Source organism: Tardiphaga sp. 215_C5_N2_1, assembly GCF_052076055.1.
Lineage (GTDB): Bacteria > Pseudomonadota > Alphaproteobacteria > Rhizobiales > Xanthobacteraceae > Tardiphaga > Tardiphaga robiniae.
This window is the reverse complement of record NZ_CP197240.1, coordinates 1,874,423-1,929,933: the sequence shown is the minus strand read 5'-3', so window position 1 is coordinate 1,929,933 and position 55,511 is coordinate 1,874,423. Positions and strand designations below refer to the sequence as shown.

Sequence of the window (55,511 nt, the reverse complement as noted above, 5' to 3'; positions counted from 1 at the left end):
TGTAGATCGGAGGCGCGAGGATTTTCACGCCGGTGGCTTTCAGCTCCGGCATCGACGGTTTCCACGTTTCCGCGCGCATGTGATCGAAACCCGGTGTTTCATAGCGGCCGTCGAGATAGACCGCCTGCGCGCCGAATTCCGGCGCGGTGCGGATCCAGAACTTGATGTCGTTGAGATCGAAGCTCTGGGCAAATACGTCGCCAGGCGGAATGCCGGCGGCACGATATTCGTCGAGCATCTGGGTCGCGTATTTCTCCTGGCTGTAATCGCGGTCGAATGGCATCGGCACTTCCGGCGCCTTCAGCTCGGGCGTGAATTTGGCGCCGAGGCTCTTGATCAGCGCGATGCTCTCCGCATGGGTCATCAACGTGCCCGAGCTCGCATAAAGGTCGGTGCGCCAGCGCGGCGTGCCGTTCTGATATTCCGCAACGGTGGTCGCGGTCGTGTTGGCGGCATCCATCTTCGCCGTGAGCGTCCTGAACTCCGCCAGCGTGATGTCGCTGGTACAGCATTTCGCCGATGCCTTCTTGCCGGTCGCGGGATCGGCGGGGCTGAAGGGTTGTGTGCACTTCGCTGCAAGCGACGGCACCGACAGGATGTTCGTTGTCGTGTGCAGGTCGCATTGCGAATGACGGCAGACCAGCTGGCGGTCCTTCGTAAAGGTCACGTCGCATTCGATTACGCCGGCACCCATGCGTGCGGCGGCCAGATAGGACTCGCGGCTGTGCTCGGGGAATTGCAGCGGCGCGCCGCGATGGGCGATGGAAAAATCGCTCTTGCGAAACGGCCCGGTACAGGTGCTCAGCTTTGCCTTCAGCGGGCCGTCTTTCATCTTGTCGACGAGATAGAACGGCCGCGGACCCAGCTGCGGCTCGGGCAGTGCGATGGTGTCGGCGCGGCCGGTCGTCAGCGATGAGAGGCCGAGCAGCCCGGCCAGTATGAGACGACGCAAAGCGCGCGACATGACGATCTCCAGAATAGCGAAGTGCCATTCTGTCATCTTCGTGTGACGGCTGTAACCGGCGCGTGGGCAACAAAAAACCCCGCCATAGGCGGGGTCTTCGTCGTCAGGATTGTGCAGCGATCACCAGCGGCGGATGCAGCGGCCGTAGGGATTGCGGAAAAAGCCGGGGGGGCAGTAACCCGGGCCGCGCGGCGGCGGGCCGCGGAACATCGGGCGGCAACCGCCATAGGGACCACGGGCATAGCCGGGGCCGCAGCCTTGAGCGACCTGGATCACGCCTGCCGTCTCGACTGCGCTGAGCGGTGCCAGGGGCATTGCATTGGCGGCACCAAGGCCTCCGACGCTGACGGCGAACAGAGCCGCAGCAAAGATCGTCTTCATTCGTGTTCTCCCTCGATGGTGCCGCGATGCGGCGCAGAGAATAATGATGGCATCGCATCACCCGCTGCAGGACTCTTACGGGCAAGAAAATTGCTGGGGATCAACGCTGCACAGCACGATTAAGCCGATTCGATCTGAATACAGCATGAATGTTTCGGGATATCCGCGTAGCAGGGCGCGGCGGTTGCTACTTCGCCGCGAGAAATCCCAGCATCAATTCGTTGAATTTGGCCGGTGCATCGAGAAACACGATATGGCCCGCGTCCGGAAGCACCTCGGCCTTCGCGTTCGGCATCTTCGCCGCCAGCGCCTTGGCCAGATCGGCGTTCTGGCCCATCTTTGGCCGCAACGCTTCCGGCGCATTCGGCTTGCCCGGTGCGTTGTGATCGTCGGCGCCCATGATGAACAGGGTCGGCAGGGCGATCAGCGGAATTTCGTGGACCACGGGTTCGCGATAGATCATCTGCGCTGAACTGACGAAGGCGCGCAGCCAGCGCGGATATTCCGGCGACCCCTTGATGTTGAAACGCGCGTCGATGAAGGGCGTTACCTGGTCGGGCTGCATCTTCAGCGAATAGTTCACCTCGAGCTGTTTGCGGTAACCCTCCGCCGTCAGCTTGTCTTCGTTCTCCAAGATCTTCTCGGTCGGCGTCGGTGGCACATAGAGCCGATAGTCTTCCAGTCCGATCGGCGCCGCGAGCAGCAGGTGATCGATGCGATCGGGATAAGCGCGCGCGATACGGACGCTCAACATGCCGCCGAGGGAATGCGCAACGATGTCGAATTTCGCGATCCCGAGGTGATCCATCAGCGCAACAGTGTTGCGGGCAAGGTTGTCGAAATGCAGATCGCCTGATGGCTTCGATGATTTGCCGAAGCCGATCTGGTCGGGGACCACGACGCGGTAACCTGCATCGTTCAACGTGCCGATCACCGGCGCCCAGTAGCTCGATGGAAAATTGCGGCCGTGCAATAGCACCACGGTTCGGCCGTTCGGCTTGGTCGATGGCACGTCCATATAGGCCATGCGCAGCTGCTCGCCGTCATTGACCAGTGGCAGCATGTTGACGGGGTAGGGGTAAGGGAAGCCTTCGAGGCCTATGCCGTAAGGCTCGCGCGCCGCAGGAGGCTCGGCCGCTTGCGATGAGGTGAACGGCAGGGTTGCAATCAGCGCAGCGAGCAGCAGGCGGTTCATCGGGGGGCTCCGGGAGAAGGAAGGTCCGGCGCGGTTTCAAGCTGCATTGCGGCGAAGGTAAGCCGGCGTCTTCACGTTTTCCGGATGGCGTCGCCGGTGGTGCCGAACAATGCCTCGAAACGCTTCTCGCCGCTGCGGGTGAAATGCACCACGCGGCTGCCGGGCGAGGGGTCTCTGGCCGCCCATTTCATGGCAGTAAATGAGGTCATGATCGCGGCGCCAAGTGTCCCGGCCAGATGATGGCGCCGCTCGCTCCAGTCGAGGCAGGCCTTGCAGACCGGCCGGCGCGGATGCGTCAGCGTCGCCGGATCTATCTTCAATTCTTTAGCGACGAACCGGCTGCCCTGGGTCGTGAGTTCGATGACCCGCTCGGTCTGCCGGATCAGCTTTTGTGCCCGCATACTGTCGAGCATCTGCACGCCGAGATCGCCGGCGAGATGGTCGTAGCAAATCCGCGCGCGGCGCAATGCCGGTTCTTTCGGCCCAGTGCGAACGCGGAGATGGCCCGCGCGGGCTGCCAGGCCGGCCAGACCTTCCAGCACACCGGCGACATCGGGGCCGGTGAGGCGATAATAGCGATGGCGCCCTTGTTTTTCCGGCTCGATCAAGCCGCCGGCTTCGAGTTTGGAGAGGTGTGAACTCGCGGTCGGTGCCGTAATCCCGGCTTCCTGGGCGAGTTCGCTCGCAGTCAGCGCGCGGCCCGTCATCAGCGCCGTCAGCATATTGGCGCGTGCAGGATCGCCAACAAGTGCAGCGACCATGGCGATGTCGGGGCCTGCTTTCATACTTCGACGCTAATCAAAGTATTGCGGTCGAGCAAGCGGCTATATCCGGGCATCTGCAGAGGGAGCCGCCATGACGATCACTGTCTTCATTCGCTATCAGATCGATCCGTTCAAACGCGAATTGTTTGAAGCCTACGCCAAGCGCTGGCTGACGATTATTCCCAAATGCGGTGGTGATCTGCAGGGCTATTGGATGCCCCACGAAGGAACGAACAACGTCGCATTCGCCCTGATCTCGTTCCCAAGTCTCGCGGCCTATGAAGCCTACCGCGCCAGACTGCGCACCGACGCTGACGGCGTCGCGAATTTCGCGTCGGCCGAGGAGCACCAGTTCATCCTGGCGGAAGAGCGCACATTCCTGCGCCAGGTGACCGCATAGTCCACGCGCGACAAAGCCGCGGGCATAGCTGTCCGCAGCTTTGTCTGCCCGTCGCGCCGTTACTTCGGCGCGCCGCCCTTCGAGCTGTCGATCTCGGTGCCGGTCGGAGCCGATTGCGGGGCCTGCGGTCGCGCAGGTGCCGCACCGGTGGTGACACCGGGCTGATTGTTGGTCGGCGTCACGTCTCGCACGCCGGGAGCCACTGGCGGCTTCGAATATGAATCCGCGATATTGTTGGTTGGCGCCGGCGCCTTTGGCGTGCTGTCCTGCGTCGCCGGGGCGGATTGGGATGCGGTCTTCGTCGCGTCGCCCGGAGTCGTCGATGTATTGTTCAGACCGTAGAATACGGCGCCGAGCAAGACAACAATGCCAAGTGCATAAATAGCCATGCGGCTACCGCTCGCTGGCCCTTCCGCGAGTTCGGGATCGGCCTGCAGCTCATTGTCGAGCCGCGCAGGATTGCGGATGTCATCGGCGGGATTTGGACGATACGGATCATTGGGATTGGGAATGTTCGCCATGTCGTGTCCTCCTGTGCGGCAAGACAATCGTCAGATGAGGTGCATGTTCCAGAGATTGTGCCATTCCAGAGCCTCATCCTATGTGGCAATGCAGCGTGATCGGGTCTGCTCATCAGATGTTAAGGCCTGGCTGCGACGCTGAGGCGATTATTGATTCGCAGAAGCGCGTGGCAGCCCGAATGTTCGATACGATTATCCTCCTGACGGGTCCTGCTGAGCACTCGGTCTTTACAACTTTGCTCCGTGGTCACAATCCGGCCCTCACGGTCCTTCCTGTTTTTACAGCTGAAGATCTGGCGGCGATCGAGCCCGATTGGCTAGGCCGGGCGCGGATGATTTCGTTCACCACTGGTGTGATAGTTCCCGGCGCGGTGCTCGATCAGCTTGGCTTTGGCGCCTACAATTTCCATCCCGGCCCGCCGCAATATCCCGGCTGGGCCCCGGCGCATTTTGCGCTCTACGATCATGCGACCGACTTCGGCTGCACGGTCCATCGCATGATTGCACGTGTCGATGCCGGACCGATCGTGGATGTCGAGGCGTTCCCAATTCCGGCGGACATCAGTGTCGCGGGTCTGGAAGAGATTGCCTATACGAAGCTGGTGCAGACTTTCTGGCGGATGGCACGCGTCCTGGCCACACAGCCGGAGCCGCTGATCGAGCGGGCGCTGCGCTGGGGCACCACGCGTCACACGCGTAAGGCCTATGAGCAGATCTGCGATATCCCGGTAAGCATCGAGAAAGACGAACTGCAGCATCGGGTCAAAGTCTTCGGCACCGACCATTTCGGCATCCTGCCGACCATCGGTCTGCACGGCTTCCAGTTTCGGGTCGTCGTTCCCGAGACTGAAAGCGCTATTGCGGACGAAGCTGCCGAAGCCTAGCGGTTAGCCGCGAAGCTCTGGTGCTGCGCGGGCGGGGTCGCTGACGTGTGCGTCTTGGACACCTTGCCGTTGAATTCATAGAGCAGGAAACTCAGCACCACGAGTAGTCCCACGCCGATGATGGCCTTGGTCGGCTTGTGATCATGCTCTTCGCCGCAATCCGGATGATAAGAACCGTCATTCGTCGACGCCATATCGTTGCCGGCGAGTTCAGGCTGCGACGTCCAGGTATTCAGCTTCTGATCCATTTCCGTCCTCCATGCCTGATGTTGTCAGGGTGACCGGACAGCAATGGCCCGTAAAGGCCGATGTTCCGTTTCGGGTGCGCTATTAGCGGGATGCTGCCTTGCTGAGAGGCAGCGTTTCGAAATATTTCTGAAAAAGCTTTGGAACCCATCGCTCCCCGACACGTTTCAACATCTCACCGGTATAGGTGAGACGGTAGGGGCAGTTTCGGAATGAGTGGCGATAACGGCCGGTTTGCAACCGGCGTACCGGGTCTCGATGCGATCCTGGGCGGGGGCGTTTTCGACGGCGGCATCTACATCATTCAGGGCGCCCCGGGCGCCGGAAAGACGATTCTGGGCAACCAGATCTGTTTCGCGCAGGCCGCGCAGGGGCGGAACGCGCTTTACATCACGCTGCTTGCCGAGAGCCACGCCCGCATGATCGGACACATGCGGCGGATGACCTTCTTCGATGAAGCTGCAATTCCCGACCACATGTCCTATGTCGGCGCCTTCAAGACGCTGGAAGACGACGGGCTGCGCGGACTGCTGGACGTGGTCCGACGCGAGGTCCGCACCCGCAAGGCCAGCATCCTCGTGCTCGATGGTCTCATCACCGTGCACGAAAAGGCGCGCTCCGAGCTTGAGCTGAAGAAGTTCATCCACGAATTGCAGACCCAGGCCGCCTTCAGCAACTGCACCATGTTCCTTCTGACCAGCGCCTTCGACGGCGATGCGCATCCGCCTGAGCATACGATGGTGGACGGTCTCATCGAGCTGCAGTCGGCACTGCATGGCCGCCGCGCCGAGCGGTCGCTTCAGGTCCACAAGCTGCGTGGCACCTGGTTCATGGGCGGTAAGCACTCCTATCGCATCACCGAGAACGGCCACGCCATCTATCCTCGTATCGAGGCGCTGCTGGAGACGCCAAGCGTCTGGGACAGCGCCGACGGTCCGATGGTGTCCGTCGGCATTGGCGGCGTCGACAAGATGCTCGGCGGCGGCGTCGATACGCATTCGGTGACAGTGGTGCTCGGGCCTTCCGGGTCGGGCAAAACCACGGCCGGTCTTCAGTTCCTGACCGGCGGTCCCGCCAATGAACCGGCGATGCTGTTCGGGTTTCACGAGAATCCGATGGCGCTGCGCATCAAGGCCGATAGCCTCAAGCTGCCGCTCAAATCGCGGGCCGACAAGGTCACGCTGATGTGGCGTCCGCAGACAGAAGCGGTGCTCGACGAGGTCGCAACCGAACTGCTCTCGACCATCAGGCAGAACGGCGTGCGCCGTCTGGTGATCGATGGCATCGAAGGCTTCTCGAAGCTCACCGACGAAAAGGAGCGCATCGGCTCTTTTTTGTCGGCGCTGTGCAACGAGTTGCGCGCACTCGGTGTTACCACGCTGGCGACGGCAGAAACCGATCACGCTGGCATGACACCCGGGCAGCCGCTCAAGGGCGTCAACCAGACGGGTCTCTCCGCGGTTGCCGAGAACATCATCGCGCTGCATCTCGCAGCCCTGCGCTCGGAAAACCATCGTCTGATGACCATTCTGAAATCGCGTGACCGCCGGACCGATATGCGCATGCGCCGCTTTGAAATTCTCGACGGCGGAATCGTTCTTGATGCCGATTTCCAGAGCGCGGAGCGCATCCTCAGGGACATTTCTAGTCAGGGACCTGCACCAACTCCATCGACGGATCTTAAGTTGACTGGAGAATAGCGGTGCGAACTGTCCTGATTGTCGAGGACGAATGGGCGATCGCCGACTGGCTCGAAGTCCTGTTGAGCGAATATGCCTTCAATGTCCTCGTAGCCGGCAACGGCCGTGAGGCGCTCGACATTCTGCATCGGGACACGCCCGATCTCGTGCTTACCGATTTCATGATGCCGTTCCTCGACGGAGCCGGCCTAATCGCAGCGATGGGGCAGGACGAGCGGCTGAGTGGAATTCCGGTGGTCGTCATGACCTCGTTGCTGGAGCATGTCGTGCGCGACCGGGCAGGGCGTTTTCGCGCCTATCTGCGCAAGCCGTTTCGCGAGGCCGATCTGATGAAGATCATCAGTGAGATATTCCCGGGCGAGGCCTGAGCCTCTTTTGGCAGATCGTGCTGCATCGCACTGCAGCGTGAAGCCGTTACGTCCTTGCGCCAAAGGCCTTTGCGGCGACACAACGTGACAAGTCTACCGGCCGCATTCATCACGAAATTGCGTTCTTTGGACGCGGGGCTCCATTGCCCAGAATTGTGGTGCGCCCCGTTCAAAATCCAACATAGACTGTTTCTAAGGGAGTCGAACGACCCCAGATAATAGGCGCGAGCAGGCCGGACGACGCAGTCCGGGGCGATAGCCCCGGGCGACAGCTCAGAGGCCGCAGTGACGAGGGTGGGAATGGGAATTAATCAAGGCGCGATCAGTCTCGATCAGAAATACACCCAGGGCTCCGGCCACATCTTCCTGACCGGCATTCAGGCGCTGGTGCGACTGCCGATGGCGCAGGTCCGCAGGGACCGCGCGGCGGGTCTGAACACCGCAGCCTTTGTTACCGGCTATCGCGGCTCGCCGCTCGGCGGCTACGACCAGCAGCTCGTGGCGGCGCGGAAACATCTCGATCAATACGGCGTCAAATTCCAGCCCGGCGTCAACGAAGATCTCGCAGCCACCGCGATTTGGGGCACCCAGCAGCTCAATCTCTCGCCCGGCGCCGAATATGATGGCGTGGTCGGCATCTGGTACGGCAAGGGCCCTGGCGTCGATCGCTGCGGCGACGTCTTCCGCCACGGCAATGCCGCCGGCTCCGCGAAATTCGGTGGCGTCCTCTGTCTCGCCGGCGACGACCACGGCGCCAAGTCCTCGACCGTTCCGCATCAGTCCGACCATGCGTTCATATCGGCGCTGATGCCCTATCTCTACCCGTCGTCGATCCACGAGATGATCGAGATGGGTCTGCTCGGTATCGCGATGTCGCGCTATTCCGGCTGCTGGGTTGGCATGAAGGTGATCACCGAGACCGTGGAGACCACGGCGGAGATCAACCTCAATGACGAGATGACGCCGTTCAATATTCCCACCGATTTCGAACTGCCGCCCGATGGTCTGAACCTGCGATGGCCCGACGATCGTTATGTACAAGATCGCCGCCTGCAGGACTACAAGGGCTTCGCGGCGATTGCCTTTGCCCGGGCCAACAATATCAACCGCGTTACCATGGACTCGCCGAACGCGCGCTTCGGCATCATGGCCTCCGGCAAGAGCTATGAGGACGTGCGCCAGGCATTGCGTGAGCTGGGTATTACCGAAGAGGTCGCCGCCAAGATTGGTCTTCGGTTGTACAAGATCGGCATGCCGTGGCCGCTGGAGCCGGAAGGCGTGCGCAAGTTCGCGGTGGGTCTCGAAGAGATCTTCATCGTCGAGGAGCGCCGCGAGATCGTCGAGAATCAGGTCAAGCAGGAGCTGTTCAACTGGCGCGACGATGTCCGGCCACGCATCGTCGGCAAGATGGATTCCCACGATCATCGCTTCCTGCCATTCGCCGAAGAGCTGAGCGTCGCCAAGGTCGCGACCTCGCTGGTGGACCGCCTGCTGGCGATGGAGATCGATCCGGAGATCGCAGCACTGCTGCGCGCCAAGGCCGACTGGTTTCACGGCCGCGAGGCCTCGCAGGTCCAGAACGTCGTGCCGATCACGCGCACACCGTATTTCTGCTCGGGCTGCCCGCACAATACTTCGACCAAGGTGCCGGAAGGCTCGCGCGCGCTGGCTGGCATCGGCTGCCACTTCATGTCGCTGTGGATGGACCGCTCCACCGAGACCTTCACCCATATGGGCGGCGAGGGCGTGCCATGGACCGGCATTGCGCCGTTCACCAAGGAGAAGCATATCTTCGCCAATCTCGGTGACGGCACATACTTCCATTCCGGCTCTCTGGCGATCCGTCAGTCGATCGCCTCCAAGGCCAACATCACCTACAAGATCCTCTACAACGATGCCGTGGCGATGACCGGTGGTCAGCACCATGACGGTGACCTGTCGCCGCAGAAGATCACGTTCCAGCTCCACAGCGAGGGCATCCGCGAGATCTATCTCGTGTCGGAGAATCCCGATGCCTATCCCGCCAGCACCATCGCGCCGGGCGTGAAGCTGGCGCATCGCGACGAACTCGACAAGGTCATGAAGGCCTGCCGCGAAGTGCCGGGCTGCTCGGCCATCGTGTTCGTGCAGACCTGCGCGGCCGAGAAGCGTCGCCGCCGCAAGAAGGGCATTCTGGAAGACCCGCAGCGCCGCGTGCTCATCAACCCGGCAGTCTGCGAAGGCTGCGGCGATTGCTCGGTGCAGTCGAACTGCATTTCGGTGGAGCCGCTGGAGACCCCATTGGGTCGCAAGCGCACCATCAATCAGTCGTCCTGCAACAAGGACTATTCGTGCCTCAAGGGCTTTTGCCCGTCCTTCGTCACCGTCGATGGCGGCAAGCTGAAGCGCAAGGCGCCCGTCGAACTCGGCGCCATCGGTGCATTGCCGGAGCCCGCCACGCGACCGACGCTCGACAAGCCCTATAATGTCGCCGTCGGCGGCGTCGGTGGCACCGGCGTGCTGACCATTGGTGCACTACTCGGCATGGCCGCGCATATCGAGGGCAAGGCCTCGATGATCCTCGACATGTCGGGTTTGGCGCAGAAGGGCGGCGCGGTGCTCAGCCATGTGCGTCTCGCCAACGACACCGGCGACGTCACCTGTTCGCGCATCGTCACCGGCACAGCGGATGTCCTGATCGCGGCCGATGAAGTGGTGGCCATCGCCAAGGACACGATCTCGCTTTGCGAGAGCTCGCGCACCACTGGCATCGTCAACACCCATCTCATTCCGATCGCGGATTTCGTGCGCAACCGCGACTTCAATTTCCAGTCCCGCAAGGTCAACAACGTGCTGGAAATGTCGCTGCGCGAGGAATCGACGTTCCTCGATTTCACCAAGGCGGCCGAAGCGCTGCTCGGCGATTCCATCGCCACCAACATGATGATGATGGGCTTTGCCTATCAGCAGGGGCTGCTGCCGCTGCAGGCAGCGTCGATCGAGCAGGCCATCGAGCTCAATGGCGTCTCGATCAAGATGAACATGCTGGCGTTCCAGCTTGGCCGTCTTGCCGCCGCCGATCCGGCACGGCTCGCCGACATGCTCAAGGGCGCCGATGAGACCATCGCGCCAAAGACGCTGGATGAGATGAGCCTCGACGAGATCGTCGCCCATCGCAGCGGATTGCTGACGGACTATCAGAACAGCAAGCTCGCCGAGCGCTACCAGGCGATGGTCGATCTGGTCCGTGAGGCCGCCATGCGTGGTGGCTATGACGATGAACTGCCGCGCGCGGTGGCGATCAACTATGCCAAGCTGCTCGCCTACAAGGACGAATACGAAGTCGCGCGGCTCTATACCGATGGCAAGTTCGAGAAGCAGTTGCGCGATCAGTTTGAGGGTGACGTCAAGATCAGTTTCAATCTCGCGCCGCCGATGCTGCCGGGTACCGATGCGTCGGGCCGCCCGAAGAAGCGCGCCTTCGGCGCCTGGATGCTGCCGCTGTTTCGCATTCTGGCGAAGCTGCGCACCTTACGAGGCACGCCGCTGGATGTGTTCGGCTACAGCGCCGACCGGAGACTGGAGCGCGACCTGATCGCCGGCTATGAGAAGGACGTGGCCACAGTGTTGAACCTGCTGTCGCCGCTCACGGTGGATACGGCCGTGCAACTCCTCTCGCTGCCCGACAGCATTCGCGGTTACGGCCCGGTGAAGGAAGCCTCGGTCGTGGCGGCCAAGGCGCGCTATGCCGAACTCGCCAAGGACCTCGCCAATCCGCCGCCGGCGCCGCGGCAGATCGCGGCGGAGTAGGGCTCTTGCTTTTCCCTCCCCCTAGCGCGGCGTAGCCGCTTGGGGGAGGGATATCGCGCCCGCCTGCGCGTCTCAGCTTCTTCAAATGTCAAACAGCCACTGCGCTTCAGACATGCGTCGTCGCCCCTGTTATCTGCGGCGCGGGGGCGCCGTCGTCGCTTGCATTCCCTACCCCCTGTGAGAGGGCGTGCGGAACGCCGGGTGCCCGTTGCACCCTTGGGCCTGATGCGAATGCGGTCTTCCGCAATCTAGAGTGCATCAGGACTTTCGGAGGCGCCGAGCGAGTGCCCGACGTTCCGCATGCGGTGTTTTTTCGGTTGCTTGCGCTTCGCCATGGCGACGATCCCATCACCAAAATTACAGTCCCAAGGCGGAGGGACAGGGTGCCTCAAGCGAGTAAGCCGAACGCGTTTTGACTTGGTCGTCCGTCGCGTGATCTGCAGGGTCTTTCCATCCGAAGGTCGGCCGTCTCCTTGCCAGTAGCAGTGCTGGCGCAGATCCGGCCTGCCCGAAGACAGCCGTCCCCCACATCTCCCGTGACGCCGCATCTCCGGCGTCCACCGCATCCCACCCCGCGAACGTAACGATCGCGATCGCCCCTCTCGGTGGGGCAGGACGGAGGGGAATATAGTCCATGAAGGGATATTGTCAACGAGGGATAGGAAAAAATGTTTGGGCATTGTCTCGCCGCCCAAGCTCTCGTCATTCCGGGGCGGGACCGACGCCGCAGGCGACGGGACCGAACCCGGAATCTCAACGCGGGAGTCTCCGTAGAGCCAAACACTCCGGGATTCCGGGTTCGCACTACAGTGGCTCCGCCGCTTTCGTGCGCCCCGGAATGACGAGTCAGGACGAAAGCCTCACACCCCGATATTGTCGATCAGCCGCGTCTTGCCGATCCTCGCGGCCACCAGCAGTCGCACCGGGCCGTCCTTCATCGAGGTGACCGGCGCCAGTGACTCCGCATGGCGCGCCTCGAAGTAGTCGAGTGCGAAGCCTGCCGCCGTGATCGTCGCGGCGCCGCCCGCGATGGCGGTCTCAAAACTATCGCCCGCCTTCAGGCGCTTGGCGGTTTCTTTCATCGCGCGATACAGCACCGGCGCCGTGGCGCGGTCTTCCGGCGAGAGATAGACGTTACGCGACGACATCGCGAGACCGTCGCGTTCGCGCACCGTGGCGGCGCCGGTCACCTTGACGCCGAGATCGAGGTCCCGCGCCATGCGCGTCACGACCTTGAGCTGCTGGTAGTCCTTCTCCCCGAAGAACGCCATGTCCGGTCGCACCTGCGTGAACAGCTTGCCGACGACAGTGGCGACGCCGCCGAAGAAATGCGGGCGGAAGCGATCTTCGAGGTCGGCGGTGGCCGGGCCTCCGGTCGTGATCTTCGTTGCGAAGCCTTCCGGATACATCACCTTGGCGTCGGGATTCCAGATCAGGTCGACGCCGGCTTCGGTGAGTTTGGCGACGTCGCTCTTCCAGGTCCGCGGATAGGAGCCAAAGTCCTCGGTCGGGGCGAACTGCGTTGGATTGACGAAAATCGATACCACGACCTTGCTGGTACGGCGCTGGGCGAGGCGCACCAGCGAGACGTGACCGTCATGCAGCGCGCCCATGGTCGGCACCAAGCCGATGGTCGCCTTTCGCGCGCGCAGGCCGTCGAGCGCCTTGCGGAGGGCGGGCAGGGTGCGGGCGACGATCGGGGTGCGGGGCATTGCGGCTCGTTCTTGTTGTTGGCTGCTACGGGTGAGGGCGTGCGCGCCCTGCTTATCAAAGCTCACGGGATCACCCAAGCCTCACGATACCAGGCTGCCGGGTGTCCTGATGCCGCAACCGGCCGCCGGGATTCATGATTAAGGGCGGCTGATCGCCCGCAGAGCAGGATGCCCCTGTATTTAGCTTGACCCTTGCCACGCCTCGCGATTTGAAGATGATCGAAGGATCGCGCGATGTTGATGCAAACTACCCAGGGGCAGTCCGGCACGGCGCATGTGATCGTGCTCGGCAATGAGAAGGGCGGGTCGGGCAAATCGACCACCGCGCTTCATATTGCTGTGGCGCTATTGAAAGCCGGTCAGCGCGTCGCCACCATCGATCTCGACAGTCGCCAGCAGAGCTTCACGCGCTATATCGCCAACCGCGCAGCCTGGGCGCAGAGCGCCGGACTTGCGCTGGAAGTGCCGACCCATAGCTGCGTCAAGCTCGGCGAGACGATGCAGATCGCCGACAACGAAGCCTTCGAACTCGATCAGTTCATGACCGCGGTGAGCGCGGTGGAACGTACCCACCATTTCATCGTCATCGACACGCCTGGCAGCGATACCTATCTGATGCGGTTGGCGCATTCGATGGCCGATACGCTGGTGACGCCGATCAATGACAGCTTTCTCGACTTCGACGTGCTCGGCGCCGTCGATGCTACAAGCTACAAGGTGACCGGCGAGAGCCACTATTCGAAGATGGCGCGCGAAGCGCGGCGCAAGCGCCGTCAGCACGATGGCTCCACCACCGACTGGATCGTGGTGCGCAACCGGCTCTCGGTGCTCGGCTCGCGCAACAAGATGCTGGTCGCCGGCGTTCTCGATCAACTCTCGCTGCAGCTCGGTTTCCGCGCCATCGACGGTCTCGCCGAGCGCGTGATGTATCGTGAGTTCTTCCCGCGTGGCCTGACGGCGCTCGACGATCTCAACGAAGCTACGCTCGGGCGACGCCCGAGCATGGGCCATGTCACGGCGCGCGAGGAAGTCATCGAACTGCTGCGCAAGTTGAAGCTGCCGCTCGATGAGCGTGGCCGTCGCCGCGCCGCCAACCGCGCCGAGTGGTTTGCCCAGGTCGACAAGCCGCTGGACGTTCACGACATCCTTGGCAACTGAGTCGCGCTCACTGTGCAAAGCCAGTGCTGCCCATTCGGCAGGCTATGAACGATCCCGCACTCAACTTCACGCTGATACCACAGGTATCATTTTCTTTTACCGGGGAACGAGTTACCCGTTCGACAGTTGATTTGTCGTTGAAAACAGGACGTTTTTGAAATTCCGATCCCTTGCGAAACTTGTTCAAAATCGCTCAATTCGACCGTGGCTTTCTTTAGCAACTGCACAAGAAGCGGGTGCGGCGCACAATAACATGGCTCGGAATTCACAATATTTAGCCTTTCTGTCACCGGGCTGTGACATATATGCTGTTGAAGCAGCCGCTTGAGGCCATTCCGGCCCATTAAGTGCTGTAGCCGGCTGAGACCTATCTCTAGCTGGCCGATCAGGGACGAACATGAAACGCGGACTTCTCATTCTGCTTTCGGTTTGCGTGCTGACCACCGCCGCGTATTTCACCGCGTCGAAGTGGGCCATCCGGCATGAGACGCTGACGTTCTTCGACGCGTCGCGTAATCGTCCTGTGCAGGTCGACATCGCCGTTCGCCGCGACAAGGAAATGCAGGCCAATGCCGGCATGATCACTCTGCCGGTCGCGGTCCTCAATCACGGTAACACCGTCAAGTTCACCGAATACTCGTTCCTCGCGAACGTGTTTGCGGCGCGCGGCTATATGGCCGTCAGCATCCAGCACGATCTCGATACCGACGCTCCGCTCGTGACCAAGGTCGGCGAGCTCTATGTCGGCCGTCTGCCGGTCTATGAGCGTGGCGTGCAGAACATTAAATACGCGGTAAAAGAGCTGAAGAAGATTCAGCCGAACTCCGACTACGATCATCTGACGCTGGTCGGCCATTCCAACGGCGGCGACATCTCGATGTTCTACGCCAAGGAATTCCCGGATGACGTCAAGAAGGTCGTGACGCTGGATAACCTGCGCGTGCCGTTCATGACCGACGGCAAATTCAAGATCCTGTCGTTCCGTTCGCATGATACGGTGTTCAAGCCGGATCCCGGTGTCGTGCCGGATGACGAGATCTGCGAGAAGGCCGGTATTACGGTCGTCAACACCGGTGCGCAGCACACCGACATGAGCGATCGCGGTCCGGAAACCCTGAAGACCAAGATTCAGGGACTGCTCGACAAGTTCCTAGACGACGACAGCAAGCTGTCGCCGGTCACCGGCAAGCCGAAGATCATCGAGCAGCCTGCGCAGCAGAGCAGTGCGACTGACCCGAACAAGATCGCGCAGTATACGCCGAGCGTGAACTGAGTTCTGCGCTGCGCGGTTGACCGCGCGGCCTATGCTCGCCACATGAAGCTTGCAGCAAGCGCGAGTTCAAATGGCCAGCGATCCCACGATCCCCAAATCGAAAACCGATGCGCTGGCGCAGCCATCGGCGTCGGCTGACATTGCCGCCTTCGTCGCTAAGGCGAAAGCAATGGCGCCGCATGCAGCGGGCGGGCGCGGGCGGCTGGTGTTTGCACTCGATGCCACCATGAGCCGGCAGCCGACCTGGGACATGGCCTGCACGCTGCAGGCCGACATGTTTCGCGAAGCCGCATCGATCGGCAGTCTCGATATCCGTCTCGTCTATTTCCGTGGTCTCAGCGAGTGCCGCGCGACCGGCTGGATTTCGGACACCGCACAACTGGCGCGGCTGATGGGCAAGATCGCTTGCCAGGGCGGTCAGACCCAGATCGGCAAGGTGCTGTCGGAGACACGGCGCGAGGCGGTGGCCTCCGGCGTGCGTGCATTGGTGTTCGTGGGCGACGCCATGGAGGAGTCCGTCGACGAGCTCTGTGCGCGGGCCGGTGAACTCGGCCTGCTGAAAGTACCGGTCTTCATGTTCCAGGAAGGGCAAGACCCGGCGGCCGAACAGGCGTTTCGCGAGATTGCCCGGCTGACTGGTGGCGCCTGGTGCCGGTTCGATCCGGGAGCCGCTGCACAGCTCCGCGAATTGCTGCGCGCGGTAGCCGCCTATGCCGCGGGCGGACGGGAGGCGCTGACGCGGCTGGCGTCGTCGGCGCCGGGTGCGGCAAAGCTGCTCGGCCAGATGCGATAAACGGTCTGCAAAACCGTTTCGCGGATCGCGGCAACCGACTATCTATCCCTCATGCCTACTTTGATCGCCGGCGCGCTCGCCGTCTTTGTGCTCTACATGCTGCTGCAGATGTTCCGCTCGGCCAACCCGGCGCTGCTGGCGCGCGGCATCAAGCTGGCCGGCGGTGTGCTGGCGCTGGCCGTAGCGGCCTTCACTGGGATCAAGGGCGAACTGGCGGTGGCGATCCCGCTCGGAATCTTCGGCGCGGGTCTCTTGGGCTGGGCGCCGTTCGGCACCGCGGGCTTCAGCAATATCGGCGGCATGTTTGGGGGCGGGACCAAATCGTCCGGCCAGACCTCGCAGGTCCGCTCGGCGTTTCTCGACATGACCCTCGATCATGACAGTGGCCAGCTCAGCGGACGGATTGTCGCCGGCCCCTATGCCGGGCAGTCGCTCGATGCATTCGACCTGCCGCAACTGGCGGCGATGATGACCGGCTTCGACGCGGAGAGCGTGGCGCTACTTGAAAGTTATCTTGACCGCCGGTTTCCCGCCTGGCGTCAGAACGCGCAGGGCGATACGGCAGGGCGGCACGACCGCGCGGCGTCTGGCAGTAAAATGACGGAAGAGGAGGCTTATCAGATCCTTGGCGTGAAGCCGGGCGCGACCCGCGACGAGATCAGCCGCGCGCACCGATCCCTCATGAAGAAACTGCATCCCGACCAGGGGGGCTCGACGTACCTGGCGGCCCGAGTCAACGAGGCCAAGGACACTCTGCTTCGCACGCATCGCAGCTAACTCCAGCACGCTTTTACGCTACAACTGCGAGCAGCTTCCGTTTCTCTGAGAACGCCCCATCGCCCGCCGTTGTCCGGCATGGTCGATCAATCCCCGTCTGTATTTTGTACTGGCTAAGTCTTGACGAGAAGTTGTCACCACGGGGATTTATGGTGACCAAAAGCAAAATGGCCGGGACAATGTCCCGGCCATTTGCGTATCCGACGGTATCAATCGATCAGTTCTTGATGGTGATGCAGGAGATCTCGGAACGCTTCAGCGTCTTGCAGACGGCTTCGGCTTTTTCGCGGTCGAGGCCGGCGAAGCGGGCGCGGTAGAGTTTCCTGTCGCCCTTGCCGACGACGGCTTCAGTGAACGGGTCGGCCTTGCCGAGCAGGCCGCGGGCCTGTTCACGCGCGGCGTCGAGGCGGATCCGTGCCTCGCTCTCGCTCTCCAGTGCACCGACCTGGATGATCCAGCCGGTGTGGATCGCGGCGGGTTTGATGGCGCCGCCCTGTTGTACCGTCTGCGGAGCGGGAGCCTGAGGGGCTGGTACGTTACGCGGGGCAGGGTCGGCATAGGCCATCTGGGTGCCGCCCTGAGCGCTTCCCTGGGCCGGCAAGACGCCTAGAAGCCCATTGCCGGTCCCGAAGCCTGCCGGCTGACGCGGCATCTCCGAGCGGGCATAGAGCGAATTGGTGGTCTCGGGCGAGCGGGCGGTGGGCTCAGAGCGTGCCGTGATGGCATTGGTGGCGGCCGGAGGGGCGGGTTGCTCGCCGCCGGCGGAGGCCAGCTTGTACTGGCCGGACTTGACCTGAACGGTGCGGACACGAACCGGCTTCATCGGCTCTGACGAGCCCGGAATGGTCGAGATGGGCTCGGACTGGATGACGCCGCTGTTGAGCGGGCCGGGCTCGGGCTTGCGGGGCTGCGGCATCGGCGCTGCCGGGGGCAGCGCTGCGGTGGCGGCGGCGAAGACGGACGGGCGCGCCGCTGGCGCGGCGGGACGAGCCGGGGGCTCGGAGAGCGGTTCAGCGGCCACCGGCGTTGCAGCAGCCACCTGAATGGCGCCGTTGACCTGTTTGGTGTCGATCGGACGCGCCTGAGCCTCGGCTTCGGCGACCTCGGTTGCGGATTCGGACGGATTGCGCTCGGTGATCGCGGCCACGGTACGGCGGGTGGCGCCCTTGTCCAGGTTCTCGGCAAGCAGGTTGCGCATGGCGGCGTCACGGGCGCCGCCGCTGCGGCCGCCAAGCACGACGCCGACCAGATGGCGGTTGCCGCGCTTCATCGACGAGACGAGGTTGAAGCCGGAGGCGCGGGTGTAGCCGGTCTTGATGCCGTCGACGCCTTCGACACTGCCGATCAGGCGGTTGTGGTTGCGGATGTTGCGGCCGCGATAATTGAACGAGGCGGTGGCAAAGTAGCGGTAGTAACGCGGGAAGCGATCCTGGATGGCGCGGCCAAGCACCGACTGGTCGCGCGCGGTGGTCACCTGCGCATCGTCAGGGAGGCCGGAGGCATTGCGATACACCGTGCGGCTCATGCCGAGCGCGCGGGCCTTCTTGGTCATCAGCTTGGCGAAATCGTCTTCGTCGCCGGCAATGGCTTCGGCGATGACAACGGCGGCGTCGTTGGCGGAGCGGGTCACCAGGGCCTTGATCGCGTCCTCGACCCGCAGCGTCTGACCGGGGCGCAGGCCCAGTTTGGTCGGAGCCTGCACGGAGGCGTGCTGCGAGACGTCCATTTCGCTGTCCAGCGTGAGCTTGCCGGATTCCAGCTTCTCGAACAGCATGTACAGCGTCATGATCTTGGTCAGCGACGCCGGATGGCGCGAACCGTCGGGATTGTTGGACGAGAGAACCGCGCCGGAATTGCCATCCACGATGATCGAGGAGAACGCGGGATTGTAACTGGAGACGCGCGCGACGTGGCTTCGCGATTTATGTCGGCGGCGGGCATCCGCACTGTCAGTCGTAAAGATGACCGCGATGCTGAGAGTTGCCAGCCCAAGAGCGCACACCCGCAAGGTGCGCGACGAAGCAAACGTTGTGCGAAGCATGGACTTCCCCGTCAGATCAGTCTCATTCCCCGGATCGTGAGGCTAAATTATGCCCAACAACCGGGGATGTGTCTCAGTTTTAAGCGTCAGCCTGAGCGGTTCTCTCGGCGGGATGGCAGAAGCATACGCGGCCATTCTGGCTAAGAGTATGTACTCATGCAGTTTTTGGGCTTTTTGGCCCCAACGCACCAATGCAAGAAATCAGGGTAGGTCCGGCGAGTTTCCAAAAGGTTAAGCAACCCTTGCCAGTTACCCGTGCATTTACTGCCAATGGTAAAAATTGTGCATCGCACAGGATTCTTGACGACATTGTGCACCGCACGATAGATGGGCAGGTCAGATCAGACCGGGGTCCACCCGGCCGCGGCTGACCCGTCCAATCCGGGAAAGGATTTGCAGTGATCAAGGTCGAAGACATCCAGCAGTACGGCAAGGAGCAGTTCGAGAGTGCAGTCGCATCGGCGGCCACGCTTCAGAACGGTGCACAGGCTATCGCTGTCGCGGTTGGCGACTACACCAAGAAGTCGTTCGAGGATGGCAATGCCTTCGTGACCAAACTGTCCGGCGTGCAGTCGCTCGACAAGGTGCTCGAAGTGCAGACCGAATACGCCAAGTCGGCCTATGAATCCTTCGTCGCTGAATCGCACAAGATCAGCGAACTCTATGTCGATCTCGCCAAGCAGGCCTACAAGCCGTTCGAAGGCTTCGTCGCCAAGATGACCCCGGCGCGCTAAGCGATACGGTCTTCAAATCAAAACGCCCGGCCTGATGGCCGGGCGTTTTTGTTTGAAGGTGTCGCCGCCGCTTTACTTTGACACGCGCAATGCGTTGAGCGAGTTGCCGATTGCCTTGAAGGCGTCGGCGATGCCGGCGTTGGTGCTTGTAGGAAAGAAATTGCCGGGATCGGCGCAGGATTTCAAAACTGCGGACTCCGGATCGCCGCCCGTGTTGACCTGGATCGTATAGATCACGGTGTCCTGCTTGTTGGTCACCGGGTTCAGCTTTTTGATATTGGCACACAGTAACTTCTGTCGATCGTCAACCAGTGTCGACCAATTGGCGCCGTCACCGTACCATCGGTCCTTGGTATTCATGCCGTCCGACAAGATGATAAGTGCATCTGTGTATTTGTAGTTCGAATCCTTGGCCGGTGCCGGGAATGGATCGCTACCGATCTGCAAGGTGCGCCAGGCCCAGGCCATGCCGATCGGCTGGTTGGTGCCGCCATTCGCCGACAGGGCATCGATCTTGTCTGTCAGCGTCTTAACGTTGGCAGGACCATAAGCCGATGTCATCCCAAGAATGGCTGAGGGGCATGCATTGTACTGGTAGGCCGGATAACGTGCTGTGCCCGACGGGGCTTCGTTGGTGGTGTCGTAAGGCTGATCACGGTCAGTGACGCAGCCATTCCAGGCGTTCTTGTTGGAGCTCGCGTTCCAGGTTTGGCCAGCCGCTTGGCACTCGGCTTTGGTGTCGTAGTACGGATAGCTGCAGGATCCATATTCGTCCCATTTGAGCCAGGTCGCGTTCTTGTTCGACGCGCCGACATTGACCATCTGCGCAAACGGAATGATCGAGATATAAGTGTCCTCGGTCATGCGCGAGTTGGCGCTCAGCGTCTTGATGAGACCCGTTGCTGCGTCCTGCATCGCCTTCAATTTGCCGGTCCCCATACCCATCGACCCGGTGACGTCGAGCGCCATGGCGACGCGCATGCGCGTCGAGCCCCAGGTCGTGGTCGAGCCGCTGCCGATCCCTAGTTGCGGGAGGCCGACCATCTTCATGAAATCGGTTGCGACGGCGCCGGAGCCGTTGACCGTGACCGTGGAGCCGTCCTTGGTGTTGGTCGTGTAGCTCGCCGTCACCGTGATCTGGCCGGCATTCGTGTTGGTGTACAGCGCGTTGAAATAGGCCTTCGCCTTGTCGGTGACATCGGTCGCCGACATGGTCGGATTGGCGGACAGGTCCTTCGAAACCATCAAGGCTGCAGAGTCGAGCGCCGCTTGCATCGCCGAGCGGGCAGCGTTGGCCCGGGAGTAGTCGACGGCGGCGCCCACGAAGCCGAGCAGGGGCACCAGAGCGACGGCGAAGGTCATCGCGATATTGCCGCCATCGTGGCGTGCAAATCGGGATGCGATGCGCTTCGCCTGGCTTGAAATCGATTGAATAAACATCGTGACCGCCAATGGTGAGTTTCTGGAGGTCATTTCGGGGGCGGCGGCTGAACAGGTGGTAAAGGCGTCCTCAGAAAATCGGTAAAAGGCCAACTATTGGCGTGCCGCTGCGTCAGCGCCCGGTATTATCGTGAACGACGGTTAAATGGCTCGTTTGCTTGTCCGGTCAAATCGAGCACGATCGGTTAACCCTGACCGGACCGGGGGCCATCAGGCGGGGGCGCGGCGAGCCATTCCAGGTGCTTGCAGTGTGCTTGCGAGAACGGCCACAGGAACCCATATTGGCTCCATCGGTCCTGTAACGGACAGCGTCGCACCCATGCGGCGACCCGGGGTGCCTCTGTGCCCGAGGCGTCCGGCAGCACGTCGTGGCTGGGGACGCTGTCAATTCGGGGCTGGCCAATATCGGCTAGGGACTTTTATACAGGCGCTATGTTCCAGAAACCTTCGAAATTCATGCCTGACGGCATCCTGATGCCTGTGGCCGGCACCCTCGACGATCGCCGCCGGCGGCCGCGTGGCATGGCAGAGGACGACAACCGGTCCAATGCGCCCGGTGGGCCGGCCACCTCGGTCATCACCAAGGTCAAACCCAAGACCAAGCGTCCCAACCTGTATCGCGTGCTGATCCTCAACGACGATTACACGCCGATGGAATTCGTCGTGCATGTGCTGGAAAAGTTCTTCCAGAAGGACGCCGAGGCGGCGACGCAGATCATGCTCCACGTTCATCATCACGGGATCGGGGAATGCGGCGTTTTCACCTATGAGATCGCCGAAACCAAAGTGACGCAGGTGATGGATTTTGCGCGCAAGCACCAGCACCCTTTGCAATGCGTGATGGAAAAGAAGTAGCCTCGCGTGAATTCCCGGAAACTGGGAACGGGTCTTGCATTGAACTGATGTGAGTCGAACGCGGTCGTTCGGCTGCGTCAACAGCGCATGTGACAATGCGCTGGAATGAACAGACGTGCTCTGCGGACGCGTCACAACAAGCAGCGGGAACCAGCCTTTCACCACGATCAGACATCACTATATGTGAGAAAGGTTCTTGTTGCCTGACCCGGCAACGACGATCATGATGGTGGGGGCCAACGAGGACGCGGAATGCCAACTTTTTCTCAAAGCCTTGAACAATCGCTGCATCGGGCGCTCTCGATTGCGAACGAGCGGCACCACCAATATGCGACGCTGGAGCATCTCCTGCTGTCGCTGGTGGATGACAGCGACGCAGCGGCAGTGATGCGGGCGTGCAGCGTCGATCTCGACAAGCTGCGCGGCAGTCTGGTCAATTATCTCGAAACCGAATTCGAAAACCTGGTGACGGATGGCGCAGATGACGCCAAGCCGACTGCCGGTTTCCAGCGCGTGATCCAGCGCGCCGTCATTCATGTGCAGTCGTCGGGTCGCGAAGAAGTGACCGGCGCCAATGTGCTGATCGCGATCTTCGCCGAGCGCGAAAGCCATGCCGCGTATTTCCTGCAGGAGCAGGATATGACGCGCTATGACGCAGTGAATTACATCAGCCACGGCATTGCCAAGCGGCCGGGCGTTTCCGAGGCGCGGCCGGTGCGCGGCGTCGATGAGGAGACCGAGACCAAGAACGGCGACGACGCCAAGAAGAAGGGCGAGGCGCTCGATACCTATTGCGTCAACCTCAACAAGAAGGCGCGTGACGGCAAGATCGATCCGGTGATCGGGCGTACGGCCGAGATCAATCGCGCGATCCAGGTCCTGTGCCGCCGGCAGAAGAACAATCCGCTGTTCGTCGGCGAAGCCGGCGTCGGCAAGACGGCGATTGCCGAAGGTCTGGCCAAGCGCATCGTGGACAGCGACGTGCCGGAAGTGTTGTCGGCGGCTACCGTGTTCTCGCTGGACATGGGCACGCTGCTGGCCGGCACGCGTTATCGCGGTGACTTCGAAGAACGCCTGAAGCAGGTGCTCAAGGAACTCGAAGCGCATCCGAATGCGATCCTGTTCATCGACGAAATCCACACGGTGATCGGCGCCGGCGCCACCTCGGGCGGCGCGATGGATGCCTCGAATCTGCTCAAGCCCGCGCTGGCTTCGGGTGCGATCCGTTGCATGGGTTCGACCACCTACAAGGAATATCGCCAGCACTTCGAGAAGGATCGCGCATTGGTGCGCCGGTTCCAGAAGATCGACGTCAACGAACCGACTGTTGAAGATGCGATCTCGATCCTGAAGGGCCTCAAGCCGTATTTCGAGGATTACCACAAGCTCAAATACACCAACGAGGCCATCGAGGCTGCGGTGCAGCTCTCGTCGCGCTATATCCACGACCGCAAGCTGCCGGACAAAGCGATCGACGTGATCGACGAGTCGGGTGCGGCGCAGATGCTGGTGGCCGAGAGCAAGCGCAAGAAGACAATCGGCATCAAGGAAATCGAGACCACGATCGCGACCATGGCGCGAATCCCGCCCAAGAGCGTGTCGAAGGACGATGCCGAGGTGCTGCGGCATCTTGAGTCGACTTTGAAGCGCGTGGTGTTCGGGCAGGACAAGGCGATCGAAGCCTTGGCGGCATCGATCAAGCTGGCGCGTGCCGGCCTGCGCGAGCCGGAGAAGCCGATTGGCAGCTACCTGTTCTCGGGCCCCACCGGCGTCGGCAAGACCGAAGTGGCGAAGCAGTTGGCGTCGTCGCTGGGTGTCGAGCTTATTCGGTTCGACATGTCCGAATATATGGAGCGGCATACCGTGTCGCGCCTGATCGGCGCGCCTCCCGGCTATGTCGGCTTCGATCAGGGCGGTTTGCTCACCGATGGCGTGGACCAGCATCCGCATTGCGTGGTGCTGCTCGACGAAATCGAGAAGGCGCATCCGGATCTGTACAACGTGCTGCTGCAGGTGATGGATCACGGCCGTCTGACCGACCACAACGGCAAGCAGGTCTCGTTCCGCAACGTGATCCTGATCATGACGACCAATGCCGGCGCCGCCGACATGGCGCGTGCGGCCTTCGGCTTCACCCGCGGCAAGCGGGAAGGCGAGGATCAGGAGGCGATCAACCGGCAGTTCGCGCCGGAATTCCGCAATCGCCTCGATGCGGTCGTGTCCTTCGCACATCTGAATTCGGATGTGATCGGCATGGTGGTGGAGAAGTTCGTGCTGCAGCTGGAAGCCCAGCTCGCAGACCGCGACGTCACCATCGAACTGTCCGATCCCGCCAAGGCCTGGCTGATCCAGCACGGCTATGACGAGCAGATGGGTGCGCGCCCGATGGGCCGCGTGATCCAGGAGCACATCAAGAAGCCACTTGCCGACGAACTGCTGTTCGGCAAGCTCAAGAATGGCGGCCATGTCCGCGTCATCCTGAAGAAGGACGAGGCGGTGCTTGGTGTCGAGCAGGAGAGCATCGGCTTCGAATTCGTCGATGGTCCGGTGACGCCGAAGCCGGAGAAGCTGCCGGCGAAGCGCGGCGCCGCCAAGAAGCCGAAGTCGGGCAAGGGGTCGGGTTCAGCCAAGGGGCCGCTGGAGAAGGCGTAAGCCGCCAGCCAATTGAACAAATGAAAACGGCCGGTGAGAGATCACCGGCCGTTTTGTTTTGGGAGATACGCTCTCTGTCCTCATGGTGAGGAGGCGCCTCTTCGGCGCCGTCTCGAACCATGAATGCATATGCACCCATCCTTCGAGACGCGCGCAAGCGCGCTCCTCAGGATGAGGGCTGAGTTTGCGGTTTTGTTATTTGGCCAAACGCCTTACTGCCCCAGCAGTTTCTGAATCTGCTTTTGCAGTTCGCGCTTTTTCTTCTCGCTCTTGCGCAGGCGCTCTTCGATGTCGGAGCTTTCCTTGCTCTCCACCGGCGGATCGGTGAAGGCGACGCCGACGATGTTGTCGCGCCACCAGACGATCCTGGCGAGGAACGAACGGCCCTTTCGCGCGATGTTGAGCGTCAGCTCATCCTTTGGCAGTCGCGCGCCGCTTCCAAATTCGATGCGGGCGCCATCCTCGGAAATGTCGCGCACGACACATTCCTTGGCCTTCTGGTCCTTGGACGCGACGGCACCGTAGATCACCTTGTCCCTGACGTTCTTGCGCCGCTCGTCCATGTCTTGAGGTCCCCTGAGGTTGCAGGCGGGGACTGTACGCAGTTCCATCCGCCGGGGAAGGCTTTCGCGCGGATTGAGCGGATTTAACGTAAACCAAAGTTAAGGGCGATCGCCGAAAGACGGGGTGATCGGCCTCAGGGCGGGCTCAGGCCGCCGTCTCGCGTAATCCGCGGGCGATGTCCTTCTGCTTGTCGAATTCGGCCCGGCGGCGCGCCAGTTCCTCGGCGCTGAGCAGGGCGACATTGTTGTAGTCGCGCTTCCAGATGGCATCGCTGGCCCAGCGCTGCGGCGACTGCAGGGTCGTTTGCGGACCCACGGCGGATTCCAGCAGGCGCAGGGCCAATTCTAGGGTTTGCGCCTGCGAGGCCTTGTCATGCGGCTTGCCGGCGGAATTGCCCAGGGGGAAGTCGCTGAACAGAAAACGGGGCACTGCAGCGTGTTCGACAATGTCCTTGGCGCAGCCCGTTACCACGGTGGCAATGCCATTGGCCTCCAGCTCGCGGGCGACGAGACTGATGGTCTGGTGGCAGACCGGGCAATTCGGCACCAGGACGGCGACATCGACACCATCGGCCTTGGCGCGCTTGACGATCTCCGGCGCATCGGTCTCAAGGGTCACGCGGTGGCTGCGATTGGTTGGTGCGCCATAGAAGCGCGGCGCGACCTCGCCGATGCGTCCGGATGCCGCGAGTGCGCGTAGCGCGGGCAGGGGAAACCAGGTGCCGCTGTCGTCCGCCCTCGTGTGCACGCGATCATAGGCGATGTGCGAGATGCGCAGGTCATGATCGACCGACGTATCGCCGTCATAGACCTGATAGAATTTGGCGCCGCCGTTATAGAGCGCGCCCGGACCCTGATCGCCCTTGGCGGGATCGAAGGGCGCTGCGGTGGTGACGATGGCGACGCGCGACTGCGCCAGCGGCTTCTTCAGCGGCTGGAACGGCGTGTCGATGTGATGCGCCCAGCGATAGGGAACGTCATAGCCGATCGCCTGATAATAGGCGCGGGTGCGCGCCATATACTGGATCGGAACATCGTCGTCGCTGGCAAAGCCGGATGTGTCGTCGCGCGCGTCGGCCATTGTTTGCACTCCCGCTTTTGCCGTCTTTCATTCATAGCTAGCTGCTGGGGTCCCGCTGTCAAGGCGCGGGGAATCCGCGCGGGATAAGGCATGGCGTTCGGAAGCATCATCGGCCGGATAATTTGCCTCGCGGCGCTGTTGCTTGCGCCGGTCGCGGGCGTGCGCGCCGAGGAGCTCCCGATCAGCGAACTGGCGAAGCCCGGCGCGGACCGGATGCTGCCAATGGCGACTCCGGAAAAGCCTAATCTGGCGCGGGACAGTGGTGCCCGCGAGTCGATGTGTCTGATGATCGAGTCTGCAGCGCGAGCCAACGACCTGCCGCTGGAATTCTTCGCCCGTGTGATCTGGCAGGAAAGCCGGTTTCAGCCCGATGCCGTCGGTCCCGTGACGCGCAATGGCCAGCGCGCACAGGGCATCGCGCAATTCATGCCGGGCACGGCCAATGAGCGGCGTCTGCTCGATCCGTTCGATCCGGTGCAGGCACTGCCGAAATCGGCGGAGTTTCTCAGCGAGCTGCGCAACCAGTTCGGTAATCTCGGCCTCGCGGCTGCGGCCTATAATGCAGGACCACGCCGCGTGCAGGACTGGCTCGACGGCAAGGGATACATGCCCGGCGAGACCCGCAACTACGTCTCCGCGATCACCGGGGCGACGGTCGAGGACTGGCAGGCTGCGGGCCGTAACGGCAAGACGCCGCCGCGTGCCGCGACGTCGAGCTGCCGTGAATTGATGGCACTCCTGCAGCGCGCGCCCAATCCCTTCGTTACGCAACTGGAAGCGCGCGTGAAGCTCGGCGAAGCACGGCCATGGGGTGTGCAACTGGCGGCAGGCTTCAATCGTGACCGTGCTCTGATGTCCTACGCGCGTGTGATGCTGCGCTTGCGCACGGTGGTCGGCGAACGCGATCCCAACCTGCTGAGTTCGCTGTTCCGAAGCCGCGGCACGCGAACCTTCTATCAGGTGAGGATCGGGACCGACACGCGTGACGAGGCCAACGATCTCTGCGGCAAGATCCGCCGGGCCGGGCAAGGCTGTCTGGTGCTGCGTAACGGCAGAGCGTGACTGCTGGCACCCCATGCATTGGCGCCTCTTGACGCCGGCGGCTTTCGGCAGCCTATGACAGGCCGGATCAACCAAGAAGAAACAAACACACGTGTCGCTTCCTGCACTGGATTCACCGAGATGGCAGGGCAGTGCGGCGGCCTTCCTTTACGGCATGCGGTCGATCACCACGACCATCCTGACGCTGGTCTTGTTCGCGACCTATATCGGCATCGGCGCGCTGGCCCATGACACGCATTTCAGCCTGTTCTGGGCGCTCGCCAGCACATTGTTCGTCTGGGCCGGTCCCGCACAGATTATTCTTCTCGTCGCGCTCGGCTCCGGCGCCACGGTCATTCAGGCGGCGCTCGCGGTGACTGTGAGCGCGATCCGTCTGTTTCCCATGGTGGTGTCGGTGCTTCCGATGCTGCGCATGCCGGAGACCAAAAAGCGGCAACTGATCTTGCCGTCGCATTTCATCGCAGTGACGCTGTGGGTGGAATGCTTCCGGTTGATGCCGCTGGTCCCGCGCGAGCGACGCATCGCCTTCGTCAACGGGCTCGGCCTTGGACTTGTGTTGTCGTCGCTGACCGCGACCTTCATCGGCTATCACCTCGCGGCCAATCTGCCGCCGCTGTTCGGCGCGGCGATCCTGTTGCTGACGCCGCTGGCATTTCTGCTGTCGACGGCGCGCAACTGCAAGCAGCTCGCCGATATCGTGGCGCTCGTGCTAGGTCTCGCGCTGTTTCCTGTCGTGTCGCTCTTCAACACCGGCGTCGATATTCTGATCTCCGGCGTCTCGGCCGGGACGATCGCCTATGGCGTGCATCGCTGGAGGCGGCGATGAGCGACTTCATCGGCGACTGGCACGCGCTCTTTGTGCTGCTCCTGGCGGGTTTCCTCCCCAATGAGGTCTGGCGCATGCTTGGCCTGTGGCTCGGCGGCGGCGTCGACGAAGAGTCCGAGATCCTGATCTGGGTGAGGGCGGTGGCCACCGCGATCCTCGCCGGTGTCATTGCGCAAATTCTTGTCGTGCCGCCCGGCGCGCTGGCGAGTATTCCGCCGCCGTTGCGCTATGGCGCGGTGGCTGTCGGCCTCGTCGTCTTCGTTGCTTTCAGGCGTTCGATCTTTCTCGGCGTCGCATGCGGCGAGCTGGTGATGGTCACCGGCAAATACATCCTCGGTTGATAGACGACAGCGTCAGGCTGTATCGGCCTTGTATGACTGCGTGAACGCGATAGTCTCCGCTCAACTTAAAAATAGGGGTTGGGAGACGATATGAGATTGCGCGCAAGTTCTGCCTTGATAACCGGCATCGTCATCGCTGCGCTGGGTTTTGCCGCGCCGCTCGCCCGTGCGGCGGAATATCCGACGCGCACGATCAAGCTCGTGGTGCCTTATGCAGCCGGCGGGCCGACCGATGTGCTCGCGCGTCTCGTGGCGGATTATCTCGGCCGCGATCTCAAGCAGACGACGATCGTCGAGAACAAGCCGGGCGCGCAGGGCGCCATCGCCGCCGAAATGGTGACGCGTGCAGAGCCCGATGGCTACACGCTGTTTGTCACGGCCGCGTCCATCATGGTGCTCAATCCGCTGCTCTACAAAAAGCTGTCCTACGATCCGCAGAAAGATCTGCGGATGCTGACGGTGGTGACCGATCTGCCCGTCGTGATGGAAGTGCATCCGTCCGTGCCGGCCAAGACGGTGAAGGAATTCGTGGCCTACGCGAAGGCCAATCCGGGCAAGCTGAATTTCGGCTCGGCCGGCACCGGTGGCACCATTCATCTCGCAGGTGAGATGTTCAAGCAGATCGCCGGCGTCGAGATGACCCATGTGCCCTACAAGGGGGCGGGACCGGCGCTGACCGATCTCCTCTCCGGCAATATCCAGGTGATGTTCGACACGCTCTCTACGGCGTTGCCGCCGGTGAAGGCCGGGTTGCTGCGGCCGCTCGGCGTCAGTTCGAAAGAACGCAGTCCCGATCTCCCCGACGTGCCGACCGTCATCGAGAGCGGCTACCCCGATTATCAGGTCGGCGTCTGGTTCGGTCTGGCGGGATCGTCGAAACTGCCGGACGATGTCGTCAAGACCGTGATGGCCAGCATGGATCGCGCCCTGAACGACAACACCTTCCGTGCCTCGCTGGAAAAGATCGGCTTCCCGGTGCTGCGACCGAAGACGGTCAAGGAGATCAACGAATTCGTTGACGAGGACCGGGCGCGGTGGTCGAAGGTGATCAAGGCGCAGAACATCTCGCTGGATTGATCAGAATGGTGGGCAATGGTTCGTGAAAGTGAAATCCGCGCCGGCGAACTCGCCGTCGATGCACCGAAGCCGAACCATGCGGGCCTCGTCTATATCGGGCGCATCCGCACGCCTTGGACGTCGCGGCTGGAAACGCCGCGGCAGGGCCGCCATGACGGCCCGGTGTGCCGGCTCGAGATCTTCGAGCCGTGGGTGCCGGGGCTGAAAGACCTCGACCTCTACAAGCATCTCGAAGTGATCTACTGGCTGCATCTGTCGCGCCGCGACCTGGTGCTGCAGAGCCCCAAGAACGACGGCAATGCGCGCGGCATCTTCTCGCTGCGCACGCCGGTGCGGCCAAACCCGCTCGGCACATCCATGGTGAAGCTGGTGGGGATCGAGGGATCGACCGTGCTGGTGCGCGGGCTGGATTGTCTGGACGAGACGCCGCTGCTGGACGTGAAACCCGACCGCTGCGAGTTCACACCGCTGGCGCCGCCGCAGCCGGGCGACTTTCAGACGGAGTAGTTTCCCTCGCCCCGCTTGCGGGGAGAGGGTGGATCGAACGCACGGAGTGCGTTCGAGACGGGTGAGGGGGAGCCAGTGAGTGAAACACTGGCTCCCCCTCACCCGAAGCCTTCGCTATCGCGCAGGCTTCGACCTCTCCCCGCAAGCGGGGCGAGGTAAGACAGGCGACGATCTACCCAACCGCTGCCAGTGCCGCGATCAGTTTCGTCGCGTTGTCTTCCAGCACTTTCGGGTCTTCCTTGCGCGATGCCGGCGGCAGCAGGCCGACATTGTCGTGGCGCGGCATCACATGCATGTGCAGGTGAAACACCACCTGGCCGCCGGCGGCTTCCGAATACTGTGCGACGGTCATGCCGTCGGCCTTGAAGGCCTGTTTGCAGGCGGCGGCGATCTTGTGGGCGGCGCGGATCACATGGGCGTAATCGTCCGGCGTGATGTCGAAGATGTTGCGCGCGGGTGCCTTCGGGATCACCAGCGTATGGCCGGGGGAGCGCGGCATGATGTCGAGGAACGCCAGCACGTGGTCGTTCTCATAGACCTTGTAGCAGGGGAATTCGCCGCGCAGGATCTTGGCGAAGATGTTGTTCGGGTCATACGCGGTCATGGAATCCTCCGGAGAATTTCGGCGCAAATTTGGGCGACTGTCGCCGCCAGAGGGGAGCCGGTCAAGACGGCTTAATCCTGCTCGTCGCCCTTCCGGAACGGGCCGGCTTCGGTCAAGTCGCGGACAGCCTCGGCGACATATTCGCGCTCGCGCTGAAGATATTCGCCGACGGCCTGACGCAGTCCGCGATCGGCGATGTAATGCGCCGAATAGGTGGTTTGCGGCAGATAGCCCCGTGCGATCTTGTGTTCGCCTTGCGCGCCGGCCTCGACGGTCTTCAACCCGCGGCGGATGGCGAAGTCGATGGCCTGATAGTAGCAGACCTCGAAATGCAGGAACGGGTGATGCTCGATGGCGCCCCAGTGGCGGCCGAACAGCGTGTCCGAACCAATGAAATTGATGGCGCCGGCGATCCACCTGCCATCGCGCCTGGCCATGATCAGCGCGACATCGTTGCTCATGCTCTCGGCGATCAGCGCATAGAACTCACGCGTGAGATAGGGGCGTCCCCATTTGCGCGAGCCGGTCTCCATGTAGAAGGCGAAGAACGCGTCCCACGCATCCTCGGTGATCTCGCTGCCGGTGAGGGGGTGGATGGTGATGCCATTGGCCAGCGCATCGCGGCGCTCGCGCTTGATCGCCTTGCGATGGCGCGAATTCAGGGTTGCCAGGAAATCGTCGAAGGTGCTGTAGCCGTCATTGCGGAAATGAAACTGCTGGTCGGTCCGCTGCAGAAAGCCGCGCGCGGCGAGAAATTGCCATTCGCTCTCGCGCGCGAAAGTGACATGGACAGACGATGCATCGGTGGCCTCGCAGAGACCGACGAGGCCGCCGGCCAGCGCCGCGCCGACGCGTTCCACATCGACGCCGTCGCGGATCAGCAGGCGCGGGCCGGTGGCGGGCGTGAACGGAACCGAGGCCTGCAGCTTCGGGTAATATTGCCCGCCGGCGCGCTCATAGGCATCGGCCCAGCCGCGGTCAAACACGTATTCGCCCTGCGAGTGCGATTTCAGATAACAGGGCACGACACCGACGATGCGGCCATCACTCTTGGCGATCAGATGGCGCGGTCCCCAGCCGGTGCGGGCGCAGGCCGAATTCGACTTCTCGACGGCCGTGAAAAAGGCATGGGACACGAACGGGTTGTAATTGGCTTTCGAGGCGCAACCATTGGCCGCCGGGGCCAGCGTATCGAGGCTCTCAATGCCAGCGAGATCGGCATGACCGGTGGCGCAGGCATCCCAATCCATGGCCGGAATCTGGCTGATGGACGCCACTGCTTCGAGCGTAATTTCCGATGACGTCATCAATCACTTGAACCGGTCATATGCGATCAACCGTCGCGGTGACCGCTCCTAAGATTGTGCATCGCGCCGGACAGTTCAAGTCCCACTCCGTCATGCCCGGGCTTGTCCCGGGCACCCACGTCTTGGTCACAAGCGCCGTAAGCAAGAGAGGCGTGGATGGCCGGGACAAGCCCGGCCATGACGGCGTTCTTTTCAATTTACGGCACAAAGCCTTCGAACGTCATCTGGTCGGCATAGCGGGCCGTGATGGCGCGCTGTTCCGGCGTGCGCACGGTCCAGGTCAGGAGCGCACAGCCGAACAGGTTGCGGGCGATCCAGGGCGCCGGGGTCGGCAGTTCCTTGACCCAGTAGGAGACGAAATGCGGTCGGGTGCGGAAGGCGTGGCGGAGATGGCGCATGCCGTCGCGCTGGGCCTGCGTCAGCGTCAGCCATTCGCCGTCGTCATAGGTGCGCTGGGCGGTGATACCGCGCGGGATCTCGGGGGCGATTTCGCGCATCGCAAGAACCTGATCGGGATCGAACGACATCCAGGCAACCGGTCCGCGATAGGTTTTGAGAATCTCGGCGACGCGGGTGACCAGTTTGCGGTCGCCGTCGAAATGGCTCTTGATCTCGATCACGAGCCCGACGCGGCCATCGATCAGAGCGAGCAGATCGCCGAGCGTCATCATGCGCTCCGGCGTGTCCTTGAAGGCAATTTTCTTGAGTTCGGTGGAGGTCTTCGCGCGCAAGGGGCCGGAGCCCTCGGTCAGGCGGCCGAGTTCATCGTCATGATGCACCATCGCCTCGCCGTCGGCGGTGAGCTGGACATCGGTCTCGATGCTGAAATTGCCTGATATGGCGGCGTGCATGGCGCCGGGCATGTTCTCGACAATGCCGCGGGCAGGGTCGTGCAGGCCACGATGCGCGACCGGCCGGGCGATGAGCCAGTCAGGTGCGCGCATCGGGATTGTCCTTGAATGCGTCCTGGATCAGATGACTTCGAACACTGCATCGACCTCGACCGCGCAATCGGCGGGCAGCGAGGCGACACCGACAGCGGCGCGGGAATGGCGGCCCTTGTCGCCGAAGGCTGCGACCATCAGATCCGAGGCGCCGTTGATGACGGTCGGTGCGTCGATGAAATCCGGCGTCGAATTGACGAAGCCGCCGAGGCGGACGACGCGTGCAACCTTGTCGAGATCGCCGAGGGCAGCCTTGACCTGAGCGAGCAGGTTGATCGCGCAAACGCGGGCGGCATTGACGCCCTGTTCGATGGTCACGCTGGCGCCGAGCTTGCCCTTGGCGATCAGCTGGCCGTTCGCGTCCTTGCAGATCTGACCGGAGACGAACAGCAGATTGCCCGTGCGGACGAAGCCGACATAATTCGCCACGGGGCTGATGGGCTCGTGAAGCTTGACCCCCAGATCCGCAAGTTTCTGCTCGACAGTGCCTGCCATTATGATTCCCCAAATGATTGATGAAGTGCCCGAACAAAACTCCCCAAAGGGTTCAGGCACCGTCTGTTTCACCCATACCGCGTCGCCGCGCAAGTGACGATCCGGCGACGCCGGGCCGCCCCGCAATAGTGCGGTTCTGGCAAGATTTGCTGCAGAATGTGGCATTTGCGCAGTGCGAATCCGGCGCGGCCGTAGTTGCGACGCAATAGGACGCTCTCTATTGTTGTAGTTCCAGAATCCAGGGAAAACCCATGCGCCGCATTTCCTCCGTTTCGCGATTCCAGGCTGCCTCGCTGGCACTGACCATGGCGGCCTTTGCGGCGCCGGTGTCGGCATTCGCGGCTCCGCCTGCTGCGGGCACGCCGTTCGTGGCGCATCAGGCGCTGTATGAGCTGAAGCTGTTGAAGTCGCGCGGCAATGCCAGCGTCAACAGCGCCAGCGGCCGCATCCTCTATAACTTTACCGGCAGCGCCTGCGAAGGCTACACGTCGGATTTCCGTCAGGTCTCGGAGCTCAACAGCGGCGAGGACAAGACCACGCTGAGCGATCTGCGCTCCACCAGCTGGGAAGCCGGCGACGGCAAGAGTTATCGGTTCAAGATCGACACCCGCATGAATGATGGCGATGCCAGCGCCGTTGACGGCATGGCGGAGCGGGAGGGCGATCACGTCACCGTCAAGCTGAAGCAGCCGGTGGCGAAGACCTTCACGCTGGAGGGCTCCACCGTATTTCCGACCGAGCAGATCCACCGCATCATCGCCGCCGCACGCGAAGGCAAGTCGGTGCTGGAACTGAATGTCTATGACGGGTCGGATACAGGCGAGAAAGTCTACAGCACGCTCACGGTGATCGGGCAGGCGATCCCGGGGGATCGCAAGGTCAACGAGCCCGATCCCTCGACCGGCGATGACGGCATGAAGAAGCTGACGCGCTGGCCGGTCACCGTCAGCTATTACGACAAATCGGCCAAATCGTCCGACGGCGGCGAGCAGACCCCGGTCTATGCGATGTCATTTGAACTCTATGAGAACGGCGTCTCGCGGTCGCTGATGCTGGACTACAATGACTTCGTCATCGGCGGCGCCATGAGCAAGTTCAATGTGAAGGACAGCAAGCCTTGTAAGTGAGGGATGCCCCTCGCCCCGCTTGCGGGGAGAGGGTGGCGTGGACGAAGTCCGCGACGGGTGAGGGGGACTCTCCGAGAGCTGAGCAGGTGGAGAGTCCCCCTCACCCGACTTCCACGCGCTTCGCGCGTTTCAGTCGACCTCTCCCCGCAAGCGGGGAGAGGTGAAGTTCGTCACTCCGCCCGCGACAACCGCATGCTGTCCAGCAAACGCAGGCCACCGCCGCTTTCACTCTTCAGCAGCTTCTTCACCGCGCTCGATGCCGCGATCTCGTAATGGTCGGCATAGGCTTCGTGGTTCTTCTCGATATCGTCGAGACGATACAGATAGTTCACCATCAGACTGGCGGACTCGCGCAGGCCCTTGGCTGAGGTGTCGCCGAGCCAGTCGATGCGCTCGAGCCGTGCGCCATTGCCGAGATGGAAGCGGGCAACGGAATCGATCGGGCCGCCGCGTGGGCTCTTGGCTCTCAGGAAGTAATGCGCGGCGAGCTGCTCCATCACCGGTTTGAGCTGCGCCGTCAGTGCCGTGTCGTTGACCCATAGCGGATCGGCGAGCATGTCGACCAGCGCTTGATCCTCATTGGACAGGTTGAGGTCATCGGCCTTCTTGAGCCACTTCATGAAACCCGGCACCGGCGACAGTGTCACGAACGTATCGAGCTTCGGCAATTCGCGGCGCAGTTCCTCGACCACCTGCTTGATCAGGAAGTTGCCGAACGAAATGCCGCCGAGACCGCGTTGGCAGTTGGAGATCGAATAGAACACCGCGGTGCGCGCGCGCTCGATCGGCACCGGCTGGCGATCGACGGCGAGCAGCGGCGCGATGGCGCCCGGAATGGTTTCGGTGAGGGCGACCTCGACGAAGATCAGCGGTTCATCGACAAGGGCAGGGTGGAAGAACGCGTAGCAGCGGCGATCGACGGGATCGATGCGGCGGCGCAGATCGTCCCAGTCGTGGATCTCATGCACCGCTTCATATTTGATGACTTTTTCGAGCACATTGGCGGGCGTGGACCAGTCGATCTTGCGCAGCACCAGAAATCCCCTGTTGAACCACGATGCCAAGAGATGAACGACGTCGCGATCGACGGCGTTGAGGTCTTTGTTACCATTCTTCAGATCGAGAAGATCTTCACGCATCTTCACGAGTTCGCTCGTCGCGTTCGGCGCGCGGTTCAGCCGGCGAAACAGTTCCTGCCGCTGCGGTTCGGATGCGAAATGCAATTCGCCGGAGACGTCGCCGGTCGGCTTGGCACGCCATGCTTCGATGGCCTTCTCAAGCTTGTCACGATCGGGACCGTAATTCTGTGCGAGGTTTTCGAAGAAGGTGAGGCGACCGGCCTCGTCGAGACTCTTGTAGCGATCGAGCACGCCGCGCGCGAGGACCGTGCCGGACGCTTCGCCGCGTCCTGACAACAGCTCCGTACAGAGTTCGATCAAGTCCGATGCGTTCTGTTTGGGATCGACAGATGCGGGACCGAGCCGCAGCAGAGTGCGTCCGCGTTCCGAGATGGATGCGAGGAGATCGGAGAAGAAGGAGTCATTGCTCATGGTGAATCAATTCCCGGGCTGGCAGTCCAACCAGTCTGCTTCAATATAGCCCATAGCGAGGCATATTGCGCGATCATTTGAAGCATGAAACAATTGTGAGTGGGGAGCGCTTCGGCAAGAGAATTGCATTCGTTTCTGACTGCGGCCGGATCGCTGAAAACAGAGGAATTCAGGATGAAGCGGATCGCATCGAAGCGTGGCGTTGTGGCGGCTCTGGCACTCGGAGCGTTGCTGAGCAGTGGCTCGGCATTTGCCCAACAAACCATCAAGGTTGGCTGGACCATCCCGGCCGAAGAATCCAAATACTGGATGATGAAGCGTCCGCAGGAATTCGCGGATCTCGGCAAGAAATACAATATCGAGTGGGTGCAGTTTCAGGGCACCGCGCCGATGACGCAGGCACTCGCGGCCGGCGCGCTGGATTGCGCGACGCAATCGGTGCTGGCACTGGCGCAGGGCGTGCAGAGCGGCAACCTCAAGGCTTCGATCGTTGCGCAGCACGTGTTCGAAAAACCGGGCAGCTTCTCGGTCTATTGGGCGGTAAAGGACGACTCGCCGATCAAGACCATCGCCGACCTCAAGGGGAAGACGATGTCGATCAACACGCTCGGCTCCGGCATCTATGGCCCGATGGCGATCTTGCTGAAGCAGGCCGGCCTCGATCCGGCCAAGGACGTCAAGCTGGTTGAAGTCGGCTTCGCGCTCTCGGAAGAAGCGCTGCGTTCGGGCCGCGTCGATTCCGCCGTGATGAACCAGCCTTTCGCCGCGCGCATGGAAGCCAAGGGCGGCACCCGCAAGCTGTTCTCGCTGTCGCAGCAGCAGGACGGCATCGTGCATATTCTCGAAGCGTGCCGTGCGGACTTCATCGAGAAGAATCCGGAACTGGCCAAAATGTATGTGCGCGATCTGACGCTGGGCATGCAGAAGGCGCTGGCCAACCGCGACGAAACGCTGAAGGTCGTCAATGAAGTGATGAAGGCGCCGATCCCGGTGCTGGAAACCTACCTGTTGAAGGATAACGACTTCGCACGCGACCCCGGCGCCGCGCCGAATTTCGATACGATCCAGAAGATGCTCGACACCTATGTCGAATCCGGAATGCTGCCGAAGAAGCTCGACGTCTCCGAGCTGAAGGGCAAGGTCGTCGCGCCGATCAAGTAACGGCGTCGCTCACTTACAAACAATGACACTCTCTCCGTCATGCCCGGCCTTGCGCCGGGCATTTTCGTTTGCTCGAGCCTTTCCGCCGTCATTGCGAGGAGCGAAGCGACGCGGCAATCCAGTTCTTTATTTGAAGAGAGACTGGATTGCTTCGTCGCAAGGGCTCCTCGCAATGACGGAGGAGACAAGCAGTGATTGTTGCTATTCGCTCGTCGCGTCCGACATGCCGCTGTCGATCAGGAGATCCAGCGTGTATTTGATGGTCGCGCGCTCGTCGTCGCTGAAGCGGCTCAGCAGCTCTGTCTCATGTTCGAGCGCCGCCTTCTGCACCGGCTTGACGCGTGCGCGACCCTTTGCGGTCAGGTAGAGCGTGACGCGGCGCCGATCGTTCGAGGTGCTCTTGCGCTTCAAGAGATCGTCACGCTCCATGCGGTCGAGCACTTTCGTCAGGCCCGGCTGCTTCATCAGCGCCATTGCGGCGAGCTCGCCGACCGACAGGCCCTCGACATCGGCGAGGCAGGCCAATACGCGCCATTCCGGCACCGTGAGCTCCCATTCCTTCAGCCGCGCGTGAAACGAGCTGGACACGTTGAAGCTGGCGCGCGCCAGGAGATAGGACAGGTAGCTGCGCGCAAAACTGTTGCTGGCCAGAGCCGGCGCACGTGGCTGTGCCTTGTCGATGCGGCGGAGTTGTCCGGAGTGGAAGACGAGGGGGTCGTGATTGCGCTCGACGAAGTGCACGACTTCGCCGACGAGGATCGTATGGTCGCCGCCGGGATAGCGCGCCCAGGTCTTGCATTCGAAGATCGGTGCGAGGCCCTCGATCAGCGGTGCACCGCTGATGCCCGGCGCATGGGCGATATCAGCAAACTTGTCGGAGCCGCGACGGCCGAAGCGCATCGCGAGTTCGCCATGATCGGCACCGAGAAAATGAATGGCGAAGGCATCGGCTTCGACGAAGGGATCGTGGCTCGGCGAAGATTTCGCGACGCTCCACAGCACCAGCGGCGGATCGAGCGAGACCGACGAGAAGGAGTTCGCGGTCATGCCGACAGGATGGTCGCCATTGGTGGCGGTGACGACGGTGACGCCGGTCGGGAATTGGCCCAGCGCCTGACGGAAGGTGGCGGGGTTGACCGCCTGCGCCTTGTCCGGGAGCTTGTTATCCGCGACCTTGTCCTGCGCCGTCTTGTCAAACGCCATGGAATTCGCCGCTCCGCGACACCCGCGACTGCCCAAAATACAGCGCCGGATTGTCCTTCAAGATTAAAAATATTCCTTTTCATATAACATGACCGCGCCTATCATCCAACCATAATCGCTTTAAAACACGGAGAAACGGCATGCTGGCGGATCGCATCGAGGCGAAATGGATCGACGCATTCTGCGAGATCTTCGAACGCTGCGCGGTCAAGCCCGGCGACACTGCCGCCATCCTCTCCGAGACGCAATCGCGCGCGCTGAATGTGCACATTGCCGAATTGGCATTGCTGCGCATGGGCGCGCGGCCGTTCCACGTCGTGGTGCCGACGCCGCGCAACAAGCAGGTCGTGCCAATCCGCTCCACCGGCGCGTCCGAAGCGATCCAGCAGCTCGGGCCGGTTGTATCTGCGCTGCAGCAGGCCGGCTTCGTCGTCGACTGCACCATCGAAGGCCTGATGCATGCGAAGGAAACACCGGAGATCCTGAAGGCCGGCGCGCGCATTCTCGTGATCTCCAACGAGCATCCGGAAGCGCTCGAGCGCATGGTGCCGGACTCCGCGCTCGAGAAGCGCGTGCGCGCGGCGGCGAAGATGCTGCGCGGCACGAAGCACATGAAGGTGACGTCGAGGGCGGGCACTGATCTGGACGTCAACATGGAAGGCGCAGCCACCGTCGGCGTCTGGGGCTGGACCGACAAGCCGGGCACGCTGGCACATTGGCCGGGCGGCATCGTGGTGAGCTTCCCGAAGAGCAAGACCATCAATGGCACGGTGGTGATGGATGCAGGCGATATCAACCTGACCTTCAAGCGCTATCTGACGTCGCCGGTGCGGATGCTGTTCAAGGACGACTATCTCACCGAGCTGACGGGCGAGGGCGCCGACGCCGAGATGATGAAGCGCTATCTCGCCGCTTGGGGCGATCGCGAAGCTTACGCCGTGTCGCATGTCGGCTGGGGCATGAACCCCAATGCACGTTACGAGGCGCTGCAGATGTATGATCAACGCGACACCAACGGCACGGAAATCCGCGCAGTGGCCGGCAACTTCCTGTTCTCGACCGGCGCCAACGAATTTGCGGGCCGCTACACCGCGGGGCATTTCGATCTGCCGATCTTCAAGACCACAATCACGCTCGATGGTGTGGACGTGATCAAGGACGGCGTGGTGCAGGACGTGTTCGGCTGAGTCCGAACACGTCCCTCCAAGCTCCGGGCTATCTGGTTACGGGCACTATCCCTTTTGCCGAGATCAAGCCGGCCTGAGGCAGCCGATAGCCCTTAACAATTGCATAGATCGCCGGGATCACAATCAATGTCAGCAGCGTCGACGAGATCATGCCGCCGATCATCGGCACCGCGATGCGCTGCATGATCTCCGAGCCCGTGCCGGTGCTCCACATGATCGGCAGCAGGCCCGCCATGATGGCGACCACCGTCATCATCTTGGGACGGACGCGTTCGACGGCTCCTTCCATGATGGCGTCGTATAGGTCGTTGCGCGTCAGAGATCGTCCTTCAATGTCCCGTCGCGCCTGGATCGCGGTCAATGCCTGATTCAAATAGATCAGCATCACCACGCCGGTCTCGGCGGCAACGCCGGCCAGCGCAATGAAACCGACCACGACTGCAACCGACAGGTTGAAGCCGAGCCACCACATCAGCCAAAGGCCGCCGACCAGCGCGAACGGCAGCGACAGCATGACGATCATCGTTTCGGTGATCGACCGGAAGTTCAGGTACAGCAGCAGAAAGATGATCAACAGCGTTACCGGCACGACGATCTTCAGGCGCGCCGTCGCACGTTCGAGATATTCGTACTGGCCGCTCCACATCACGTAATAGCCAGGCGGAAATTGAATGGTTGCCTGGACCGCGTGCTGCGCGTCGGCCACGTAGCCGCCGAGGTCGCGGTCGCGGATGTCGACATAGATGTAGGTGGCCAACTGTCCGTTCTCTGTCCGGATCGACGTCGGCCCTCTCGCCAGCGCAATCCTGGCCACTTCGCCGAGTGGGACCGCGCCACCTCCGGGCATCGGCACCAGCACGTCACTGGCGATAGCTTGCGGGCTGTCTCTGAGGTCGCGGGGGTACCGCATGTTGACGGTGAAGCGTTGCCGGCCTTCCACGGTCGTCGTCACCGTCTGGCCGCCGAGCGCGGTTCCGATGACGTCCTGGACGTCCTGGATCATGATGCCGTAGCGCGCCAATGCCTCACGATCCGGGGTCACATCGAGGTAGTAGCCGCCGATGCCGCGCTCGGCATAGGCCGACGACGTGCCCGGCACCGCCTTGAGCACCTGCTCGATCTGCTTGGCAAGCCGATCGATCTCGACGAGGTCGGTGCCGATCACCTTCACGCCGATGGGCGTGCGGATGCCTGTCGACAGCATGTCGATGCGGGCCTTGATCGGCATGGTCCAGGCATTCGACACGCCCGGAAACTGCAGCGCCTTGTCCATCTCGGCGATCAGTCCATCGACCGTGAGACCGGATCGCCACTCTTCCTTCGGCTTGAGGTTAATGATTGTCTCGAACATTTCGGAGGGCGCCGGATCGGTCGCCGTGGCAGCGCGCCCCGCCTTGCCATAGACCGAAGCCACCTCCGGAAAAGACCGAATGATCCTGTCCTGCATCTGCAGCAGTTCTCCGGCCTTGGTGACGGAGATGCCCGGCAGCGTCGTCGGCATATACATGAGCGTGCCCTCGTTCAGACTGGGCATGAACTCGGTCCCGAGCTGACGAGCCGGCCAGACGCTCGCCGCGAGAACGGCGACTGCGAGCAGGACGACCAGCGTCTTTGCGCGCATCACAACGGTGATGACGGGCCGGTAGACCCAGATCAGGAAGCGGTTGATCGGATTCTTGTGTTCCGGAACGATCCGGCCGCGAACGAAGATGATCATCAGGGCCGGGACCAGCGTCACCGACAGGATGGCGGCGGCTGCCATCGAAAACGTCTTGGTGAACGCCAGAGGGCTGAACAGACGTCCTTCCTGGGATTCCAGCGTGAAGATCGGCATGAACGACACGGTGATGATCAACAGGCTGAAGAACAGTGCCGGGCCGACTTCGGAGGCTGCCTCGATCAGGACCTCGACACGTGATTTGCCGGGATCCGCGCGTTCGAGATGCTTGTGGGCGTTCTCGATCATGACGATGGCGGCATCGACCATGGCGCCGATGGCGATCGCGATGCCGCCGAGACTCATGATGTTGGAGCCAAGACCGAGCAGTTTCATGGCGCCGAACGCCATCAGCACGCCGACCGGCAGCATCAGGATCGCAACCAGGGCACTGCGGACATGCAGCAAGAACAAAATGCAGACGAGTGCGACGACAACGCTTTCCTCCAGCAATGTGTGCTTGAGCGTGGCGATGGCGGCGTTGATCAGGTTGGAGCGATCGTAGACCGGGACGATCTCGACGGAGTTCGGCAGACTGCTGGCGATCTCCTTGAAGCGCTTCTTGACGTTCTCGATGACGTCGAGCGCATTGACGCCGAAGCGTTGCAGCACGATACCGCTGGCGACTTCGCCTTCACCGTTGAGTTCGGTGATGCCGCGCCGCTCGTCGGGGCCCAGTTCGACGCGCGCGACATCGCGCAGCAGGACCGGCGTGCCGTTGTTGGTCTTGAGCACGACATTACCGAGGTCGTTGATCGACTTCAGATAGCCCTTGCCGCGGATGACATATTCGAATTCGGACAGCTCCACCGTGCGACCGCCGACATCGGCGTTGCTGGCGCGGATAGCGTCGCGCATCTTCTGCATGGTGATGCCGAGGTCGCGCATCCGAAGTGGATCGAGCACGACGTTGTATTGCTTGACGAAGCCACCGACGCTGGCGACTTCGGCGACGCCTTCGGCTTTGGCGAGCGCAAACTTCAGATTCCAGTCCTGGATCGCCCGTGTGTCGGCAAGGTTCAATTCCTTGGACATGATCGCGTATTGGTAGACCCAGCCGACGCCGGTGGCATCGGGGCCCATCGTTGGCGTGACGCCGGCGGGCAGGCGGGACGTGGCTCCGTTCAGGAATTCGAGAACGCGCGACCGGGCCCAGTAGATGTCGGTCCCGTCCTCGAAGATGACATAGACGAACGACACGCCGAAGAACGAGAACCCGCGCACCACTTTCGACTTCGGCACCGTGAGCATTGCCGTCGTCAACGGATAGGTGACCTGATCCTCGATCACCTGCGGCGCCTGACCGGGGTACTCGGTATAGACGATAACCTGCGTGTCGGAGAGATCCGGGATGGCGTCGAGCGGCAGATGCGCCAGCGCGTAGATGCCAGCGGCTGCGGCGAACCCTGTGCCGAACAACACCAGCAGCAGATTGCGCGCCGACCATGCGATGATGCGGGCGATCACTGTGGGCTCCTCGCGTCGGAAAAGCCCTTCAGCGCAGCCTTCAGGTTGCTTTCTGCATCGATCAGGAAATTAGCCGAAATGACGACTGGTTCGCCGTCTGCGACTCCCTCGCGGATTTCGACATAGCCGCCGCCGCGACGGCCGAGTCCGACGCTGCGCGGTTCGAAGCGCCCCTGTCCTTTGTCGATGAACACCGATTGCCGGGTGCCGGTGTCGATCACAGCGCTCTCCGGGACGGACACGACCGGATCCGCACCTCCGGTCTCGATCGAAGCGTCGATATACATGTCCGGTAGCAGAGCGAGATCGGCGTTTGTGAGTTCGATACGGACCCGTGTCGTCCGGGTCTCGCGATTGACCTGCGGGTAGATCACGTTGATCTTGCCAGCAAACTGCCTGCCGGAGAGGCTACGCGTCCGGACGTTCACCGGCTGTCCGACGGCGATGGCTCCAAGATCGCGCTCCGCGACATCGACCATTGCCCAGACGAGCGACGTGTCGGCGATACGAAAGAGGATGTCGCCGGGTTGCGCCCGCATCCCTTCGATGGCGTTGCGCTCAAGCACGATGCCGTCCCGCGGTGCGGCCCAGGCGATGGAGATCGGGACGATGCGGCTCTTCTCGATTTCGGCAATCACCGTGTCCGGAACGTCGAGATTCATGATCCGTTGACGGGACCCGCGCCCATACAGTCCATCGCCGCTCGTCGTCTTCGACGTAATGGTGGCGACGTATTCCGCCGCAGCGGACGAGATCGCCGGGCTGTAGATATCCATCAAGGGCTGCCCGCTGCGGACCTTCGTGCCGGTGGTGACATCGGCAACCTTCTGCACCCAGCTTTCCGCGCGCATCGAGATCACGGAGATGCGCCGCTCGTCGAGCTGGATCGTGCCGGGTGCGCGGATCTGCGTCCGGATCACGCGCTTGGCGGCTGGCTCGGACTTCACGCCCGTGCGCTGTATCTTGCCCGGAGAGAGCTTGACTGATCCATCGTCGGAATCGTCACCGTCGAACACCGGGATGTAATCCATCCCCATGGAGTCCTTCTTCGGCGTCAGCGACGTATCAGGAAGTCCCATCGGATTGCGGTAATACTTGATCTTACGCTCCGTACCCACCGAGTTCGGACCCGGCATCGGCTCGGCTACGATATCCTCGAAGTTGATGTCAGCGTTCGCCGGAACGGCGCGGTAGTTGCGGCCGTCCGGCGTTTTCTTCGGCGTTGACGAGTATGCGGGCTTCCCGTCCGGATCCTGATAGTAGATCGGCGCGCCGGCTTCCTGCGCATCGGCGGGGGTGACTACGGCGAGGGCGTGCGTCAACGGTCGCTGCGCGATGATGAATCCGCCTCCGGCCGCCGCGATGAACGCGGCGGCCGTGCCAGCTAAAACGGCGCGGTTCATTTCTGCGCCGTGATGACGAGCTTGTTCTCGACGGAGCCAGTTTCTCCCTGCACCTTGGCGCCGAGAGAAAGCTGCCAGCGACCGGCCATTCCGAAAGTGGCCTTGAACTTGTAGGTGCCGGGCTCGATCCCCGATACTGGCGTGACCTTGGTGGCCATCTCCTGCATGCCGTCAGGAGCCATGTCGAGACAGGATGCGAAAATGACGGCATCAGGCACAGGCTTGCCGGTCTTGGTGTTCATCAGGCGGACGGTGATGATCTTGTCGGGGCCGGCCTGTACGGACTGATCGACGAGTTCGAACGTGTAGTCCTTGATGTCAGCCAGTGCAGCCGTGCTTGCGCCGCCCAAAGCGATAGCGATCAACGCAGCCCCGAAGGCGCGCGGGGAGTTAGACGTCTTCATGGTTTGGTATCCTCGATTGAATCTGATGCCGCGAACGGCATTCGTCATCCGCGCGCCTGGAGGCACGCGGCAGCGACGGCGCTCAGCGCCGCTCAGATCGAAGTGCGAGGAGGGTGGTCCGGAGGGGGACGGTTGACGCCATCGGTCAGCGCGTCGTTCAGCAACGAGTGGTAGGTTCGGACGGCGTGGCGAACCGTCATGGGTGGCGCCAGGGAAGGCCCAGCCTGGGCGGTCTTCAACACGCAAATCGCGAGAAGGGGACAGTCCTGGCAATCCTTACTCTTCTGTTCGGATGGGCAGCAGGGCATGTCACCGGACATCGCCGACATGTCGGTCATCGTGGCCGACGGGCTCTTGGCAGCCGCCGGAGTCACCATTGGCGCCACCGACAGGCCGATGGTCACGAAGATCGCCAGAAAGAGTTTCAGGAGCCGACGAATATCCATATTCGACCATCTCACGGCCACCACAGCGTGGGAAGCCCGGGCACATCACAAGTTCGCAATCCCTATGGGGATTATGTCCTTGGCTTCTCCGGCCCGTCATAGGCAATGCCGCGGATCACCGCGGCACTGCCGAACTTCTTCCTGAGATCGTCCATCGCGCGTTCGGCATGCGATGAACGGCGGTCGAGCATGTTGTCGTCGCCGGCCTCGTTGCCGGGCTTGAGAGCGCTGACGCCAGTGCCGATCAGGCGAAAGGCCGTGCCGTCGATCTCCTTTGCCAGCATCTCGCGACTGATATCGAAGATACGCGCCGCCATTTGCGTCGGCGACTGGATCGACTGCGAGCGGGTGCGCTGGCGGAAATCCGCGGTCTTGAGTTTCAGTGTGACTGTGGTGCCGGACAATTCGCTGCTCTTCAGCCGCGACGAGACCTTCTCCGATAGTCGCCACAGAATCTTTTCCAGTGTGGCGTAGTCGCGGATGTCTTCGTTGAACGTCGTCTCGTTGGAAATCGTCTTGGCGCCGCGATCGGCGACGACGAGGCGATCGTCGATGCCGCGGGCGAGGCGCCACAGCCTGCGGCCTTCGCCGCCGAACTGTTTCATGAGGTCGGTCTCATCGGCGCGCTGTAGATCGCTGATCTTGCGAAAGCCGCGCTGCGAGAGTTTCTCCGCGGTCGCCGGGCCGACGCCGTAGATGAAGCTGACGGGCCTGTCGGCGAGCATGGCCACAGCGTCGTCCTGATCGAGCGTGGCGAAGCCGCGCGGCTTGTCGAGATCGCTGGCAATCTTGGCGAGAAACTTGTTCACCGACAGGCCGACAGAGACCGTGATGCCGACCTGGCGTTCGATATCGGCGGCGAATTTCGCCAGCACCTTGGCCGGGATCATGCCGTGGACGCGCTGCGTGCCTGAGAGATCGAGAAAGGCTTCGTCGATCGACAATGGTTCGACCAGCGGCGTCAGCGCCTGCATGGCATGGCGGACCTCGCGGCCGACGCGGACATATTTCGCCATGTCGGGCCGCACAACGACGGCGTCGGGGCAGAGATCGAGCGCCTTGAACATGGGCATCGCCGAGCGCACGCCAAAGGTGCGTGCGATGTAGCAGGCCGCGGACACCACGCCACGCTTGCCGCCGCCGATGATGACGGGCCGATCGACGATGTCGGGATTGTCGCGCTTCTCAACGGTGGCGTAGAACGCATCGCAGTCGATATGTGCCAGCGTCAGCGACGGCAGCGCGTGGTGTCGCACCAGGCGCGGTGACCCGCATGACGTGCAGCGCTTGACGCGTGCATCCAGATCGACAAAGCAATCCCGGCAGAAGCAGCGCGGTCCGCTCAGCTCTGCCGGAGAGGGGCTCACGTAAAGTCCTGCCCGCGGGGATCGAGCGCCTGTCGCGCGGCGGCGATCGTGGTGGGGTCCAGTTGCGACGACGCCGAAAACGCCTTCACGGTCTCGTCGTCGCGCAGCACGAAATCGAGCACGCTGACGAGGAACTGTGGATCCTTTGCAGCCGAGCGGAGGGTCTCCGGACCGATTCCGCTCTCGGACAGGAACAGGCCCAGCCGCTCGGGGTCACCGGCAACGAAGGACAGCGCCTGAATCGCAACGATTTCAGCGACTTCGCTGGGGTGGCGCTGGTTTTTTTTCATCACGCGTGTTTGCCTTTCCGTAACTTATCGTCTCTATTTTAAGTCATCATGCCCGAGTCACCGGGGCGATTCCAGTTGCAGGGATATGCGCGGTACACGGGCACTTCGGCGGGGTGGCCGAAGTGAATTTGGAAGTTCGCTTCGAACATCAATTGGCCGGTGACGCAGGGCAATCATGCTCCGCGAAACAAGAACGCTCGGGTTCTGGATTGGAGGGCGGGATGGCAAAAACCGTCCTGATCGTGGAGGACAACGAGCTCAACATGAAGCTCTTCCGTGACCTGCTGGAAGCCCATGGCTATCAGACAGTCGGCACGAGCAATGGCTATGAAGCGCTCGATCTTGTCCGCTCGCTCCGCCCCGATCTCATCCTCATGGATATTCAGCTACCGCAGGTCTCCGGTCTCGAAGTGACCGGCTGGATCAAGAAGGATCCTGCGATCAGCATGATCCCCGTCGTCGCCGTCACAGCCTTCGCCATGAAGGGCGACGAAGAACGTATCCGCGAAGGCGGCTGCGAAGCCTATTTATCAAAGCCCATTTCGGTCGGAAAATTTATCGAAACCGTGCGTCGGTTCATCGGTTAGGGAGTTCCCTATGTCAGCGCGTATTCTTGTCGTCGATGACATCCCCGCCAACGTGAAACTTCTGGAAGCCCGTCTCTCGGCGGAGTATTTCGACGTCATCACCGCGTCCAACGGCGCACAGGCGCTGGAAGTCTGCGCGCGTTCCGAATGCGATCTGATCCTGCTCGACGTCATGATGCCCGACATGGACGGCTTCGAAGTCTGCCGTCGCCTGAAAGCCAATCCGAAGACGCATTTCATTCCGGTGGTGATGGTCACCGCGCTGGATTCGCCCTCGGATCGCGTGCGCGGTCTGGAAGCCGGCGCCGATGACTTCCTCACCAAGCCCGTCGCCGATGCCGTGCTGGTGGCGCGCGTGCGCTCGCTGACGCGTCTGAAGATGATGACCGATGAGCTGCGCATGCGCGCCATCACCTCGCTGGAAATCGGCGTGCAGGCGCCCGAGCGCAGCGCCGTGTCTGATCTGGGTGTGGGCGGACGCATCCTGTTGGTCGACGATCGTCCGTCATCCTATGAGCGGCTGGCGCCCGTCCTGTCGGCGGAACACACCGTCGATGTCGAACCCAATCCGACCGAGGCGCTGTTTCATGCCGCCGAGGGCAATTACGATCTGCTCATTGTCTCGCTGAGCCTCGAGAATTACGACGGATTGCGGCTGTGCAGCCAGGCGCGTTCGCTGGAGCGCACGCGGCAGATTCCGATTCTCGCGATTGCTGATGCTGATAACAATCCGCGGCTGTTGCGTGGCCTTGAGATCGGCGTCAACGACTACCTCATGCGCCCGGTGGACAAGAACGAATTGTTGGCGCGTGCCCGCACGCAGGTCCGCCGCCGCCGTTACACCGATCATCTGCGCGATAACGTTCAGCACTCCATCGAAGCCGCGATCACAGATGGTCTGACTGGACTGCACAACCGCCGCTACATGGAAAGCCATCTGGAAACGCTCGCAGAGCAGGCGGCCACCCGCGGCAAGCCGCTGGCGCTGATGATGCTCGACATCGACTTCTTTAAGTCGATCAATGACAATCATGGCCATGATTGCGGTGACGACGTGTTGCGCGAATTCGCCGTGCGCATTCGCAAGTCGATCCGTGGCATCGATCTGGCCTGCCGTTACGGTGGCGAGGAATTCGTCATCGTCATGCCCGAGACCGACATGCATGTCGCCAGCATGGTGGCCGAGCGTCTGCGTCGTTCGATCGCGGGCGAGCCGTTCTCCATCGACAAAGGCAACAAGCGCATCGAGGTCACGATCTCGATCGGGTTGTCGACGCTGGAGAAGAAGGGCGAGCCCGTCGCCGACGTACTCAAGCGTGCCGACGTGGCGCTGTATCGCGCCAAGCATGACGGCCGCAACCGCGTGGTTGCGGCGGCCGCCTGAGTTACTATCAGAGCCGCGTTCGCGCTGACGGCTGCGACCATCGGGACGGCGGCGAGATCGGGCGCGATCCCGTATCGAAGGTCTGTGAGACCTGCCGGGACGAACAGAACGCCGGCCGTGTCATGCGTTCCCGCAGATAGGCGTCGGCTTCCTTGGTCGGCAATTCCTTGTCGATCACCAGCTTGTCGAGTGCGCAGGCAAGGGCATCGGCGCCGGGCTTGGTGCCCGTCGCATCGCAGGTCCAGCCGGCGACAAATACCACGTTCGTGTCGAAGCGTGAGCTGAAGGCTAGGCACTGTTTCCAGCGACCATCGGCCTCGATGCGCATTTCAACGGCATGGTAGGGACCGTAGCGCGTCTCGAGATCGAAATGCCCGGCGAGCGGCCGGAAATTGAGATCAGTGAGCAAGCCGTTGCTCAGCACACCCATGCCCGGCGACGTCATTCCGCTGCCACGGCTCGGGAATGTGATCGCCAGCGCCAAGTCCGTCGTGCGATTTTGCAGCGTACCATAGCGCAGGATGTCGATCCGCGCCTTCGATGCGCGCGAAACGATGTCGGTGCTCACGGGAAGTCTGGCGATACTCCCGTCTGCAATCCTGAAAGCGGGCTTGTCATCGATGATCCGGGTTCGGTTGTGCCACTGCCAGATCAAGGCGAGGGCGATGATCCCGAAAACGATCATTCCGAAGAAATAGAATGCGTAGCGGACGGCGATGCCTGCCATGGACACGGCGGAGGTGAGCTGGCCAGCCGTCGTGTCTGTGTCGCGAAAAGACAAGGGTCGCTCCCGATGCAAATCAATTGCGTCGAATGATACCGACTTGTCGCACGAAATGACGTGAATACCGTTTCAATCGCAGGCTTCATGCCCGCCATAGTTGTGGCAGGGTAAACACGATACTGCACGCATCGCTAAAATTGAAACGATTGAGCTCGGCTTCTTACTTAACCTCGCCCCGCGCGTTGCGCGGGAGAGGTCAAAAGAAAACGGGGCCCGATAAGGGCCCCGTTCAAAATCCGTCAGCAGCTGTAATCAGCGCTTACTTGATCTTGGCTTCCTTGAATTCGACGTGCTTGCGCGCGACCGGATCGTACTTCTTCTTGACCATCTTGTCGGTCATGGTGCGCGAATTCTTCTTGGCGGTGTAGTAGAAGCCGGTGTCCGCGGTGGAAACGAGCTTGACCTTGATGGTGACCGCTTTGGCCATGGCAGAACCTCTGAATGTCGGGAATCGGGTGACAGCCAGAGAACTGGCCGTGTTGGGGCGCAACCTAGCCCCGAACGCCCCAAAGTCAAGGTTTTCTGGGGCGGTAAATCCGGGGATTTGCGGGTCTTAACCCGGAAAGAAGCGGTTTTTGGGCCGCGGTAGCCCCAAATTCTCGCGGAGCGTCCGGCCTTCATACTCCGTGCGGAAAATCCCGCGCTTCTGGAGTTCCGGGATCACCCGGTCGACGAAGTCGTTCAGCCCCTCCGGCAGATAGGGGAACATGATGTTGAAGCCATCTGAGGCCTCGGTTTCCAGCCATTCCTGCATCTCGTCGGCGATGGTCTGGGGCGTGCCCACGAAGGCGGAGCCGCCATAGCCGCCGAGGCGCTGGGCAAGCTGGCGCACGGTCAGGTTCTCGCGCCGGGCGAGGGCGATGACGCGCTCGCGGCCGCTCTTGCTGGCATTGGTCTCCGGGATCTCGGGCAGTGGGCCATCGGGATCGAAGCCGGAAGCATCGGTGCCGAGATTGATCGAAAGCGAGGCGATGGCATTGGCGTAATGCACCTTGCTGTCGAGCAGCGCGCGTTTCTCTTTAGCTTCCTCGACGCTGTCGCCGACCACCACGAAGGCGCCGGGCAGGATCTTGAGATGATCGCGATTGCGGCCGAGCTTCTCCATGCGGCCCTTGATGTCCGCATAGAGCTTCTGCGCATCGCCGATGGCGCCGCCGCCGGTGAACACGGCTTCTGCGGTTTCGGCGGCAAGCTGCTTACCGTCTTCGGATGCGCCGGCCTGCACGATCACCGGCCAGCCCTGCACGGGCCTGGCGATGTTCAGTGGGCCGCGCACCGAGAGATGTGGGCCCTTGTGATCGAGCACATGCATCTTGTCGGGGTCCATGAAGATGCCGCTCTCGACGTCGCGGATGAAGGCGTCATCAGCGAAGGAATCCCACAGGCCGGTGACCACGTCATAGAATTCACGCGCGCGCTTGTAGCGCTCGGCATGCTCCATGTGATCATCAAGGCCGAAGTTCAGCGCTGCGTCGGGATTGGATGTGGTGACGATATTCCAGCCGGCGCGGCCGCCCGAGATATGGTCCAGCGAGGCGAAGCGGCGGGCGACGTGATAGGGCGCGTCAAAGGTGGTGGAGCCGGTGGCGACGAGGCCGATATTGTCGGTGACGGCGGCCAGCGCTGACAGCAGCGTGAACGGCTCGAACGATGTCACCGTGTGGCTGCGCTTCAGCGCCTCGACGGGCATATTCAGCACGGCAAGATGATCGGCCATGAAGAAGGCGTCGAACTTGCCGGCCTCGAGCTTGCGGATCATCTGTTTGAGGAAGGGAAAGTTGAAGTTGGCGTCAGGCTGAGCGCCGGGATAGCGCCATGCGCCGGTGTGGATGCTGATCGGGCGCATGAAGGCCCCGAGCTTCAACTGACGCTTCGCCATCTGGAATTCCCCGTGATGCTGGTCGGGAACAGATAGGGACGCCAGCGCGCGCAGGTAGATGCTGCTCACGAGAAGATTATTGCGATTTCGAGATTATCCGCAGAACCTCATCCTGAGGAGCGGCGTCTTCGCCGCGTCTCGAAGGATGGAGACGGGAGCTCATGGTTCGAGATGGCGCTAAAGTAGCGCCTCCTCACCATGAGGACGGAGCTCACCCCTTCTTCGGATTCAGCGTTGGGTCCATCGCGAATTGCGTTTCCAGGTAGTCGATCATGGCGCGGGTCTTCTGCGGCACGAAGCGGCGCGAGGGATAGACCGCGCTGATCGGCACCGGTTTCGGTTCGAAGGCTTCAAGCAACACAATGAGACGACCGGTCTCGATCTCATCCCTGAAATGCCAGATCGGCACAAACCCGATACCGAGGCCGGACATCACGGCTTCGCGAATGCCTTCCGAACTCTGGGTGCGCACCGGCCCCGTGGCTTCGATAGCGATCGGGCCGTCCGGACTTTCGAAGCGCCAGGTCACGCCGCCGGTGAAGCGCGTATAGGGGATGCAATCATGCCCGATGAGATCGTTCGGATGCGCAGGCTGCGTCTTGCCGCGCAGATAGGACGGCGAGGCCACCAGGATACGGCGTGTCACGCCGATTTTCCTGGCGATTAGGTTTGGGTCGGTCACGACGCCGGAGCGGATCGCGAGATCGATGCCGTCCTCGACCAGATCGCTGAAGCCGTCGCTCATCACGAGGTCGACACTGACGTCGGGGTAGCGCGCCAGAAAGCCCTTGAGATGCGGGATCACCCGCAGCCGTCCGAACACCACCGGGAGGGCCAGTTGCAACGTGCCTGATGGTCTGGCCCGGCGGCGTCCCACGGCGCCCTCGGCCTCGGCAACGGCTTCCAGCGCCAGTTTGGCGCGTTCGTAGAAGCTGCGGCCGTCATCGGTGAGCGTCAGCTTGCGCGTGGTGCGGGTGAACAATCGGGTGCCGAGATGGTCTTCCAGCGTTGCCACCTGGCGGCTGACGGTCGGCTGGCTGGAATTCTGCTCCTCAGCCACACGGGTGAATGAGCCCGCTTCGACGACGCGGATGAAAGCCTGGAAAAGGGCGACTGTATCGGTCATTCATCCAGAATACGGATAAATAATATCCGAACAAGCCCATAACCGCCAGCGGGCGAATGGACGATGTTCTCCATGTCGGACGGCGATGGCGCCGCCCCAAATCAGAGGAGAGCATCATGACCCGCAAACTCGAAGGCAAAATCGCAGTCGTCACCGGTGGCAGCGCCGGCATCGGTCTGGCCGCCGCGCAGCGTTTTATCGACGAAGGCGCCACCGTGTTCATCACCGGCCGCCGCCAGGCCGAGCTCGATGCCGCCGTGAAGCAGCTCGGACCGAAGGCCGTCGGCGTGCAGGCGGACGCGGCCAAGCTCGCCGATCTCGCGCATCTGTTCGATACGGTGAAGGCTGCCAAGGGCAAGATCGACGTGCTGTTCGCCAATGCCGGCGGCTATGAATTGAGTGCGTTCGGCCAGATCACCGAAGACGTCTATGACAAGATGTTCGACATCAATGTGAAGGGCGTCCTGTTCACGGTGCAGCAGGCATTGCCGCTGCTGTCCGACGGCGCCTCAGTGGTTCTCACCGGCTCGGTGTCGGGATCGAAGGGCATGGAGTCCTTCAGCGTCTACAACGCCACCAAGGCAGCGATCCGCTCGTTCGCGCGCAGCTGGACCTCGGACCTGAAGGCGCGCAAAATTCGCGTGAACGTCGTCAGCCCGGGACCGATCCAGACCCCCGGCCTCGACGTCTTCGCCAATGACGATGTGAAGGGCTACCTCAAGACCATCGTGCCGCTCGGCCGTCTCGGTACCGCGGACGAAGTAGCGAAGGCGGTGCTGTTCCTGGCATCGGATGACTCCAGCTTCGTCGCCGGCGCAGAATTGTTCGTCGACGGTGGCCTCGCTCAGATCTGACGATGGGTCTGGCAGAGCAGGAAGGCGCCGCGGATGCGGCGTCTTCTCGTGTCAGAAACTGTGCATGTGCGCGCTGGCGCGATACTCGCTCGCCATCAGCTCTTCGTTTTCAGCAACCTGAATCCACGAGATGGCGAGTTGTAGCAATGCACGAACTTTGCGTGGGTCAGCTTCCACGCTGGCGCGCTGGCTGAGTGCCGACGCCTTGCGACGATATTCCAGTGACGCGCGCGTAAATGTCGAAGACTCGACCTGCGGCGTCCAATTCATCTGTCCCATAACTGGGAATTCCTGTGAGCAAGCAACGGTAGCTTACCGCGCCACACCAGTTATCCCACTACGCAAACAGTTAGAATTAGAATAGGTCGAAAAGCGAGACCCGTTACTTGATTAACTCAGGTTTCGCCGGGCAGCATATCGAGTTGCATCTTGCCGCTGTACCAATGGAAGAAGGGCAGTGGCGCGTCGTGACGGAGCGGGCCTGTGGCAAGACGCTGCTGCAATTGATTAAGCACGTTCTTCGTCATTGCGTGCGCGTCGGCGAGATGGGCGGAGCCGAGTTCGACCCAGACCAGTTCCACCAATTCGGCATCGGCATGCACGACGCCCTCGACGCGATGCGCGATCGACGATGCATCCGCTGTGAAGAAACGCGTATCGAAGCGCTTGATACGGCCGGGTGGTGTGATGGCGCGCGCAATCAGAAACAGGCCCGAGGGATCGGGCAGGAGACCTGCATCGCTAAAAGCTTCCCATACGCCGGGGAGCTTCCTGGTCGCGCCATCAACCTTGCGGCCGAGGCAGAGGCCCGTTTCTTCGCAGGCTTCGCGGATGGCAGCGACAGCAAGCGAACGCGCGCGCGACGGCGGCGTCTTCGGGCTGCCTTTCATCAGGTTGGCTTCAAGCTCCGGCGGCAACGGTGCAGCCACCGGAATCTTGTTGTCGGTGGTGTCGACACTGCCGCCGGGGAACACGAACTTGCCGGGCATGAACACGACCTTGTCGTGACGCTTGCCGACAAGCACTTTCGGAATCGGGCCGGAGCGATCGACCAGCATCAGGGTCGCAGCGTCGCGCGGACGCTTATAGGGATGGTGGTCGGCTTCCTTGCCGATCTCGACTGCGTCGCTCATTCCGTCTCCTGAAATTCTTCTTATTACGTGCTGTTCAAGGGGACGGAGAACGTATCAGTCAGCCGGGCCGTCGCCAAATCCGTGCATGCGGAATGCCCACTGCAATCCCACCACGGCGCCCTTGACCGGTTGCAGCAGCAACAGCGACGCGATCAGCGTGATCGGCAGGTAGATCGCAAGTTGCAGCGCGACCGATGGCGAGTAGTTGGTCTCGATCCACAATGCGATCGGTACGACGATGTGACCGACGATGACGATCACGAGATAGGCGGGAAGATCATCGGCGCGGTGCGCGGAGAAATCCTGTCCGCACTTGTCGCAGTGATCGGCGGTTTTGAGGAAGGCGCGAAACATCTTGCCTTCGCCGCAGTTCGGGCAGCGACAGGCGAAGCCGCGCTTCATCGCGGTCCACACATTGCGTTTGGCGGAGGAATCCAGCGTCGCGCTCCAGATCTTCGGTGTGGTCAATGTCATCATGACGTTACCCCTTTTTCGGCTTGCCGGGGTTACCACCGGCGCGAGCCTTGTCAGCTTTGGCAGCCTGCCGGGCATTGCGACCGGGTTTGGCTTTCTTGGGCGCCTTGAGCTTCTTCGACGATTTGAACTTCGTCGCACCAGAAGGTTTGGGACCCGGATGACGCGGCCGGTCTGCAGCGTCATTGCTGCGGGCATGTTCGCGTCGGCGGTTCCGTGGGGCGGTCTTGCCCTCGGAGAGCATTTCGAACCGCAAGGCACCTGCAACGGGGGCTGCCTCGACCAGACGGACATCGACGACGTCGCCCAACCGGTGCATGGCACCACTGCGTGTACCGACGAGGGCGTGGCGAGCTTCGTCATAGTTGAAGTATTCGGTGCCCAACGTGCGGATCGGGATCAGGCCATCGGCGCCGGTCTCGGTCAATCGGACAAAGAGTCCAGCCCTGGTGACGCCGGAGATCCTGCCCCGGAAGGTGGCGCCGATCTTGTCGGCCAGAAAATGCGCAATCAG

General features: G+C 62.0%; 54 protein-coding genes (2 of these 54 running past the window's edge). 23 read left to right on the top strand and 31 right to left on the bottom strand.

What is annotated here, in order from left to right:
* The 4 genes from AB7828_RS09155 to AB7828_RS09140 form a co-directional block, all read right to left on the bottom strand.
* Positions 1-964, bottom strand: the 5' portion of a protein-coding gene (locus AB7828_RS09155; RefSeq protein ID WP_441229978.1) for a glycerophosphodiester phosphodiesterase family protein. It extends 281 nt beyond the left edge of the window; only the first 964 of its 1,245 coding nucleotides appear in the window; its start codon is at positions 962-964; the stop codon falls past the left edge of the window.
* A 120-nt stretch (positions 965-1,084) separates the two neighbouring features.
* Positions 1,085-1,345 (bottom strand): GCG_CRPN prefix-to-repeats domain-containing protein, encoded by a 261-nt coding sequence (locus tag AB7828_RS09150; protein WP_320444581.1) that lies wholly within the window; start codon positions 1,343-1,345, stop codon positions 1,085-1,087.
* Positions 1,346-1,532: 187 nt separating this feature from the next.
* Complete coding sequence (locus AB7828_RS09145; protein ID WP_441229977.1) at positions 1,533-2,540, bottom strand: alpha/beta fold hydrolase; 1,008 nt, start codon at positions 2,538-2,540, stop codon at positions 1,533-1,535.
* Positions 2,541-2,611: 71 nt separating this feature from the next.
* Positions 2,612-3,325 carry an ArsR/SmtB family transcription factor gene (locus AB7828_RS09140; protein ID WP_441229976.1) on the bottom strand — a complete coding sequence of 238 codons (714 nt, stop codon included), beginning with the start codon at positions 3,323-3,325 and terminating at the stop codon, positions 2,612-2,614.
* A 70-nt stretch (positions 3,326-3,395) separates the two neighbouring features.
* Here AB7828_RS09140 and AB7828_RS09135 point away from each other — a divergent pair, with 70 nt between their 5' ends.
* On the top strand, positions 3,396-3,704 hold the full coding sequence (locus AB7828_RS09135) for an NIPSNAP family protein (protein ID WP_441229975.1): 309 nt from the start codon (positions 3,396-3,398) through the stop codon (positions 3,702-3,704).
* 59 nt (positions 3,705-3,763) lie between these two features.
* Here the strand turns inward: AB7828_RS09135 and AB7828_RS09130 are convergent, their stop codons facing one another.
* Positions 3,764-4,225, bottom strand: coding sequence for a hypothetical protein (locus AB7828_RS09130; protein ID WP_441229974.1), 462 nt, complete (start codon positions 4,223-4,225; stop codon positions 3,764-3,766).
* 95 nt (positions 4,226-4,320) lie between these two features.
* Here AB7828_RS09130 and AB7828_RS09125 point away from each other — a divergent pair, with 95 nt between their 5' ends.
* Positions 4,321-5,109, top strand: a complete 789-nt coding sequence (locus AB7828_RS09125) for a formyltransferase family protein (protein WP_441229973.1) — start codon at positions 4,321-4,323, stop codon at positions 5,107-5,109.
* Here AB7828_RS09125 and AB7828_RS09120 read toward each other — a convergent pair.
* Entirely contained in the window at positions 5,106-5,357 is a 252-nt protein-coding gene (locus AB7828_RS09120; protein ID WP_068731407.1) for a hypothetical protein, read from the bottom strand. The genes AB7828_RS09125 and AB7828_RS09120 overlap by 4 nt on opposite strands.
* Before the next feature lie 210 nt (positions 5,358-5,567).
* Between AB7828_RS09120 and AB7828_RS09115 the strand changes: the two genes are divergently transcribed.
* The 3 genes from AB7828_RS09115 (at position 5,568) to AB7828_RS09105 (ending at position 11,212) form a co-directional block, all read left to right on the top strand.
* Positions 5,568-7,055: an RAD55 family ATPase gene (locus AB7828_RS09115; protein ID WP_441229972.1), complete on the top strand. Its 1,488-nt coding sequence runs from the start codon at positions 5,568-5,570 to the stop codon at positions 7,053-7,055.
* Positions 7,056-7,057: 2 nt separating this feature from the next.
* Positions 7,058-7,423, top strand: coding sequence for a response regulator (locus tag AB7828_RS09110; RefSeq protein ID WP_068731403.1), 366 nt, complete (start codon positions 7,058-7,060; stop codon positions 7,421-7,423).
* A gap of 300 nt (positions 7,424-7,723) precedes the next feature.
* On the top strand, positions 7,724-11,212 hold the full coding sequence (locus tag AB7828_RS09105) for an indolepyruvate ferredoxin oxidoreductase family protein (protein WP_441229971.1): 3,489 nt from the start codon (positions 7,724-7,726) through the stop codon (positions 11,210-11,212).
* A gap of 860 nt (positions 11,213-12,072) precedes the next feature.
* On the opposite strand, the gene panC is transcribed toward AB7828_RS09105, so the two are convergent.
* Positions 12,073-12,924, bottom strand: coding sequence for a pantoate--beta-alanine ligase (gene panC / locus AB7828_RS09100; protein ID WP_441229970.1), 852 nt, complete (start codon positions 12,922-12,924; stop codon positions 12,073-12,075).
* A 234-nt stretch (positions 12,925-13,158) separates the two neighbouring features.
* Here panC and AB7828_RS09095 point away from each other — a divergent pair, with 234 nt between their 5' ends.
* The 4 genes from AB7828_RS09095 (at position 13,159) to AB7828_RS09080 (ending at position 16,925) form a co-directional block, all read left to right on the top strand.
* Positions 13,159-14,082, top strand: coding sequence for a division plane positioning ATPase MipZ (locus AB7828_RS09095; protein ID WP_089263721.1), 924 nt, complete (start codon positions 13,159-13,161; stop codon positions 14,080-14,082).
* Between the two features lie 397 nt (positions 14,083-14,479).
* Entirely contained in the window at positions 14,480-15,355 is an 876-nt protein-coding gene (locus AB7828_RS09090) for an alpha/beta fold hydrolase (protein ID WP_089263722.1), read from the top strand.
* A gap of 70 nt (positions 15,356-15,425) precedes the next feature.
* Positions 15,426-16,148 carry a VWA domain-containing protein gene (locus tag AB7828_RS09085; RefSeq protein ID WP_320444569.1) on the top strand — a complete coding sequence of 241 codons (723 nt, stop codon included), beginning with the start codon at positions 15,426-15,428 and terminating at the stop codon, positions 16,146-16,148.
* A gap of 51 nt (positions 16,149-16,199) precedes the next feature.
* The gene (locus AB7828_RS09080; RefSeq protein WP_441229969.1) at positions 16,200-16,925 is read left to right on the top strand and encodes a DnaJ domain-containing protein; all 726 of its coding nucleotides are present in this window, start codon (positions 16,200-16,202) and stop codon (positions 16,923-16,925) included.
* 217 nt (positions 16,926-17,142) lie between these two features.
* On the opposite strand, the gene AB7828_RS09075 is transcribed toward AB7828_RS09080, so the two are convergent.
* The gene (locus tag AB7828_RS09075) at positions 17,143-18,966 is read right to left on the bottom strand and encodes a D-alanyl-D-alanine carboxypeptidase (protein WP_175368446.1); all 1,824 of its coding nucleotides are present in this window, start codon (positions 18,964-18,966) and stop codon (positions 17,143-17,145) included.
* 398 nt (positions 18,967-19,364) lie between these two features.
* On the opposite strand from AB7828_RS09075, the gene AB7828_RS09070 reads away from it, so the two are divergent.
* Complete coding sequence (locus tag AB7828_RS09070) at positions 19,365-19,700, top strand: phasin family protein (RefSeq protein WP_068734393.1); 336 nt, start codon at positions 19,365-19,367, stop codon at positions 19,698-19,700.
* 72 nt (positions 19,701-19,772) lie between these two features.
* Here the strand turns inward: AB7828_RS09070 and AB7828_RS09065 are convergent, their stop codons facing one another.
* Positions 19,773-21,140: a TadE/TadG family type IV pilus assembly protein gene (locus tag AB7828_RS09065; protein ID WP_116661847.1), complete on the bottom strand. Its 1,368-nt coding sequence runs from the start codon at positions 21,138-21,140 to the stop codon at positions 19,773-19,775.
* A gap of 522 nt (positions 21,141-21,662) precedes the next feature.
* Between AB7828_RS09065 and clpS the strand changes: the two genes are divergently transcribed.
* Together clpS and clpA are read left to right on the top strand one after the other, a co-directional pair.
* Positions 21,663-21,995: an ATP-dependent Clp protease adapter ClpS gene (gene clpS, locus AB7828_RS09060; RefSeq protein WP_068734422.1), complete on the top strand. Its 333-nt coding sequence runs from the start codon at positions 21,663-21,665 to the stop codon at positions 21,993-21,995.
* A 252-nt stretch (positions 21,996-22,247) separates the two neighbouring features.
* Positions 22,248-24,647: an ATP-dependent Clp protease ATP-binding subunit ClpA gene (clpA, locus tag AB7828_RS09055; RefSeq protein WP_089263729.1), complete on the top strand. Its 2,400-nt coding sequence runs from the start codon at positions 22,248-22,250 to the stop codon at positions 24,645-24,647.
* A 212-nt stretch (positions 24,648-24,859) separates the two neighbouring features.
* On the opposite strand, the gene AB7828_RS09050 is transcribed toward clpA, so the two are convergent.
* Together AB7828_RS09050 and AB7828_RS09045 are read right to left on the bottom strand one after the other, a co-directional pair.
* Positions 24,860-25,210, bottom strand: coding sequence for a PilZ domain-containing protein (locus tag AB7828_RS09050; protein WP_068734400.1), 351 nt, complete (start codon positions 25,208-25,210; stop codon positions 24,860-24,862).
* Between the two features lie 145 nt (positions 25,211-25,355).
* On the bottom strand, positions 25,356-26,291 hold the full coding sequence (locus AB7828_RS09045) for a glycine/sarcosine/betaine reductase selenoprotein B family protein (RefSeq protein WP_439083249.1): 936 nt from the start codon (positions 26,289-26,291) through the stop codon (positions 25,356-25,358).
* 90 nt (positions 26,292-26,381) lie between these two features.
* On the opposite strand from AB7828_RS09045, the gene AB7828_RS09040 reads away from it, so the two are divergent.
* The 5 genes from AB7828_RS09040 to tsaA all read left to right on the top strand — a co-directional run bounded on the left by AB7828_RS09040 (position 26,382) and on the right by tsaA (position 30,104).
* Positions 26,382-27,353: a transglycosylase SLT domain-containing protein gene (locus tag AB7828_RS09040; RefSeq protein ID WP_414716944.1), complete on the top strand. Its 972-nt coding sequence runs from the start codon at positions 26,382-26,384 to the stop codon at positions 27,351-27,353.
* A gap of 91 nt (positions 27,354-27,444) precedes the next feature.
* Complete coding sequence (locus AB7828_RS09035) at positions 27,445-28,179, top strand: AzlC family ABC transporter permease (protein WP_441229968.1); 735 nt, start codon at positions 27,445-27,447, stop codon at positions 28,177-28,179.
* Complete coding sequence (locus AB7828_RS09030) at positions 28,176-28,520, top strand: AzlD domain-containing protein (RefSeq protein ID WP_441229967.1); 345 nt, start codon at positions 28,176-28,178, stop codon at positions 28,518-28,520. The genes AB7828_RS09035 and AB7828_RS09030 overlap by 4 nt, the downstream gene beginning before the upstream one ends.
* A 90-nt stretch (positions 28,521-28,610) precedes the next feature.
* Positions 28,611-29,597 carry a Bug family tripartite tricarboxylate transporter substrate binding protein gene (locus tag AB7828_RS09025; protein ID WP_439064186.1) on the top strand — a complete coding sequence of 329 codons (987 nt, stop codon included), beginning with the start codon at positions 28,611-28,613 and terminating at the stop codon, positions 29,595-29,597.
* A gap of 15 nt (positions 29,598-29,612) precedes the next feature.
* A complete protein-coding gene (gene tsaA / locus AB7828_RS09020) occupies positions 29,613-30,104 on the top strand; it encodes a tRNA (N6-threonylcarbamoyladenosine(37)-N6)-methyltransferase TrmO (RefSeq protein WP_092144388.1) in 492 nt (163 codons plus the stop codon).
* Between the two features lie 172 nt (positions 30,105-30,276).
* Here the strand turns inward: tsaA and AB7828_RS09015 are convergent, their stop codons facing one another.
* The 4 genes from AB7828_RS09015 to AB7828_RS09000 form a co-directional block, all read right to left on the bottom strand.
* Positions 30,277-30,708, bottom strand: coding sequence for an HIT family protein (locus AB7828_RS09015; protein WP_184517779.1), 432 nt, complete (start codon positions 30,706-30,708; stop codon positions 30,277-30,279).
* Positions 30,709-30,779: 71 nt separating this feature from the next.
* The gene (locus AB7828_RS09010; RefSeq protein WP_441229966.1) at positions 30,780-32,015 is read right to left on the bottom strand and encodes a GNAT family N-acetyltransferase; all 1,236 of its coding nucleotides are present in this window, start codon (positions 32,013-32,015) and stop codon (positions 30,780-30,782) included.
* Between the two features lie 197 nt (positions 32,016-32,212).
* The gene (locus AB7828_RS09005; RefSeq protein ID WP_441229965.1) at positions 32,213-32,959 is read right to left on the bottom strand and encodes a glycerophosphodiester phosphodiesterase; all 747 of its coding nucleotides are present in this window, start codon (positions 32,957-32,959) and stop codon (positions 32,213-32,215) included.
* A gap of 27 nt (positions 32,960-32,986) precedes the next feature.
* Entirely contained in the window at positions 32,987-33,454 is a 468-nt protein-coding gene (locus AB7828_RS09000; protein WP_120292021.1) for a RidA family protein, read from the bottom strand.
* A gap of 251 nt (positions 33,455-33,705) precedes the next feature.
* Between AB7828_RS09000 and AB7828_RS08995 the strand changes: the two genes are divergently transcribed.
* On the top strand, positions 33,706-34,581 hold the full coding sequence (locus AB7828_RS08995; RefSeq protein WP_175368455.1) for a cell envelope integrity EipB family protein: 876 nt from the start codon (positions 33,706-33,708) through the stop codon (positions 34,579-34,581).
* Between the two features lie 170 nt (positions 34,582-34,751).
* Here the strand turns inward: AB7828_RS08995 and AB7828_RS08990 are convergent, their stop codons facing one another.
* Positions 34,752-36,131 (bottom strand): malonyl-CoA decarboxylase, encoded by a 1,380-nt coding sequence (locus AB7828_RS08990; RefSeq protein ID WP_093761301.1) that lies wholly within the window; start codon positions 36,129-36,131, stop codon positions 34,752-34,754.
* A gap of 174 nt (positions 36,132-36,305) precedes the next feature.
* Here AB7828_RS08990 and AB7828_RS08985 point away from each other — a divergent pair, with 174 nt between their 5' ends.
* Positions 36,306-37,292, top strand: coding sequence for an ABC transporter substrate-binding protein (locus tag AB7828_RS08985; protein WP_441229964.1), 987 nt, complete (start codon positions 36,306-36,308; stop codon positions 37,290-37,292).
* A gap of 201 nt (positions 37,293-37,493) precedes the next feature.
* On the opposite strand, the gene AB7828_RS08980 is transcribed toward AB7828_RS08985, so the two are convergent.
* Positions 37,494-38,495 (bottom strand): flavin reductase, encoded by a 1,002-nt coding sequence (locus AB7828_RS08980; protein WP_439058779.1) that lies wholly within the window; start codon positions 38,493-38,495, stop codon positions 37,494-37,496.
* 140 nt (positions 38,496-38,635) lie between these two features.
* On the opposite strand from AB7828_RS08980, the gene AB7828_RS08975 reads away from it, so the two are divergent.
* Positions 38,636-39,682, top strand: coding sequence for a peptidase M29 (locus tag AB7828_RS08975; RefSeq protein ID WP_439058777.1), 1,047 nt, complete (start codon positions 38,636-38,638; stop codon positions 39,680-39,682).
* 28 nt (positions 39,683-39,710) lie between these two features.
* Here the strand turns inward: AB7828_RS08975 and AB7828_RS08970 are convergent, their stop codons facing one another.
* The 6 genes from AB7828_RS08970 to AB7828_RS08945 all read right to left on the bottom strand — a co-directional run bounded on the left by AB7828_RS08970 (position 39,711) and on the right by AB7828_RS08945 (position 46,776).
* Positions 39,711-42,866, bottom strand: a complete 3,156-nt coding sequence (locus AB7828_RS08970; protein WP_441229963.1) for an efflux RND transporter permease subunit — start codon at positions 42,864-42,866, stop codon at positions 39,711-39,713.
* Positions 42,863-44,269 carry an efflux RND transporter periplasmic adaptor subunit gene (locus AB7828_RS08965; RefSeq protein WP_441229962.1) on the bottom strand — a complete coding sequence of 469 codons (1,407 nt, stop codon included), beginning with the start codon at positions 44,267-44,269 and terminating at the stop codon, positions 42,863-42,865. The genes AB7828_RS08970 and AB7828_RS08965 overlap by 4 nt, the downstream gene beginning before the upstream one ends.
* Positions 44,266-44,673, bottom strand: coding sequence for a FixH family protein (locus AB7828_RS08960; protein WP_441229961.1), 408 nt, complete (start codon positions 44,671-44,673; stop codon positions 44,266-44,268). The genes AB7828_RS08965 and AB7828_RS08960 overlap by 4 nt, the downstream gene beginning before the upstream one ends.
* Positions 44,674-44,765: 92 nt before the next feature.
* Positions 44,766-45,119: a hypothetical protein gene (locus tag AB7828_RS08955; protein WP_441229960.1), complete on the bottom strand. Its 354-nt coding sequence runs from the start codon at positions 45,117-45,119 to the stop codon at positions 44,766-44,768.
* 71 nt (positions 45,120-45,190) lie between these two features.
* Positions 45,191-46,486, bottom strand: coding sequence for a DNA polymerase IV (locus tag AB7828_RS08950; protein ID WP_120292041.1), 1,296 nt, complete (start codon positions 46,484-46,486; stop codon positions 45,191-45,193).
* Complete coding sequence (locus AB7828_RS08945; protein ID WP_120292043.1) at positions 46,483-46,776, bottom strand: DUF3572 domain-containing protein; 294 nt, start codon at positions 46,774-46,776, stop codon at positions 46,483-46,485. Before AB7828_RS08945 ends, AB7828_RS08950 begins: the two co-directional genes overlap by 4 nt.
* A 221-nt stretch (positions 46,777-46,997) precedes the next feature.
* Here AB7828_RS08945 and AB7828_RS08940 point away from each other — a divergent pair, with 221 nt between their 5' ends.
* Both AB7828_RS08940 and AB7828_RS08935 read left to right on the top strand, forming a co-directional pair.
* Positions 46,998-47,363, top strand: coding sequence for a response regulator (locus AB7828_RS08940; RefSeq protein ID WP_068732379.1), 366 nt, complete (start codon positions 46,998-47,000; stop codon positions 47,361-47,363).
* Between the two features lie 10 nt (positions 47,364-47,373).
* On the top strand, positions 47,374-48,747 hold the full coding sequence (locus AB7828_RS08935) for a PleD family two-component system response regulator (RefSeq protein WP_089263751.1): 1,374 nt from the start codon (positions 47,374-47,376) through the stop codon (positions 48,745-48,747).
* A gap of 7 nt (positions 48,748-48,754) precedes the next feature.
* Here AB7828_RS08935 and AB7828_RS08930 read toward each other — a convergent pair whose 3' ends face one another.
* The 4 genes from AB7828_RS08930 to AB7828_RS08915 all read right to left on the bottom strand — a co-directional run bounded on the left by AB7828_RS08930 (position 48,755) and on the right by AB7828_RS08915 (position 52,536).
* A complete protein-coding gene (locus tag AB7828_RS08930) occupies positions 48,755-49,528 on the bottom strand; it encodes a hypothetical protein (RefSeq protein WP_441229959.1) in 774 nt (257 codons plus the stop codon).
* A gap of 262 nt (positions 49,529-49,790) precedes the next feature.
* A complete protein-coding gene (gene rpmG / locus AB7828_RS08925; RefSeq protein WP_068732385.1) occupies positions 49,791-49,958 on the bottom strand; it encodes a 50S ribosomal protein L33 in 168 nt (55 codons plus the stop codon).
* A gap of 126 nt (positions 49,959-50,084) precedes the next feature.
* Positions 50,085-51,410: an LLM class flavin-dependent oxidoreductase gene (locus AB7828_RS08920; RefSeq protein WP_439064643.1), complete on the bottom strand. Its 1,326-nt coding sequence runs from the start codon at positions 51,408-51,410 to the stop codon at positions 50,085-50,087.
* Positions 51,411-51,621: 211 nt separating this feature from the next.
* The gene (locus tag AB7828_RS08915) at positions 51,622-52,536 is read right to left on the bottom strand and encodes a LysR substrate-binding domain-containing protein (RefSeq protein WP_439077512.1); all 915 of its coding nucleotides are present in this window, start codon (positions 52,534-52,536) and stop codon (positions 51,622-51,624) included.
* A 116-nt stretch (positions 52,537-52,652) separates the two neighbouring features.
* Here AB7828_RS08915 and AB7828_RS08910 point away from each other — a divergent pair, with 116 nt between their 5' ends.
* Positions 52,653-53,390 carry an SDR family oxidoreductase gene (locus AB7828_RS08910; protein WP_089264610.1) on the top strand — a complete coding sequence of 246 codons (738 nt, stop codon included), beginning with the start codon at positions 52,653-52,655 and terminating at the stop codon, positions 53,388-53,390.
* 51 nt (positions 53,391-53,441) lie between these two features.
* Here the strand turns inward: AB7828_RS08910 and AB7828_RS08905 are convergent, their stop codons facing one another.
* The 4 genes from AB7828_RS08905 to rnr form a co-directional block, all read right to left on the bottom strand.
* Positions 53,442-53,669 (bottom strand): hypothetical protein, encoded by a 228-nt coding sequence (locus AB7828_RS08905; protein ID WP_089263755.1) that lies wholly within the window; start codon positions 53,667-53,669, stop codon positions 53,442-53,444.
* A gap of 116 nt (positions 53,670-53,785) precedes the next feature.
* Positions 53,786-54,523, bottom strand: coding sequence for an NUDIX hydrolase (locus AB7828_RS08900; protein ID WP_441229958.1), 738 nt, complete (start codon positions 54,521-54,523; stop codon positions 53,786-53,788).
* A gap of 54 nt (positions 54,524-54,577) precedes the next feature.
* The gene (locus AB7828_RS08895; RefSeq protein WP_089263757.1) at positions 54,578-55,000 is read right to left on the bottom strand and encodes a DUF983 domain-containing protein; all 423 of its coding nucleotides are present in this window, start codon (positions 54,998-55,000) and stop codon (positions 54,578-54,580) included.
* A gap of 4 nt (positions 55,001-55,004) precedes the next feature.
* Positions 55,005-55,511 carry the end of a ribonuclease R gene (gene rnr / locus AB7828_RS08890; RefSeq protein ID WP_441229957.1) on the bottom strand. Its footprint extends 1,890 nt past the window's final position, so the window shows 507 of its 2,397 coding nt (coding positions 1,891-2,397); its start codon lies off the right edge, out of view; its stop codon occupies positions 55,005-55,007.

What these genes read in the sequence shown, in the direction of transcription:
- AB7828_RS08955 (WP_441229960.1), bottom strand. Translation starts at nt 45,119, where the DNA reads ATGGATATTCGTCGGCTCCTGAAACTCTTTCTGGCGATCTTCGTGACC.
- clpS (WP_068734422.1), top strand. Translation starts at nt 21,663, where the DNA reads ATGGCAGAGGACGACAACCGGTCCAATGCGCCCGGTGGGCCGGCCACC.
- AB7828_RS08900 (WP_441229958.1), bottom strand. Translation starts at nt 54,523, where the DNA reads ATGAGCGACGCAGTCGAGATCGGCAAGGAAGCCGACCACCATCCCTAT.
- AB7828_RS09050 (WP_068734400.1), bottom strand. Translation starts at nt 25,210, where the DNA reads ATGGACGAGCGGCGCAAGAACGTCAGGGACAAGGTGATCTACGGTGCC.
- AB7828_RS09130 (WP_441229974.1), bottom strand. Translation starts at nt 4,225, where the DNA reads ATGGCGAACATTCCCAATCCCAATGATCCGTATCGTCCAAATCCCGCC.
- AB7828_RS08920 (WP_439064643.1), bottom strand. Translation starts at nt 51,410, where the DNA reads ATGGCGAAGCGTCAGTTGAAGCTCGGGGCCTTCATGCGCCCGATCAGC.
- AB7828_RS09045 (WP_439083249.1), bottom strand. Translation starts at nt 26,291, where the DNA reads ATGGCCGACGCGCGCGACGACACATCCGGCTTTGCCAGCGACGACGAT.
- AB7828_RS09030 (WP_441229967.1), top strand. Translation starts at nt 28,176, where the DNA reads ATGAGCGACTTCATCGGCGACTGGCACGCGCTCTTTGTGCTGCTCCTG.
- AB7828_RS09025 (WP_439064186.1), top strand. Translation starts at nt 28,611, where the DNA reads ATGAGATTGCGCGCAAGTTCTGCCTTGATAACCGGCATCGTCATCGCT.
- AB7828_RS09145 (WP_441229977.1), bottom strand. Translation starts at nt 2,540, where the DNA reads ATGAACCGCCTGCTGCTCGCTGCGCTGATTGCAACCCTGCCGTTCACC.
- AB7828_RS08910 (WP_089264610.1), top strand. Translation starts at nt 52,653, where the DNA reads ATGACCCGCAAACTCGAAGGCAAAATCGCAGTCGTCACCGGTGGCAGC.
- AB7828_RS08995 (WP_175368455.1), top strand. Translation starts at nt 33,706, where the DNA reads ATGCGCCGCATTTCCTCCGTTTCGCGATTCCAGGCTGCCTCGCTGGCA.
- rpmG (WP_068732385.1), bottom strand. Translation starts at nt 49,958, where the DNA reads ATGGCCAAAGCGGTCACCATCAAGGTCAAGCTCGTTTCCACCGCGGAC.
- AB7828_RS09065 (WP_116661847.1), bottom strand. Translation starts at nt 21,140, where the DNA reads ATGTTTATTCAATCGATTTCAAGCCAGGCGAAGCGCATCGCATCCCGA.
- AB7828_RS08905 (WP_089263755.1), bottom strand. Translation starts at nt 53,669, where the DNA reads ATGGGACAGATGAATTGGACGCCGCAGGTCGAGTCTTCGACATTTACG.
- AB7828_RS08975 (WP_439058777.1), top strand. Translation starts at nt 38,636, where the DNA reads ATGCTGGCGGATCGCATCGAGGCGAAATGGATCGACGCATTCTGCGAG.
- AB7828_RS09080 (WP_441229969.1), top strand. Translation starts at nt 16,200, where the DNA reads ATGCCTACTTTGATCGCCGGCGCGCTCGCCGTCTTTGTGCTCTACATG.
- AB7828_RS08935 (WP_089263751.1), top strand. Translation starts at nt 47,374, where the DNA reads ATGTCAGCGCGTATTCTTGTCGTCGATGACATCCCCGCCAACGTGAAA.
- clpA (WP_089263729.1), top strand. Translation starts at nt 22,248, where the DNA reads ATGCCAACTTTTTCTCAAAGCCTTGAACAATCGCTGCATCGGGCGCTC.
- AB7828_RS09105 (WP_441229971.1), top strand. Translation starts at nt 7,724, where the DNA reads ATGGGAATTAATCAAGGCGCGATCAGTCTCGATCAGAAATACACCCAG.
- AB7828_RS09115 (WP_441229972.1), top strand. Translation starts at nt 5,568, where the DNA reads ATGAGTGGCGATAACGGCCGGTTTGCAACCGGCGTACCGGGTCTCGAT.
- AB7828_RS09005 (WP_441229965.1), bottom strand. Translation starts at nt 32,959, where the DNA reads ATGCGCGCACCTGACTGGCTCATCGCCCGGCCGGTCGCGCATCGTGGC.
- AB7828_RS08940 (WP_068732379.1), top strand. Translation starts at nt 46,998, where the DNA reads ATGGCAAAAACCGTCCTGATCGTGGAGGACAACGAGCTCAACATGAAG.
- AB7828_RS09085 (WP_320444569.1), top strand. Translation starts at nt 15,426, where the DNA reads ATGGCCAGCGATCCCACGATCCCCAAATCGAAAACCGATGCGCTGGCG.
- AB7828_RS09090 (WP_089263722.1), top strand. Translation starts at nt 14,480, where the DNA reads ATGAAACGCGGACTTCTCATTCTGCTTTCGGTTTGCGTGCTGACCACC.
- AB7828_RS08965 (WP_441229962.1), bottom strand. Translation starts at nt 44,269, where the DNA reads ATGAACCGCGCCGTTTTAGCTGGCACGGCCGCCGCGTTCATCGCGGCG.
- AB7828_RS09075 (WP_175368446.1), bottom strand. Translation starts at nt 18,966, where the DNA reads ATGCTTCGCACAACGTTTGCTTCGTCGCGCACCTTGCGGGTGTGCGCT.
- AB7828_RS09010 (WP_441229966.1), bottom strand. Translation starts at nt 32,015, where the DNA reads ATGACGTCATCGGAAATTACGCTCGAAGCAGTGGCGTCCATCAGCCAG.
- AB7828_RS08990 (WP_093761301.1), bottom strand. Translation starts at nt 36,131, where the DNA reads ATGAGCAATGACTCCTTCTTCTCCGATCTCCTCGCATCCATCTCGGAA.
- AB7828_RS09040 (WP_414716944.1), top strand. Translation starts at nt 26,382, where the DNA reads ATGGCGTTCGGAAGCATCATCGGCCGGATAATTTGCCTCGCGGCGCTG.
- AB7828_RS09000 (WP_120292021.1), bottom strand. Translation starts at nt 33,454, where the DNA reads ATGGCAGGCACTGTCGAGCAGAAACTTGCGGATCTGGGGGTCAAGCTT.
- AB7828_RS08960 (WP_441229961.1), bottom strand. Translation starts at nt 44,673, where the DNA reads ATGAAGACGTCTAACTCCCCGCGCGCCTTCGGGGCTGCGTTGATCGCT.
- panC (WP_441229970.1), bottom strand. Translation starts at nt 12,924, where the DNA reads ATGCCCCGCACCCCGATCGTCGCCCGCACCCTGCCCGCCCTCCGCAAG.
- AB7828_RS09015 (WP_184517779.1), bottom strand. Translation starts at nt 30,708, where the DNA reads ATGACCGCGTATGACCCGAACAACATCTTCGCCAAGATCCTGCGCGGC.
- AB7828_RS08915 (WP_439077512.1), bottom strand. Translation starts at nt 52,536, where the DNA reads ATGACCGATACAGTCGCCCTTTTCCAGGCTTTCATCCGCGTCGTCGAA.
- AB7828_RS08945 (WP_120292043.1), bottom strand. Translation starts at nt 46,776, where the DNA reads ATGAAAAAAAACCAGCGCCACCCCAGCGAAGTCGCTGAAATCGTTGCG.
- AB7828_RS09140 (WP_441229976.1), bottom strand. Translation starts at nt 3,325, where the DNA reads ATGAAAGCAGGCCCCGACATCGCCATGGTCGCTGCACTTGTTGGCGAT.
- AB7828_RS09150 (WP_320444581.1), bottom strand. Translation starts at nt 1,345, where the DNA reads ATGAAGACGATCTTTGCTGCGGCTCTGTTCGCCGTCAGCGTCGGAGGC.
- AB7828_RS09135 (WP_441229975.1), top strand. Translation starts at nt 3,396, where the DNA reads ATGACGATCACTGTCTTCATTCGCTATCAGATCGATCCGTTCAAACGC.
- AB7828_RS08985 (WP_441229964.1), top strand. Translation starts at nt 36,306, where the DNA reads ATGAAGCGGATCGCATCGAAGCGTGGCGTTGTGGCGGCTCTGGCACTC.
- AB7828_RS09095 (WP_089263721.1), top strand. Translation starts at nt 13,159, where the DNA reads ATGTTGATGCAAACTACCCAGGGGCAGTCCGGCACGGCGCATGTGATC.
- tsaA (WP_092144388.1), top strand. Translation starts at nt 29,613, where the DNA reads ATGGTTCGTGAAAGTGAAATCCGCGCCGGCGAACTCGCCGTCGATGCA.
- AB7828_RS08980 (WP_439058779.1), bottom strand. Translation starts at nt 38,495, where the DNA reads ATGGCGTTTGACAAGACGGCGCAGGACAAGGTCGCGGATAACAAGCTC.
- AB7828_RS09120 (WP_068731407.1), bottom strand. Translation starts at nt 5,357, where the DNA reads ATGGATCAGAAGCTGAATACCTGGACGTCGCAGCCTGAACTCGCCGGC.
- AB7828_RS08895 (WP_089263757.1), bottom strand. Translation starts at nt 55,000, where the DNA reads ATGATGACATTGACCACACCGAAGATCTGGAGCGCGACGCTGGATTCC.